This window comes from Naasia sp., from assembly GCF_025465545.1.
Classification (GTDB): Bacteria; Actinomycetota; Actinomycetes; order Actinomycetales; family Microbacteriaceae; genus Naasia.
On record NZ_JAODMK010000015.1, the window covers coordinates 1 to 56,257 of the forward strand.

Here is a 56,257-nt window from a genome sequence, read left to right on the forward strand (position 1 = left end):
CACGCTCGGCGGCAGCCTTGGCGTTTTCGTCGCCGAAGTCTTCCGGTGACGGCACCGAGGCAGAGAGCGAAACGCCCTGGCCGGGGTTGGTGCCCCAGGTGACGAACGGCTCCAGCGTGTCGGCATCGAGGTCCACTTCGACGTCGAAGGTGGCGTCGTCGTCGGTACGCAGCGTGTCCCAGTACTCGACGGCGGCATCCCAGTCCGCTCCCTGGGGAGCGTGCGGGCGGCCGAACATGTAGTCGTACGTGGTCTGGTCGGGGGCCACCAGGCCGGCACGGGCGCCGGCCTCGATGGACATGTTGCAGATGGTCATCCGCGCTTCCATGGACAGCGCGCGGATAGCGGAACCGCGGTATTCCAGGACGTAGCCCTGGCCCCCGCCAGTGCCGATCTTGGCAATGACGGCGAGGATGATGTCCTTCGCCGTGACACCCGGGCGCAGCGCGCCCTCGACGGTGATCGCCATCGTCTTGAACGGCTTGAGCGGCAGGGTCTGGGTGGCGAGCACGTGCTCGACCTCACTCGTGCCGATGCCGAAGGCCATGGCGCCGAACGCGCCGTGGGTGGAGGTGTGCGAGTCGCCGCAGACCACGGTGATGCCCGGCATGGTCAGGCCCAGCTGAGGCCCCACGACATGCACGATGCCCTGCTCGATGTCGCCGAGCGAGTGCAGACGCACGCCGAACTCCTGGGCGTTGCGGCGGAGCGTCTCGATCTGGGTGCGGCTCGTCAGGTCGGCGATGGGCCGGTCGATGGCGAGCGTCGGCGTGTTGTGATCCTCCGTCGCGATCGTCAGATCGGGGCGGCGCACCGGGCGTCCCGCCAGCCGGAGGCCGTCGAAGGCCTGGGGGCTCGTCACCTCATGCACGAGGTGCAGGTCGATGTAGAGCAGGTCGGGAGCGCCGTCCTCGCCCTTGCTCACCAGGTGGTCGTCCCAGACCTTCTCGGCCAGGGTCCGTCCGTGCGTCGTGCTCGTCGTCATGTTGTCGTCGCTTCCGGTCGTCTCGAATCAGCCCAGAACGGACTCCGCGACGAGGGGAGGCTGGAAGTCAGGCCCCGTCGCGGCGGCTAAGGAGAAGCCGGGAGATGCGCACCCGGACACGATATCACCGGTTCCGGGATCGGGGTCAGGCGCAGCGGGGCTGCTCGGCGGCGTCCCGTCCGGCTGCGCGATCACCGACACCACGGTAGACCGGTCCTCGGCGGCCCCGCCGATCGGTAGGGTGCTCCGGTGACCGACGCCGCTGCCCCCGCCGAACGCCGAGGGGCCCGCCAGTGGCTGGTCCTGGCCCTCATCGGCGCGATCGGCGGCACCCTGTCCGGCGCATTCGGCGTGGGCGGCGGGATCGTCATGGTGCCGCTGCTCGTCTCCCTCGCCGGCATGGATCAGCGCCGGGCGGCGGCCACCTCGCTGGTCGCGATCGTGCCGACCTCGATCACCGCGTCCCTCACCTACCTGGCGTCGGGCCACATGGACGTGGTCGTCGGCCTGCTGGTCGCCGTCGGCGGTGTCGCCGGCTCCTACCTCGGGGCCCGGCTGCTGCGCCGCATCCCGCTCGGGGCGCTGCGCTGGATGTTCATCGCCCTGCTCGTGCTGATCGCCCTGCGCATGGCGCTGGTGGCGCCGGAGCGGGGCACCGGCGGTGTGGAGCTGAACGGCTGGGTGGCCCTCGGCCTGGTCGCGCTCGGCCTGTTCATGGGCGTGGCGTCGGGCCTCTTCGGCATCGGCGGCGGCGTCATCGCTGTGCCCTTCCTCATCGCGGCGTTCGGGCTCGGCGAGCTCGTGGCCAAAGGCACGTCGCTGCTCGTGATGATCCCGACCGCGCTGATGGGCACCGCGACGAACCTGCGAGGCGGCCTCGTCAGCGTGCGCGCGGGACTCGTCGTGGGCCTGGCTGCGACAGTCTTCTCGTTCCCCGGGGTCGCGCTGGCGTTCCTGCTGCCGCCGCAGGTGTCGGGTCTGCTGTTCGCGGCGCTTCTCCTGGCGGCCGCGATCCAGCTGACCGTCCGCACCCTGCGTGCACGCCGCGGGTGACTGGGCTTTCGCAGGGATCCGCCTCGGGCACCAGGATCAGGGCCTGGTCGACGGACACCTGCTGTCGAGGGCCCCGAGGGTCTCCCCGCGCCCGACCTACGAGCCGGAGCGGGAGTCGTCCGTTGGCTGGTCTCCGGCAGCGACCACGGCCGGGTCCGGGAGGTTCGGATCCCGTCTGATCTTGATGACGCTCGCAAGAGTCGCGACCGACATGGACCCGATGATGACGAGGAGTGAGGCGAGGGTGCCGATCTCCGGCGCCCAGTCCACGTGCTCCCCGCCGTTGATGAAGGGCAGCTCGTTCTCGTGCAGGGCATGCAGGAACAGCTTCACGCCGATGAAGCCGAGGATGAACGCGATCCCGTACTTGAGGTAGACCAGCCGGTCGATGAGGTCGCCGAGCAGGAAGTAGAGCTGGCGGAGACCCATCAGAGCGAAGATGTTGGCGGTGAACACGATGAACGGGCTCGTCGTGATCCCGAAGATCGCCGGGATCGAGTCGAGCGCGAACAGGATGTCGGTCGTTCCGATCGCGATGAACACGAGCAGGAGCGGCGTGAACGTGCGGTGTCCGTCGACGACGGTCCGCATCTTGTTGCCGTCGAACTCGTTCGTGATCTTCACGTGCCGGCGCAGGAATGTGATGAGCCGGCTCTCCTGCTCATCGGAGTGGTCCTTGCCGAACGCCTGCGTATAGGCGGTGTAGACGAGGAACAGGCCGAACAGGTAGAAGATCGCGCTGAAGTTCTCGATGATCGCGGCGCCGAGCACGATGAAGACGCCGCGGAAGATCAGCGCGAGGATGATGCCGACCATCAGGATCTCCTGCTGGTACTTCTTGGGCACCTTGAAGCTGGCCATGATGATGACGAAGACGAACAGGTTGTCGATCGACAGGCTGTACTCGGTGAGCCACCCGGCGATGAACTGTCCGGCGTGCTCCGCGTCGCCGAGCAGGAGCATCAGCGCGGCGAACACCAGCGCGAGGACCACGTAGAACGCGACCCAGAGGCTCGACTCCCGCGTGCTCGGCAGGTGCGGCCGCTTATAGGCCAGCACCAGATCGGCGAGGAGGATGATGCCGAGGACGGCGTAGGAGCCGATCTCGAACCAGACCGGCAGATTCAGAGAGGACACAGGCTTCCTTCGGTTGTTCGTTGCACGACGAATGACCGAAAGTCTCTCCCTGCGTCTGACGACGCCACCGCGCCCGGGGCTGCACCATCGGAGCCCGTCCTGACGGACGCGGCGAATCGGGATACTCCCCTTCGCCCCACAGAGTCTATCCGACGCCGGATCACCGAGGTCCCGGTCCGCCGTGCCGAGACGGAAGCGAGACAGTCACCGTGAGGCCGGTTCCCGGCGCGTTGTCGAGGCGCACCCGACCCCCTGCCCGGGCGGCGATCGCGGCGACGATCGCCAGCCCGAGGCCGGCTCCCGCGCGGTGCACGCGGGCGCTGTCCGCTCGACTGAACCGATCGAAGGCCAGGGGCTCGAAGGCCGGATCGAGTCCGCCTCCGGTGTCCCGGACGGTCAGCGTCAGCTCGCCCGGGCCATCGGCGAGAACGATCTCGAGCCGCCCCTCCTGACCGAGAGCCGCGAGTGAATTGCTCACCAGGTTGTCGATCAGCCGCCCGAAGTCCGCGCCGCCGATGGCCACCGAAGCGGCCGGCCGGATGAGCTGCGCCCGGTAGTCCACCTCCACGGCGGTCCCGGACGCGCGGAAGCGCGCCCGTTCCGCGGCCTCCTCGGCCTCGCGCTCCAGTTCTTCGAGAGAGGCAGCGCCCCTGGCCGTGTCCGCCGATTCGAGTGTCGACAGCTCGAGCAGGGAATCCACCAGAAGGGCGAGCCGGGTGGCGCTGCGCTCCGCGCCCCGGATGTCGCGCAGCAGCTCCTCAGCCGAGGTCGACTGGGTCCGCGCGAGTTCGAGCTGAGTCCGCAGGATGGCGAGCGGGGTCCTCAGCTCATGACTGGCGTCGGCCACCAGGGAACGCTCGCGGTCCGCCGATGAGCGGAGCCGCTCGATCAGGTCGTTCAGGGTGCGAGCCAGATGGGCGATCTCATCGTTCGCCGCTCCGACGGGAAGCAGCTCCGAGCCCGAGGCGGTGCTGAGCGTCTGTGCGCTCGCCCGCAGCCGCGCGACGGGGGCCAGCGAGGCGGAGGCGAGGAGCCAGGCGGTGAGTCCCACGGCCAGGTCGATCACTCCGAGCAGCCCGAAGAGCAGGTTGCGCAGCTGATCGGCGACGGGGTCCTCAGCTGCAGCGGCCCGCGCCGCGATGACGGTCCAGGTGCCATGGAGTCCTTCGACCGGCGTCACGCGCACCACGTGCTCGACGCCGGCTGCGCTCAGCACGCTCGTTCCGCTCCGGACGTCGCCCCGGGCGACGGCGACGGCCAGCCCGGCGGGCAGGGTGTCCAGCCGGACCACCCGGGACGGGTCGAGCACCGCGACCAGCTGTGCCGGCCCGGGAGCATCGAAGCTCTCGGCCGGCTCGTTCCGCACGGCGACCACATACGGCTCGCTGTCGCTCGCCAGAACAGCGACGGTGCCGTCGCGCACGATCCGCTTGATCTGGCCGTTGATCACGATCCCCGCCACGACCGACAGCATGATCGCGATGATCAGGCTGCCGCCCGCGATCCGCGTGCGGATGCCGGCGCGGCCGAGCAGACCGCGTGCTCGCGGCGGAGCACCGGGGCTCATCGGGGATCGAGGAGGGTCAGACTGAAGCCGACTCCTCGCGCGGTGACGATCCTCGCACCCGCTCCGGCCAGGTCGAGCTTGCGGCGCAGATAGCTCACGTACTGGTCCACGATGTTGGAATCGATGTTCTCGCTCGTCTCCCACACCTCGGTGAGCAGCTCGGCTCGGCTGACCGTGTCGCCGGCGTGCTCGGCGAGAACCCGCAGCACGTCGAACTCGGTGCGACTGAGCGACAGGTCCTTCGCTCCGGCGCGCGCCCGGTGCCGGCGCAGATCGATCGTGAGCGTGCCCACCTCGATCCGGGCCGGCACCGTCAGCGCGTCCCGTCGCCGGACGGCCCGAATGCGGGCGGCCAGTTCGGCGAACGCGAACGGCTTGATCATGTAGTCGTCCGCGCCCGCATCCAGGCCCCGCACACGGTCGTCGACCGCATCCCGCGCGGTCAGGAGGATCACCGCGGTCGTCTCGTCGCGCTCCTTGATGCGCCGGCACAGCTCGAAGCCCGACATCCCCGGCAGCATCACGTCGAGCACGGCGAGGTCGATCGGCTCGGTGCCGGCTTCGCCGAGCGCCGCGACCCCGTCGTGAGCCGCGATGACCTCGTGGCCCTCTCCCCGAAGGCCCCGGACGAGCAGAGCCGCCATCTCGGGCTCGTCGTCCACGACAAGGATGCGCATGCGGGTCCTTCCCGCCTCGAATCCTAGACGGCGCCCTCGATCTCGAACGCCGACGGAAGCCGCGACCCCTCCAGCTCGCGGCGCTGCGCGGCGAGCCGGACCGACAGGTAGATCACGACGGCAACGATCACGAGCCCGTACACGAGGCTCGTCCCGGTGGTTCCCCACCCGAGTCCGCCGGCGGCCACCGGCTGCGAGGTCAGGTCGCCGAGAGAGGCGCCGAGCGGGCGGGTCATCACGTAGGCGGCCCAGAAGCAGACCACCGCGTTCGCCTTGAACACGAAGTAGGCGATCGCGATCACCGCGATGACGGCGGAGAAGAGGATCGCGGCGACGACGTAGCCGAAGCCGAGCGCCTCGGAGAGGAAGTCGCCTGACGCGGTCCCGAGCGCGAAGGTGAACAGGATCGCCAGCCAGTAGTAGCCCTCGCGCGGCCGGCTGACGATCGAATGGATGGAGAGCGTGCCCTCCCGGACGAACCAGAGAACGAAGGTCGCGGCGAGCAGCAGGCTGAAGACGAGCGTCGATGCCCAGAGCGGCACTCCCAGGACATCCGTGAGATTGTCGGTGATGAGGGTGCCGACCACGCTGATCAGGACAACCGTCAGCCAGTACACGACAGGCGTGTACCGCTTCGTCGCGAACTGGATGCCCAGCGCGACGAGGAAGATCGCGCCGACCACGATGCTGGTGAGGGTGAGCCCGAAGCCGAGGTCGCTGTTGAGGTAGTCGGCCGCGGTCTCCCCGACGGTGGTCGAGAAGACCTTGATGATCCAGAAGGCCACGGTGACCTGAGGGACCTTGCTTCGGAGCAGATCGCTCAGGCGGGTGGAGGCAGGAAGAGAGGTTGAGGTCATGTCCTCAGGCTGTCGGCGGGGCCTGCCCCGGCGCTGAGCTTGAGGGGTGTGGCGGGTGAAGGAGCGCTCAGGATCGGGCGCCGGAGGCGCGATCTGAACCGACTCTCAGAGAGCTCAGCCCTCGCCCTGCGATCGGTCTACCTCCTTCTGCGCGCGGCGCTGCGCTCGATGATGCTCCGCGGGTCGAAGAAGCCCCGGATCACTCGGCTGCTCGTGCCGGGGCCACGATCGGCCGTCTCGGCGCGGCCGGCCCCCGGCTCGCGAGGACGACGAGCGCCAGGGTGATGCCGGCCGCGACGAGAGCAACGGCCCCCGTGCCGAGGGCGAGGCCGCCGCGGGTCGCGTCGACGCCGAGCCAGTCGGCGAGAGACGCGCCGAGAGGGCGGGTGACGATGTAGGACGCCCAGAACGCGGCGACCGCCCCGAGCAGCCGGGCGCGGAAGGCGAGAGCGGGCAGCGCGATCACGATCCCGAAGAGCACCGCGGACCCGAGATAGCCGAGGGAGAGCGTCTGGGCGGTCAGGTCGCCGACCGCGGTGCCGAGAGCGAAGGTGGCGACGACCGTCGCCCAGTAGAACAGCTCCGGGCGCGGGCTCGTGATCGAGTGGATCGAGATGGTGCCCTCGACCCGGCGCCAGGAGAGGAGGAGGGCGGCGAGCGCGGCGGCGAAGGCGACACTCGACAGCAGATAGGGCACGCCCGCGACAACGTGCGCGACGTCCGCCACCATCGTTCCGAAGATGCCGACCATGGCCACCACGAGCCAGTACTTCCACGGCACGTACCGCGGAGCCCGAAGCTGCACGAGAAGTGCCGCCCCGAAGAGGACGGCGGTGACGAGCACGACCAGCACCGGCTCGAAGGTTCCGACCAGGTGGTCGGAGGCGGCCTCGCCCATCCCGGTCGTCAGCACCTTGATGGTCCAGAACAGGACGGTGATCTGGGGCACCTTCGTCCCGAGGGCGTCGCGCGCGAGCGGCGTGGCGGGGGATCCGAGGGCAGGCATCCCGTCCACTCTCCCGGAGATCCGCTGGAAGGTCGTCGAATCGCGGCCGTCGGGCGTGAACAACCGCTCAGACTCGACTCCGCCCGGAGACGAGGACAGCGGATCGCCCGGAGACGAGGACAGCGGATCGCCCAGAGGCGATCCGCTGTGTTCGTGTGTGACCCCAGCGGGATTCGAACCCGCGTTACCGCCGTGAGAGGGCGACGTCCTAGGCCGCTAAACGATGGGGCCGGCCGGCGCTGGACTCGCCGAGCGCCTGGTCGAGTATAGGCGACGCCGGGGCCGGACACCAATCGGAGCAGAGCCTGCCCGCAGCTGCGGCGCGAGCACCCCGAGGGCGGCCGGAACCACCTCCAGGGTGAGCGGCAGCGGCCCGAGTCGCTCCCCGTCGCCGTAGGCGATCAGCGGCCGATCCGCGGCGAGGGCGAGCGTCCTGATGGGCTCCAGCCGCACCGGCCGGAGCCCCACATGCCGCCCGCGGAACACGCGCGGGAAGAGCGTGACGAAGCGCAGCCGCCCCAGCGGGGCGACCGTGAGCAGGTCGAGCGAGCCGTCCGCTAGGTCGGCCGCCGGCGCGATCCGCATGCCGCCACCGATCGAGGCGTTGTTCGCGGCGGCGAGGAGCACCGCATCCACCTGGCGGGGCTTCCCGTCGACGACGAGCCGGTACGAGATCGGTCGCAGCGAGGCCAGCTCACGCAGCATCGCGAGGGTGTACCTGCTCGCCCCGCGCGGAAACCGCATCGCGTTCGCCCGCTCGTTGACGAGGGCATCGAAGCCTGCCGACACCGCACCGACCACCCAGGTCGTCTCCTCCGGATCCGAATGACGGACGCGGATCGCGTCGATCCTCTGGACGGGGGCGGCGAGCGCCGCGAGCAGCACCCGCACTGCGGCGGCCGGATCGCCGAGCGGCAGCCTGAGGCCGCGCGCCACATCGTTTCCCGTACCGGTGGGGATGACGCCGAGAGGCAGTGACGTCCCGGCGACCAGCGAGGCGCCGAGCGACACCATGCCGTCGCCGCCCACGACGACGAGCGCGTCCGGCCCGTCTCGGTCGAGTGCCGCGGCGAGCTCGAGCCGAAGAGCCGGGAGGGACTCCGCCGCACAGGGCGTGACCAGGTGCCCGGCCGCCCGAATCCGCTCGATCGCTCTCTCCCCCGCGCCCGCCGACCGACCGAATGAGGCGGCCGGATTGACGGCGACGAGGAGGCGGCGACTCTGCACCGTGCCATCCTGGCCGCGCGCAAGACCCGGCGCCCGATTTGGTGCGGTTCGGCGGCGGGTGTTGGCTTCTGCCATGAAGGTCACCAAGCTCGAACACGCGGCTCTCCTCATCGAAGCCTCCGGCAAGACGCTTCTCATCGATCCGGGCTCCCTCACCACCCCGGTCACCGAGCCGGGCCAGGCGGTGGCCATCGTGATCACCCACGAGCACGCCGATCACTGGAGCCCCGACCAGCTCAACCGGATCCTCTCGAAGGTGCCGCGCGTGCCGATCTACGGTCCAGCTGGGGTGGCCGCCGCAGCGGAGGGCTTCGACGTCATCGTCGTCGCCGAGGGCGACACGATCGAGGCCGACCCATTCACCCTGCAGTTCTTCGGCAGCGCCCACGCCGAGATCCATCACACCGTCCCGGTGCCGGGCAACGTGGGCGTGCTCGTCAACGACCGCCTCTTCTACCCGGGCGATGCGTTCACCGTCCCCGGGGTTCCGGTCGACACCCTCGCGGTGCCGGCGTCGGCGCCCTGGATGAAGCTCGGCGAGGCGATGGACTACCTCGCCGAGGTGGCGCCGAAGCGGGCCTTCCCCACCCACGACATGCTGCTCTCGGCCGCCGGACGTGGCCTGCACAACGCGCGCCTCGCCGAGGCGATGGCCGCAGCCGGCGGCGAGTACCTGCCTCTCGAGCCCGGTCAATCGATCGACATCTAGGCCGGGGCGCCGCTCAGCCGGGGAACATGGCCGCCACGTAGGAGCTCGCGGGCGATGCGCGCAGGGCTTCCGGCGTGCCCCGCTGGACGACCCGGCCCCGCTCCAGGATCACGATGTCGTCGGCCAGCGCCACCGCGTCCGCCGGATCGTGGGTGACCAGCACGGTGCAGCCGCGGTGAGCCGACAGCCGCACGGCGAGGTCGGCCCGCACCTCGTCGCGCACCTCCGCGTCCAGCGCCGCGAGCGGCTCGTCGAGGAGCAGCAGCTGCGGCGAGGGGGCCAGGGCGCGCGCGAGCGCCGCCCGCTGCGCCTCGCCGCCCGAGATCTCGCGCGGTCTCGAGCCGCCGATCCGCTCGATCCGCAGCAGCCGCAGCCACTCCTCTGCCGCGGCGAGCGCGGCGCGGCGCGGCATCCCCCGGGCGCGCAGCCCGAACGCCACGTTCTCGAGCACGGTCAGGTGCGGGAACAGCAGGGAGTCCTGGAAGACCCAGCCGATCGATCGCCGGCTGATGTCGACGTCGATGCGCCGCTGCACGTCGGAGAGCGTGGCGCTTCCGAGCCGCACGAAGCCCTGCTCGAGAGGCTCTCCTCCGGCGAGCGCGGCGAGGGCCGTGCTCTTGCCCGCTCCATTGGGGCCGAGCACGGCGAGGACCTGTCCTTCGGCCACGTCGAGCTCCAGATCCACCCGGAAGCTCGGCCGGGCGACCACGACGTGCGCCTGCAGCCGGGTCACGCGCTCCCCCGCAGCCAGCGATCCCGAAGGCTCACGATCACGATCAGCGACACGGCGAGCAGCAGGAGCGCGAGGACGATCGCCGAGTCCGGATCGGACTGCAGGCCGAGATAGGCGGCGATCGGCAGGGTCCGCGTCACACCGGGGAGGCTGCCCGCGAAGGTGATCGTCGCACCGAACTCGCCGAGGGCCCGGGTGAAGCAGAGCACGGCGCCGGAGGCGATCCCGGGAGCGACGAGCGGCAGCGTCACTCGCCGGAACGCGTACCAGCGGGAGGCGCCGAGGGCGGCCGCCACCACGTCGAATCGCCGTCCGGTCGCCCGCACCGCCCCCTCCACCGCGAGCACGAGGAACGGCATCGACACGAAGGTCTGCGCCAGCACCACGGCCGGGGTGCTGAACGGCACGGTCACACCGAACAGCTGCTCCAGCGGCCGGCCGAGCAGGCCCTGCCTGCCGAGGAGCAGCAGCAGGGCGATGCCGCCGACCACCGGCGGCAGGACGAGCGGCACGGTAACGACGGCGCGGACGACTCGACGCAGGGGTGCGGGCCAGCCGTCGGAGCCGGCCAGCACGACCGCGAGCGGGATGCCGAACAGCAGGCAGAGCGCCGTGGTGGTGAGCCCCGTCGTCACCGACAGGCCGAGCGCCGGCAGGGAGCCCGCGACGAGTTCGGGCACGGAGGGCCACGGTGCGCGGGCGATCAGCGCGACGAGGGGGAGCACCAGGAAGGCGAGCGCGAGCGCGGCCGGAATCCACAGCCCCCGCGGCATCCGCCCCGCGAACGCGGCACTACGGCGCGGCAAAGCCCGCCTCCCGCAGGGCGTCCTGGCCGGATCCTCGTACGAGGGCGACGAACTGCTCGGCGAGCGCCGGGTGCTGGGCGCCCGCGAGGACCGCGATCGGATAGTCGGTCGTCGCGTTCTGAGCGTCGGGGATCGGGACGCCGACGACGGCGCCTCCCGCGGCGAGCACATCGGTGCGATAGACGATGCCCGCGTCCACCTCCCCGAGCCGCACCTTGGTGAGCACCGATGTGACACCCTGCTCCAGCGTGTCCGGATCGGGGCTCACCCCCGCCCTGGTGAGGGCAGCGGCCGCGCTCGCTCCGCAGGGCACCTCGGGCGCGCAGAGGGCGAGGAGCAGGCCGGCCTTCGAGAAGTCGGCCAGGCCTGCCACCTGTCCCGGGTTGCCGGGAGGAACGGCGATCTCGAGGCTGTTGCGGGCGAACACCTGCGCGGGAGCGGCGAGCAGCCCGGCATCGGCGACCGTCGCCATGGTGGCGTCGCTGGCCGTGGCGAGGATGTCCGCGGGAGCGCCGGACAGGATCTGCTGGGCGAGCTCCGCGCTCCCGGCCGCGTTCAGCACGACGGTCACGCCGGGGTGCGCCTCCTCGAACTGCCGGCCGAGGGCGTCGAACGAGTCGGTGAGCGACGCGGCGGCGAAGACGCTGAGCGTTGCGGTCGACGCGCTGGCGGGTGCCGATCCGGCCGGCGCCGATCCTGCCGGCGGGGAGCAGCCGCACAGCAGGACGAGGAGCACCGACGCGGCGGATGCGGGTGCCGCCGCGCGCCGCCGGGCGGCCCGAGTCACCGAGTCCCGCGGGGCGGTTCGGTCTCGATCACGACGGTGGTCGCCTTGACGCTCGCCGCCGCGATCCGGCCAGGCTCCAGCTCGAGCTCGTCGGCGGCCTCGCGGCTCATCAGGGAGACGATGCGGAAGGGGCCCGCCTGCAGCTCCACCTGGGCCATCACCCCGTCCCGCTCCACGCGGGTGACGATGCCGGGGATGCGGTTGCGCGCGGAGCTGCCCGCCTTGGGCCGGGCGGCGGCCAGTGGGGACTCCTCCGCGATCTCACGGGCGAGCGTCGCCAGCTCGGCGCCGTCGACCGTGAGGCGCCGCCCCTCGGCATGCAGTTCGATGCGGCCGCTCTCACCCCAGCGCCGCAGGGTGTCGTCGCTCACGCCGAGCAGGGCGGCGGCCTCGCTCACCCGGATCCTCGGTACCATCACAGCCCCTCCTTGCGCCGCTTGTGCGTCGATTCCGCAACTTTATCGCCGCAGGTGCGGTTGATGCAGGAGTGGCAGAATTCGGGGATGGCTTCCCTCCCCGGCCCCGTGCCGCTGCGCTTCCTGCGGCAGGCGACCCTTCCGGGGTTCGGAGCGCCCGCGCAGCAGCGCCTCGAGCAGGCCCGGGTGCTCGTGATCGGTGCGGGCGGGCTGGGCAGCGCCGTGCTGCCGATGCTCGCCGCGGCCGGCATCGGCACGCTCGGCATCGTCGACGACGACCTGGTCGAGACGACGAATCTGCACCGTCAGACGCTGCACTCCCCCGCCGACGTCGGGCGACTCAAGGTGGACTCGGCCGCCGACCGGCTGCTGCCGATCGCGGCGGGCGCCGTCACGCTGCACCCCGTGCGCTTCGAGCCGCACAACGCGGCGGACCTCGCGCGCGCCTACGACCTGATCGTGGACGGCAGCGACAACTTCGAGACGCGCTATCTCGCCAACGATGTGGCCCGGGCGCTGGGCCTGCCGCTCGTCTGGGGTGCGGTGTCCCAGTTCGGCGGACACGTGGGCGCCGTGCTCGGCGACGGCGGCCCCGACTACCGTGACCTCTTCCCCGTGCCGCCGGACCCGTCGAGCGTGCTGACCTGCGCCGACGGCGGCGTGCTGCCCTCGGTCTGCGGCGTCATCGGCTCGCTGATGGCCACCGAGGTGCTGAAGCTGCTCACCGGCATCGGCGAGCCGCTCGTCGGCCGCATCACCAGCTACGACGCACTCACCGGCCGCATGCGGGAGGTCGCCTTCCAGGCCGATCCCGAGCGCGCCATGCGTGCTTCCACCACCGAGCCATCCCAGGAGGAGCCCATGCAGAACCCCACCGACGGCGCAGCCCAGCAGGACGAGCTGGACGCGCAGGAGCTCGCAGACCTGCTCGCCTCAGGGCGCCCGCTGCAGCTCGTCGACGTGCGGGAGCCGTGGGAGGCCGAGATCGTCTCGCTGCCCGGCTCGGTGCTGCTGCCCCTCGGCGGCCTCGGCGGCCGCCTGGACGAGCTCGACCCGGAGGTGCCGATCGTCGCCTACTGCCACCACGGCGCGCGCTCGGAGCGCGCACTGCAGATGCTGCGCGGCGCGGGACTGCCGGCGCGTCACCTCGCCGGCGGCATCGATGCATACAGCCGCACGGTCGATCCCTCCCTCGCCCGGTACTGAGATGGCTCGGCGCAGCGTCGAGGAGCACGCGGCGGCCGTCCGTGCGCTGCTCGAGCCCCTGCTGTCCCGGCCTGCCGAGGCAGTCCCGCTCGCCGAGGCGCTCGGGCGGTGCACCGCGGAGGAGGTCCTCTCACCGGTCGACCTGCCCCTGTTCCGCAACTCGCAGATGGACGGCTTCGCCGTGCGCGCATCGGACGCGCGCTCGGCCGGCGCGCAGAGCCCGGTCACGCTCCCGCTCGGCGAGGTGATCCCGGCCGGCCCCGGCGTGCCCGCCCCGCTGCAGCCCGGCACCGCGGTGCGCATCATGACGGGGGCGCTAGTCCCCCACGGCGCGGATGCCATCGTGCGGGTCGAGGACACCACCTCCTCCGGCGGCCGGGTCACCCTGCTGCATTCGCCGGCCCCCGGCGAGCACGTGCGCGAAGCCGGCAGCGACGTGCCGGCGGGCGGACGCCTGCTCGCCGCCGGAACGCTGCTCGCCCCGCGGCACTTGGCCGCCCTCGCCGCAGCCGGGCTCGGCGCCGTGACCGTCCGCTCCCGCGTGCGCGTCGCGGTGCTGACGACCGGATCGGAGCTGATCGACGCGGGAGCGCGCCCGGAACCCGGCCAGATCTTCGACGCGAACTCGATCGCCCTGCGCGCCGCCTGCGAGGAGGCCGGCGCCGAGGTCGTCCTCACCGGCAGGACCGCCGACGACCCGGAGGAGTTCCGCTCCCTCCTCGGCCGGGCCTGCCGGTCGGCGGAGCTGGTGCTCACCTCGGGCGGCATCTCCCAGGGCGACTACGAGGTGGTGCGGCAGGTGCTGGAGCCGGCCGGCGCCTGGGTGGGCGAGGTCGCGATGCAGCCCGGCGGACCGCAGGCCACGGCGCAGCTCGACGGCGTCCCGGTGCTCTGCTTCCCGGGCAATCCGGTGAGCACCCAGGTGTCCTTCGCGGTGTTCCTGCGCCCCCTGCTGCGCGGGGCGGCAGGGCTTCCCGATGCCGGCCCCGGCTCCGCGGTGCTCGCTGACGGATTCTGCTCGCCTGCCGGCAAGCGGCAGTACCGCCGGGGGCGCATGGACGAGAATGGCGCCGTGCACCTCATCGCCGGTCCCGGCTCCCATCTGGTCGCCGCCCTGGCCTCGTCCGACGTCCTCGTCGTGGCCGAACGGGACCGCACCGAGTTCGCCGCGGGCGAGACCGTGCCGGTGATCGCGCTGTGAGCGAGCTCAGCCACCTCGACTCGGACGGCCGCGCGCGCATGGTGGATGTCGGCGGGAAGCCCGAGACGCGGCGGACCGCCACGGCGGAGGGGCGCCTCGAGACGACCGCGGCCGTGCTGCAGCTGGTCCGTGCGGATGGACTGCCGAAGGCCGACGTGCTGCCGACCGCGAGGATCGCTGCGATCGCGGGCGCCAAGCGGACCGCCGACCTCATCCCCCTCTGCCACCCCCTGCCGCTCGACTCGGTCAGCGTCGACTTCGACCTCGGCGAGCGATCGATCGGCGTGCGGGCGACCGCGTCCACGACCGGGCGCACCGGCGTGGAGATGGAGGCGCTCACCGCGGTCGCGGTGGCGGGCCTGACGCTGCACGACATGGTGAAGGCCGTCGACCCGGAGGCCACCATGACGGGAATCCGCCTGGTGGCGAAGTCGGGCGGCAAGCGGGGCGACTGGCGCCGATCGGACGCGGACGCGGTACAGGCATCGGCACCGAGCGAGCCGGCCGCCGTCCGTCCGGGAACCGCCGCCGTGCTGGTGTTCTCCACCCGCGGGGCCGCCGGAACCCGGGTGGACTCGACCGGTCCGCTGCTCGAGTCGGGTCTCACCGAGCTCGGGCTCGCGGTCGACCCGGTCGTGCTCGTGGCGGACGCCGACGCGGGCGCCGCGCTGAGCGCCGCCCTGGCCAGCCGTCCGGCAGTCGTGATCACGACCGGCGGGACGGGCACGTCGCCGACCGACCGCGCGCCGGAGGCCACCCGACCGCTGCTCGACCGGGAACTGCCGGGGGTGGCCGAGGCGATCCGGGCCCGCGGGCTGCGCAGCACCCCCACGGCCGCCCTCAGCCGGGCGGTCGCGGGCATCGCGAACGGCACCGTGGTCGTGAACCTCGCCGGCTCCCCGGACGCGGTTCGGGACGGTCTCGCCGTCCTCGCCGAGCTGCTGCCGCACCTGCTCGACCAGCTCGCCGGCAAGGACCACCGCGGATGAGCGTCGCCCTGGCCGCCGTGACCGAGCAGCCCATCGCGACCGCGGAGGTCGAACGGGCGGTGCTCACCGTCGCCGACGGCGCCCTGGTGACCTTCCGCGGCGTCGTCCGCGATGGCGACGACGGCCGGGCCGTCACCGCGCTCGACTACTCCGCCCATCCCGAGGCCGAGCGCTTCCTCCAGGAGAGCTGCTCGCGGATCGCCTCGGCGACCGGGCTGACGGTGGCCGCCGTGCACCGGGTCGGTCCGCTCGCGATCGGCGACGTCGCCCTCGTCGCCGTCGTCGCCTCCCCGCACCGGGCGGAGGCGTTCGAGGCGTGCGCACGCCTCGTCGACGACATCAAGACGAGTGTGCCGATCTGGAAGCGGCAGCACTACGCGGACGGCGTCTCCGACTGGGTCGGCCTCTGACCCGGGTCGGATGCCGGGCGCTGCGCACTCCGGAGCGCTCGGAGCCTCGGCCTCAGCCGCCGGCGAAGGGCGGCAGCACGTCGACCTGAACGCCGAGGGCCTGCTCCGGGCGGCGGCTGACCACGCCGTCGACGAGGAAGGACCCGTTCCGGAGCACCCGCGCCATGCCGGGTCCGTGCCGGGCGATGAGGTCCTCCTGCAGCCGACCGACCGTGGCCGGCTCGACGAGCACGCGCTCCTCCTCGACCCCTGCGCTCTCCGCGGCGGCCGCGAAGTAGCGCACCAGCACCTCAGCCACCGATCGCCCCCATGCTGCGCACGGGCCGGGCGAACGAGTCGCCGTCGATGCCGTGGCCCGCCTTCTTGCCCCACATCGCGCCGCGCCACCAGTCGGCGATGGTGTCGTCGTCCGCGCCGCCGCGCAGCAGCGCGCGCAGGTCGGTCTCGTCGTCGCCGAACAGGCAGGACCGAACCGTGCCCTCCGCGGTGATCCGGGTGCGATCGCAGTCGCCGCAGAAGGAGCGGGACACGGACGCGATGATCCCGACCGTCGCCGGCCCCTCGCCGACGAGCCACTCCTCGGCGGGTGCGGAGGGGTCCTCTCGGCCGATCGGGCTGAGCGGGAAGGATGCGCCGAGGACCGCGAGCAGCTCGGCGGCGTCCACCATCTGCTCTCGGCGCCAGAGCTGGTCGGCGTCGAGCGGCATCTCCTCGATGAAGCGCAGGCGGAAGCCCTCCCGCACCGCCCAGCCGAGCAGGGCGGGAGCGTCCTCGAGCGTCTCGCGCATGAGGACCGCGTTCACCTTCACGGGCGTGAGCCCGGCATCCCGGGCGCCCCGGACGCCGGCCAGCACCGCGGGAAGCCGGTCGCGGCGGGTGAGGGTGGCGAAGTGCTCCCGGTCGATCGTGTCGAGCGAGACGTTGACGCGGCTGAGCCCGGCGGCCTTCAACGCGGCGGCCTTCTTGTCGAGGCCGATGCCGTTGGTGGTCATCGAGAGCTGCACGCCCGGCGCGGCCTCGGCGGAGAGGCGGACGATGTCGACGAGGTCCGCCCGGGTCAGCGGCTCGCCGCCGGTGAACCGCACCTCCCGGATGCCGAGGTCTCGCGCGCCGATGCCGACCAGCCGGCCGATCTCGGCCGCGGTCAGCAGATCCGACCGGGCGATGGAGGGCAGCCCCTCGGCCGGCATGCAGTAGGTGCAGCGCAGGGAGCACTTCTCGGTGATCGAGATGCGCACGTCGCGGGCGATTCGGCCGAACCGGTCGACGAGCTCGGGGACGTCGGGTCTGCCCGCGGTCGTCGGGCGCACGCGGGACGCCCGCAGGAGCGGGGTTCCGAGCGAGACCGCAGGCATGCGTCCAGACTACGCATCCGCGCCTGGGCCGCAGCCCCGGCGGGTGCTCCCCCGCCGGGCAACCGCGATAGCGTGGAGCCGAAAGCGGACGAGAGGCGGTTGCGGTGGGCATTTTCTCCCCCGGATTCTCCGGCCGGAGCCGGGAGCGCAATCCCGAGCTCCCGCCCGGACAGTACCTCGAGACGGGCTTCCCCGTGCTGACGGCCGGGCCGACGCCGCGGATCGACAAGCGCGACTGGGAGTTCAGCGTGGTCAGCGAGACGGGCGAGCGGCGCTCCTGGGACTGGCAGGCGATGCTCGACCTCGGGGCGGAGGACGTCGCGACCGACATCCACTGCGTGACCGCGTGGTCGAAGCTCGGCACCCACTGGCGCGGTGTCCCCATCGACCGCTTCCTCGACGCCGTCGACACGAACGCGGAGTACCTGATGGCGCACAGCTACGGCGGGTACACCACCAACATGCCGCTCGAGGAGATCAAGGGGCGCGCCTGGCTCGCCTACGAGTTCGAGGGCGAGGACCTCGACCCCGAGCACGGCGGACCGGCTCGGCTGCTCGTCCCGCACCTCTACCTCTGGAAGAGCGCCAAATGGGTCAACAGCCTCCAGCTGATGGCCGCCGATGCGCCCGGGTTCTGGGAGCAGAACGGCTACAGCATGCACGGCGACCCCTGGCTCGAGGAGCGGTACTGGGGCTCGTGAGCGGCGCGCTCGGCGGGCCTCCTGCGGGCCCCGTCCGCTGGGTGCCGGCGACGGTCACGGCCGCCTGGATGGAGACTCCCGGCTCGCGCTCGCTGCTTCTGGACGCCCCGGAACTGGCCCCGGCGCTCGCGGGGCAGCATGTGGACATCCGGCTGACCGCGCCCGACGGCTACACCGCCCAGCGCTCCTACTCGCTCGCCTCCCCCGCGGGCGCCGAGCAGCTGCAGGTCACGGTGGACAGGATGCCCGACGGCGAGGTCTCGCCCTACCTCGTGGACGGCCTCGAGGTGGGCGACTCGATCGAGGTGCGCGGTCCCATCGGCGGGTGGTTCGTCTGGCGCCCGGAGCAGACTGAGCCGGTCCAGCTGCTCGCCGGCGGCTCCGGTGTCGTGCCGATGATGTCGATGATCCGCACCCACGCGGCGTCGGGCAGCACCGCGCCCCTCCGGCTGCTCTACTCGGTGCGGACTCCGGCCGGCCGCTTCTACACCGAGGAGCTCGACCGGCTCGCGGCGGACGGCGTCGTCGACCTGCAGTACGTGTTCACCCGGGAGACGCCGCCCGAGTGGCCGCGGCAGGCCGGCCGGCTGACGCCCGCGCTCGTGATGGAATTCGGCATCGTGGCCGCCGATGCCCCGTCGGTGTACGTCTGCGGGCCGACGCCGTTCGTGGAGTCGGTGGCCGACGCGCTGGTGCGGCTGGGGCACGACCCGTCGCGGGTGCGGACCGAGCGGTTCGGCGCCTCCGGCTGACCGGCGTGCCACGTTCGGCGCTTCGGCCCGCCGCGAAGGGCTAGGCCTTCATCTCCTCTTTCACCTTGGAGAGCGGGTCCGCGAGATCCTCGAGCGACTTCCGTTCCGCCGCGACGCCGAGGAACGCCGCGACCACGCCCCCGAGAATCATGATCGCCGCTCCGACCAGATAGCCGATGGTGAGTGGGCCGCGGTCGTTGCCCTCGCCGATCAGGATGCCGTAGAGCAGCGGGGCCACCGCGCCGAAGATCTGGCCCACCGCGAACACGTAGGAGATCACCTGGCTGCGCAGCTCCAGGGGGAAGATCTCGCTCACCGTGAGGTACGCGGCGGACGCTCCGGCCGAGGCGAAGAAGAACGCCACGCACCAGAACACCGTCTGCCAGATCGCGTCGATCGCTCCGATGTTGAACAGGATGGCCGAGATCGCGAGTACCACGCCCGAGGTCACGTAGGTGAGGCAGATCATCTGCCGGCGACCCCAGGTGTCGAACAGGTGGCCGAGGAGGAGCGGCCCGAGCAGGTTGCCGATCGCGAAGGGGAAGAAGTAGGCGGCCGTCTGCTCGACGCCGTAGAAGTTCGTGAGCACGAGCGCGTAGGTGAAGAAGATCGCGTTGTAGAGGAAGGACTGCGTGATCATCATGGTCAGCCCCAGGATGATGCGCTTGGGGTAGTCCTTGAACAGCACCCGCGCGATCACGAGGAACGGGATGCTGTCCATCGCCTGCACCGTGATCGACTTGTCCGCCGGGACGTCCTCCAGCGTCACGCCTTCCGCCCTCACCCGCCGCTCGATCTCGTCGACGGTGCGCTCCGCCTCCTCCTCGCGGCCGTGCGTCATCAGCCAGCGCGGGCTCTCGGGGATGTGCCGGCGAAGGAAGATGATCGCGATGCCCAGCACCGGGCCGATGAAGAACGCGAGGCGCCAGCCCCAGGCCTGGTCGATGAAGTCCGGGTTGAGGAAGAACAGGTTGGCGAAGGCGCCGAGGGCGGCGCCGCCCCAGTAGGTGCCGTTGATCATGATGTCGATCCGGCCCCGGAAGCGGGCCGGGATGAGCTCATCGATCGCGGAGTTGATGGCCGCGTATTCGCCGCCGATGCCGAGTCCGGCGACGAACCGGAAGATGTAGAGGAACCACGGCGCGAAGGCGAGGCCCGCGATGCCGCTGCCGACGAGGTAGATCGCGAGCGTCAGGATGAACAGCTTCTTGCGGCCGAGCTTGTCGGCCAGCCGACCGAAGAACAGGGCACCGACCACCTGGCCGATCAGGTACACGGTTCCCGCGAGGCCGACCTCCGCCGAGGTCATGTCGAGGGCCTTCTGATACCCCGCGGCCGCCACGATCTGGATCTCGAGCCCGTCGAGGATCCAGGACACCCCGAGACCCACGATCACCGACCAGTGGAATCGGGTCCACGGCAGGCGGTCCATCCTGGCCGGAACGAGGCTGGCGTGCGGGCCGCGGTTCAGGGCGGTGGCCAGGCGAGATGCCATTTCAGACTCCCTCGTTGGGCGGCGACGGAGCCGCTCCGAGGCGGCACGTTACTCCTTCGAGGCCGCGCCCCATATCCCCTTCCGCGGGGTTGCTCCCGAGGCGCAGAACCGGTATTCGCGCCTGTCCTGAGCTTCGCTGCCGGGCCTCCCGCCCGCCGCTGAGGAGGTCAGTGCCTGCTGAAGAAGGTCGGCCGCACCACGATGATCACCCGGTCCGCGGAGTCGGGCGGCGGAGTCTGCTCGGGGTTGCCGTAGCGCTTGCCGAGGACCACATAGAACGCGCCCGTCGGGTCCTCCTCCACCCGGTCGACCTCGCCGCGGACCTCGAGGTACCGGAGGGTGTCGTCGGGGTCGACGATCGTGAAGGCGAGCCGGGGCTCGTCCTCCAGATCCCTCAGCTTCCGGCGGTAGGTCGTATGGGTGAAGCGCAGGAACTCTCCGTCCCACTGGAACCACATGGGCGTGGCGCTCGGTCCGCCCTCCCGGCGGACGGTGGCGAGGACGCCGACGATCGGGCGGTCGAGGAGGTCTTCGAATCCTTCAGGGGTGCTGGCCATGACCCGAGCCTAGGAGAGGCGCGCGGAGTCACCGTCGCTCCTGAACTAGCGAGTGCGCCCCCAGACGCCGAGCGCGCCGTGGGCACGGGGCGCGCTCGGTGTCTCGGGGCGCAGTCGGTGTCGGGCCGGTGCTCACTGACCCGAATGCGCCTCGAGGAACTCGTAGACCTCCAGGTCGTCGACGCCCGGGAAGGTCCCCGCGGGCAGTGGCGACAGGATGTGGGCGTGCACCTTGGCGCTCGGCCAGGCGCGTCCCGCCCACCGGTCCGCCAGCTCGGCGCTGTGCTCGTCGCGCAGCGCCGCAGGGCGGGTGGCGTCGGCCCGGACCTTCGTGTCGCGCCCGCGGAACCACTTCGAGTCGGCGAAGCGGACCCCGACGCTGATCGAGAACTGCTCGGCCGAGGTGGTCCCCGTCTGGGTGGAGCACCAGAAGGTGCCGGCGGGAGTGTCGGTGATCTGATGGAACTCGGTGGTCCGGTTGGTGCGCTCGAATGAGGCCCGGGCGGCCCAGGCGCGCGGCACCAGCTGCCCCTCGACGGAGCCGCTCACGTCCGTCGGCATGGGCAGCCCATCGTTCTCGTATGCCTTGTAGATGGCGCCGTCATCGCCGACCCGCAGGAAGTGCACGTGCAGGCCGAGGTGCACGGTCGCGAGGTTGAGGAAGCGCATCGCCGCCGCCTCGTGGGTCACGCCGAACGCGTCACGGAAGTCCTCGATGGCGAGGTCGCGGCCCTTCTTCCGGTCCGTGAGGAACGCAGCGCTGGCGGGCTCCGGCATCAGGCAGGCCCCCGCGAAGTAGTTGATCTGCAGGCGCTGGAACAGGAACTCGGCATAGCTCGACGGCTCGCGGTGGCCGAGGACCCGGTGCGCCATCGCCTGCAGGGCCAGGCCGCGCAGGCCGTGCCCGCCGGGGATGGAGGCCGGCGGGAGGTAGATCCGCCCGTTCTCGAGGTCGGTCACCGACCGGGTGGAGTGCGGCAGGTCGTTGACGTGGATGATCTCGAGGCCGAGGTGGCGCGCCATCCTCGCCACGTCGTGATGGGTCAGCGCCCCACGCTCGTGCCCCACGACAGCGAGCAGCTTCAGCGCCTCCTCCTCGAGGTCCGGCCAGTGGTGGTCGAGCAGGCGCTGGCGGAGCCGCAGCTCGGTGTTCGCGCGGCGCGCCTCCTCAGGGGTCGCTATGGCCTCCGTCGCGCGCCGCACCAGCTCCCGATGCAGGCCCACGAGGGACTCGAGGACCGCCTGCGTCATCGCCTTGCCCACCGGCACGCGGGGCAGGCCGAGGCCCGCATAGAGCGCGCCCTGCTGCGCCCGCTCCAATTCGATCTCCAGCGCGGTCCGCTGATCCGGCGGCTCCGCCTCGAGCAGCTCCGCGATTCCCACCCCGAGCTCGGTCGCGAGGGACTGCAGCTGCGACAGCCGCGGCTCGCGCTTGCCGTTCTCGAGGAGGGAGAGCTGACTGACGGCCAGCCCCACCCGGCCGCCGAGCTCCTCGAGGGTGAGCCCGCGCTGCCGGCGGAAGTGGCGCAGGCGACGCCCGACGACCAGAAGGTCCACGATCTTCTCCCTCTGAGAAATATGCGGCAATTTTCATGAGGCTAGGGGAGAAACAATCGCGTCGGCAACCGCAGGATCTAATCAGCCGCCCGGAAGGACTTCCATGACCATGACGCTTCCCTTCTCCCCCACCCGTCCCGTTGCCCCCCTCGCGGGTCCCACCCTCAGCCCCAGCGTGAACGCCTGGGTCGCCGAGATGCGGGATCTGCTCCAGCCTGACGAGGTGCACTGGTGCTCCGGGACCGCCGCCGAGTTCGACCAGCTGACGAAGCAGATGGTGCGGGAGGGCTCCCTGATCCGCCTCAACCCGGAGTGGCGGCCCAATTCGTTCCTCGCCCGCAGCGATCCCCGGGACGTGGCGCGCAGCGAGGAGAGCACGTTCATCTGCTCCCGCCGCCCTGAGGACGCCGGCGTCACCAACAATTGGCGCGCCCCGGCGACGATGAAGGCGAAGCTCACCGAGCTCTTCCGAGGGTCCATGCGCGGCCGGACCATGTACGTCGTCCCGTTCTCGATGGGTCCGCTCGGCAGCTCGCTGTCGAAGCTCGGCGTCCAGATAACCGACTCCCCCTACGCCGTCATCTCGATGCAGATCATGACGCGGATGGGCGCAGAGGCCGTCCGCCAGCTCGGACCCGACACGGAGTGGGTGGCGGCGCTGCACTCCGTCGGCAGCCCCCTGGTGGACGACGCGGGCGTCCGCCGGGAGGACGTGGCGTGGCCCTGCAGCGACACCAAGTACATCGCCCACTTCCCGGAGACGCGCGAGATCTGGTCGTACGGCTCCGGCTACGGCGGCAACTCCCTGCTCGGCAAGAAGTGCTTCGCCCTGCGCATCGCCTCGGTCATCGCCCGCGACGAGGGCTGGCTCGCCGAGCACATGCTGATCATCAAGGCGACCTCGCCCGAGGGAGTCACCCGTCACCTCGCGGCCGCATTCCCGTCGGCCTGCGGCAAGACGAACTTCGCGATGCTCCAGCCGACCCTGCCCGGCTGGAAGGTCGAGACCATCGGCGACGACATCGCCTGGCTCCGCCCCGACGACGACGGCCGGCTCCGCGCCATCAACCCCGAGCGCGGCTTCTTCGGTGTCGCGCCCGGCACCGGCGAGGCCACCAACCCGACCGCGGTCGCCACCATCTGGGGCAACACCATCTTCACCAACGTGGCTCTCGCCGAAGACGGCGACGTGTGGTGGGAGGGGCTCACGGACCGTGCGCCGAAGGGCCTCGTGGACTGGGAGGGCAACCCTTGGACGGCGGGAGAGCCGGCGACCGCGGCGCACCCGAACGGCCGCTTCACCGTCCCCGCCGAGCAGTGCCCCAGCATCGCGGACGAGTGGAACGACCCGAAGGGCGTCGTCATCGACGCCATCCTCTTCGGCGGCCGCCGCGCGACGAACATCCCGCTCGTCTGCGAGGCCACCGACTGGGAGCACGGCGTGTTCCTCGGCGCCACGCTCGCGAGCGAGCAGACGGCCGCCGCCGAAGGGCACGTCGGAACGCTGCGCTACGACCCGTTCGCGATGCTGCCCTTCTGCGGGTACGACATGGGCGACTACTGGCAGCACTGGCTGCAGATGGGCGAGCGGCTCGGCGAGCACGCCCCGCGCATCTTCCAGGTGAACTGGTTCCGCAAGGGCGCCGACGGCTCGTTCCTGTGGCCGGGCTACGGCGAGAACAGCCGGGTCCTGGACTGGATCATGCGGCGCTTGAACGGCGAGGTCGGCACCGTCGCGAGCCCGGCCGGCGGGCTGCCCAAACGCGCCGAGTTCGCGCTCGCGGGCCTCGACCTGCCGACCGCCGCCTGGGACGAGCTGTTCCGGATCGATCCGGCGGCCTGGCTGCGCGAGTCGGAGCAGACCGCCGAGTTCTTCGATCGGGTCGGGGCCACCGTGCCGAAGGCCCTCCGGCTTCGGCTCACCCTGCTCCGCTGGGATCTCGTCTCCCGCCTCTGATCCGAGCGGGCCGCGGTACGGCCGGGCGCCGCCGCGCCGGGCGACCCCTGCGGCGGCGCCCGGCGAGTCAGGCGCCGCTGCGGTCCTCGCTGAGCTTGGAGAGCGCGCCGGCTGCGTCGGTGCTGCCCGCCGCCGACAAGAGCCTCAGCTCGCCGGCGTCCTGTCCTTCCCCCGCCAGCTCGACGAGCCGCCCTCCCTCAGTGGCCGGCCGCGAGGCGCTTCCGGTAGTCGCGGACCCAGATCGCGGTCGCCGGAACGCCGCCGAACGTGTAGAAGTGCAGCCTCACCACACCGTGCTGCTCCGGCGTCAGGCGAGCGGCCAGATCGCTGATGAACCTGTCCGGTCCGGCCGTGCCGAGCAGGTTCGTCAGCGAGAACCCGTACTTCTTGGCGATCCCCGCGCTCGAGGCGACACCGAAGCGGGACGCGAAGGTGATCAGACGCTTGATCCCGGCCGGTCCGGGCACGCCGATGCGGATCGGCAGGTCGACACCCCTCGAGCGCACGCCCTCGATCCAGTCGACCACCGGGTCCACGTCGAAGCTGAACTGGGTGAGGATGGTGCCGGGCAGGCCCTGCTCGGAGAGCACCGCGAACTTGCCTTCGAGGGCCGCCCACAGCGCGTCCTCCTTGATGTCGGGGTGCCCCTCCGGGTATCCCGCGATCGAGACGTGCTTCACCCCGTACTGCTGGAGCAGCCCGGTCTTGATGACGTCCAGCGCGCCGTCATACGGGCCCTCGGGGGTGTGCGGATCTCCGCCCACACTGAAGACGTTCTCGCTGGCGCCCTCGGCCTGCAGGGCGGAGAGGAACTCCTCGAGCATCGCCTGACTCGCGATGCGGCGGGCAGAGATGTGCGGGACGGGAACCAGACCGGAGTCGAGCACCGCCCTCGCGGCGGTGACCCGCATGGCGAGGTCCTCGTTGCCGAGGAAGGTCACGTTCATCCTGGTGCCCGGCGGCAGATCGGCTGCCGCTTCCCGAAGGCCGGCGACATCCTTGCCGGTCATCTCCAGTGAGAAGTCCTCGAGCAGTTCGGCGGCGGTGATCGCCATCGATTCCCCTTCCTTCTGGCGCCACGGGAGCGCCGGTGGTTCCGATCGTGGTCGAGCGGACGTCCCGCCCGGGTCTTCTCAGCCCTGTGCTGCCCCGTCGTTGGCCCGATACACCGTGCGGGCGAAGTCGTGGAATGGAGCGGGCGCGACCGTCGCGCGGATCCGCACCTGGCGGTGACGCTGGTCGACCTGGGGCTTCTTCGAGATCGGCTCCTCACCCCAGACCACCTCGACCTCCGCGCCGTCCTCCAGCTCGATGTCGAGCGTCGCCAGCGACATGTAGAGCTGATCGAACGAGACGTAGCCGGCATCGGTGGAGATCCCCACGAGCCTGTCCCCGGAGCGCACCTCGTCCATCTGGTACAGCCCGTACCTGGCCTTGGGCAGGTCGAGGAACTTCGCCGGGACTCCGGGCTCCAGCTGCGACTTGACGACGCTCGCGACATCGTCGGCGTTCCAGATCAGCGTGACCTTGCGGCGCTGGGGCGACTCGGCCAGCTTCTCCAGCGCGGCGCGGCCGTGGAAGTCGTGGTCGAACTTCACCGAGCGGCCGAGCCCGATGTCGAACGGCGTGAGGTAGAAGTCGTGCACGTCCTGCGAGTACAGCGACCCGGCCACGGAGCCGGCACGCGCCGCCGGCAGCCACTCGCGATACTCGGCGAAGTCCTCGTCGAAGATGGCGGGGAAGGGCGTCGGAACCCAGCCGGACTCCAGCGGCGAGCTCGAGTAGGCCTTGGCGCCCACCCGCCGGATGTCGTACTCGGCGCCGGCCTCCAGCAGGGCATCGCGGACGAGGTCCGAGTCCTCCCACGGGCCGAAGAACTCGAAGCCCGGCTGACCGGCCATGCCGTGGCGAAGGCCGTAGACGTGCCTGCCGGCGATCTCGAAGTCGCCGATGTGGAAGAACTTCACCGCGGGCGGGGGCCCGCCGAGGAGCTTCGCCATGACCTCGTTCGCCACCGGGCCCTGCAGCTCGTAGCGGTAGAACGTCGGGGGGCCCTGACGCATGTTCGAGTTCGCCTCGAGCCGGTGGTGCACGTCCTTCCCCGCCGCCTCCGCCTTCTCGAGGTTGTAGCGCACCCAGTCGATGAGCATGTGGTGGCCGATCAGGACGAGCCCCTCCGGCCCCTCCCAGTTGTAGAAGAGGATGCCGTCGCCGATCAGATAGCCGTCCTGGTTCACGGAGATGAGCTGCTTCGCGACGCCCTTCCGGAAGGTCGCGAACGTGTTCGGCGAGATCGACTGCAGCAGGGGGATGACCTCCTCCCCGTGCATGAACAGCTGCGTCATGTGGTGCGACTGGTCCATCAGAGCGACCGTGGAGTTCCAGGCGCGCTGCTCGTCACGCCAGTTCGTGAACTCCGGTGCCACCGGGAAGGTGAACGCCGGCCAGTCCTGGTTCCGAAGCAGTTCGATGGGGTTCCCGACGCGCGAGAGGGCCTGGGCGAGCGTTTCAGACATCTTCGTCCTCACTGTGAGATCCGGCGACACGGACGTCGCTCGGCAAGGGATGGGTTCGGTCGAGGAGCGGCTGCTGAGCGCCCGACAGCGGCTCGGATCGGCGCCTTCTGCAGCACGCCATGGTCAGCGGAAGACGATGGTGGAGTTGCCGTCCCGAAGGACCCGGTCCTCGCAGTGCCACTCCACCGCCCGGGCGAGCACCGCGCGCTCGACATCGGCGCCCCTGCGCTGCAGGTCGCCCGCCGAGTCCGAGTGCCGGACCCGCACCACGTCCTGCTCGATGATGGGCCCCTCGTCCAGGTCCTCGGTCACGTAGTGCGCCGTGGCGCCGATCAGCTTGACGCCGCGCTCCTTGGCGCGCGCGTACGGTCCCGCCCCGAGGAAGGCCGGCAGGAAGGAGTGGTGGATGTTGATCACCGGTACCCCGACCTCCTCGAGGAAGCCGCCCGTGATGATCTGCATGTAGCGGGCCAGGACGACGAGGTCGACGTTGCCCTTGAGCAGGTCGAGGTGACGGCGCTCCGCGGCCGACCGATCGTTCGGGTCAACCGGGACGTAGAAGTACGGGATGTTGAACGGCCGGACCTCCTCGGCGAGGTCCGGGTGGTTCGAGACCACCATCGCCACCGTCATCGGGAGCTCCCCACGCCGATGCCGCCAGAGCAGGTCGAGCAGGCAGTGATCGGTCTTCGACGCGAAGATGGCCACCCGCTTCAGCTGCCCGGCGGGCCTGAGGCTCCATTCGAGCCCCAGGCCCTTCGTCAGCCTCTCCTCGAGCACCCGCTCCAGCTCGGGGCGCGACGCGGCGAACCCGTCGAGTTGGAACACCGTCCGCTGGTAGAACCGGCCGCCCTCCGGGTCGGTCGAATACTGGTCGAGGGTGATGATGTTCGCGCCCGCCTCATTGAGCAGGGTCGAGACGGCCGCCACGATGCCCGGCCGGTCCTCCCCCGACACGATGAGACGGACGCTCGACTGGGGGTCCCCTGTGGCCTCGACGCGGCGACGCTCCGCGCTGGTCTCGGTGGTTGATGCCACGCTTCCTCCTCGAAGGTCCTCGACGTCCGGTTCCTCAGGCGCTGGCGCTGCGCCAGCCGCCGTGGTACTCGGACCGGGCGGTCACCGAGTAGGGCACCGGGCTGACGACGACGCGGACCTCGGCCTGCGTGTGCGGGTTCGCCGACGTCTTCTCGGTGTTCGGGTCCTCGCCCCACAGCACGCGCAGCTCGGTGCCGATCTCGACGTCGGGATCCACAGTGGCCAGCGACAGCCCGCGTCGCTCGTTGGCGCTGTAGCCGGTGAAGAGGGAGGCGCCCACGATCTTGCCGCTCGCGTCGAGAACCGAGTCGAAGTTCGACGATCCGTAGTTCGCGTTCGGCAGGTTGAAGAACTGGTTGCCCGGGCCCTCGACATCGAGGAGGGAGGTCATGACCTTCCCGAGGTCCTCCGCGTTCCAGGCCAGCGTCACCTTGCGGCGCTGGGTGGACGGGTCGATCTTCTCGAGGGCGTCGCGGCCGATGAAGTCGTGGTCGAACTTCACGAAGCTGCCATAGCCGAGCTCCCACGGGTTCAGGTAGTAGTCCTCGATGTCGTCCGAGACGAAGCTGCCGGCGAGGGCGTTCGTCGCCTCGTAGCTGTTGAGCGGCAGCCACTCGCGGTAGGCGCGCTCGGCCTCGCTCGAGTAGATGGCGGGCAGCGGCGAGGGGATCCAGCCCGACTCCAGGGTGTTCGACGAGTAGGCGCGGGATCCGACCGGCTCGAGCCCGAACTCGGCCCCTGCCTCCAGGATCGCGTTGCGGATGCGCTCGGCGTCCTCGTACGGTCCCCACAGCTCGAGGCCGGGCGCTCCCGCCATGCCGTGGCGCAGCGTGCGGACCTCTGTCCCGTCGATCGTCAGCGTGCCCATCCGGAAGAACTTGACCTGCTCGACGGGGCCGCCCTGCAGCTTCTCGATGATCGGCCAGGCGCTGGGGCCCTGGATCTGGAGCCGCCAGTACTTGCGGCTGACCGCCTTGCCGTAGGGCCGACCCGGCGAACGGCGGTCCACCTCGATGTCGACGTCGTAGCCACCGGTCTCGCCGTGGAACAGCAGCCAGTTGGAGACCGGTGCGCGACCGACGTAGACGTACTCGTCCTGCTCCTGGTGGAACAGGATGCCGTCCCCGATCACGCCGCCGTTCGACGCGGTCGGCACGAGCTGCTTGGCCATGTTGACGGGGAAGTTCGCCACCGAGTTGATGGCTGTGTCCTGCAGGAGCTTGAGGGCGTCCTTGCCCCGGATGATCAGGTTGTCCATGTGGTGCGACTGGTCGAACAGCACGGCGGTCTCGCGCCAGGCGCGCTGCTCCCGCTGCCAATTCGTGAACTCCGCCGGCACGACGGGGTAGATGTACGCGCCGATCTTCGAGTTGCGGAGGAGGTCGACGGGGTTCCCCGCCTGGTCGAGGAGTTCCTGGAGGTTGCTGGGGCTGCTCATCGTTCTCTTTCTTTCGGGGGTGAGGGTTCCAGAGCGCGCCGGGGCGGCACGTGAGGAGGACGGCGGAGGGCGGCGGCGGGCACCGCGGCGGGGCCGCGAGGGAGGACGCCCAGGGGAACCGGACGGCGGGCGGCGAGCTGGGGGGCGAGGCGGGATGCGGTCGGCAAGGCTCCGGCCGCGGGAATGCCGCCGCCGGCCCGAGGATCGCGTGCACCCAACCGGAACTCCTTCGTCCAGCGACCGGTCCAGACGGGCCCGCCTCCTGCAAGGTATGCCGTGCGATCCGCAGGGTCAACAGGTTGCGCTCCAATCGCAGACAGAATTGTTGACAGTGGGTGGGCGGCATGGTCGACTTGCCGCCATGACCGCAGGTGGACGCACCCTTCTCGTCGTGAGCGCGCACGCGGGAGACTTCGTGTGGCGCGCGTCCGGGGCCATCGCGTCAGCGACCGCCCGGGGGGAACGAGCCGTCATCGTCTGCCTCTCCTTCGGCGAGCGCGGCGAGTCGGCGAGCCAGTGGCTGGCGGGAAAGTCCCTCGACGAGATCAAGGCCATGCGGCGAGCCGAAGCCGAGGCCGCGGCGGCGGCGCTGGGCGCCGAGATCGAGTTCCTCGACGCGGGCGACTACCCGCTGCTCGAGTCGCAGGAACTCGTCGACACCCTCGTGGGGGTCTTCCGGCGGGTCGTGCCGACGGTGGTCCTCACCCACCCGCTCACCGATCCCTACAACGGCGATCACCCCGCGGCCGCCCGCATGACGCTGCAGGCGAGGATCCTGGCGCAGGCGATCGGGTATCCCGCGGAAGGCGAGCCGCTCGGCGCTCCCCCGGTGTTCTTCTTCGAGCCGCACCAGCCGGAGCAGTCCGACTTCAAGCCGAACGTCCTCCTCGACATCACCGCCGCCTACCCGGCGAAGGAGGCGGCCATGCAGTGCCTCCCTGCTCAGAAGCACATGTGGAGCTACTACACCGACCTCGCCGTCCGGCGCGGGGTGCAGGTCCGCCGGAACGCAGGCCCCAACCTCGGCCTGCCGAGCGACACGCGTGGTGAGGCCTACATGCGCTACTACCCGCAGGTCACGGACGTGCTCGAATGAGGCACGTCGTCGTCACGGACGTCCCGCGCCCGCCGCTCGAGCAGCTCGACGAGCTGGCGGCGTTCGGCGTCGCCACCGTGCACGAGGCGATGGGCCGCAGCGGCATGCTCGGCCCGGTCGTGCACCCGCTTCAGCAGGGGGCCCGCATCGCGGGCGCCGCGGTGACCGCGCTGTGCTGGCCCGGCGACAACCTCATGATCCACGCGGCGGTCGAGCAGTGCCGCCCCGGCGACATCCTCGTCGTCACGACGGTGTCCCCCTCCCTCGATGGCTCCTTCGGCGAGCTCCTGGCCACCGCCCTCGTGCATCGAGGGGTACGGGGACTGGTCACCACCGGCGGCGTCCGCGACGTCGCCGACCTGCGGGCCATGGGCTTCCCGGTCTGGGCGGGCGCCCAGAACGCGCAGGGGACCGTGAAGGCGACCGCAGGCTCGGTCAACGTGCCCGTCAGCGTCGGCGGCGCGGTCGTGCGGGCGGGTGACGCCATCGTCGCGGACGACGACGGCGTGCTCTGCGTTCCGCGCGCCACCATCGCCGACGCTCTCAGCGCCTCCCGCTCCCGCGTCGAGAAGGAGGCCGCTGCCCGCGAGGCCTACCAGCGGGGCGAGCTCAGCCTCGACCGCAACGAGCTCCGCGGGCTGCTGCAGCGCCTCGGAGTGGAGCGCGTCTCCGCGGCGGATCGTGACCGCTGAAGAGGACGGCATCCGCTGCATGCTCATGCGCGGCGGCACCTCCAAGGGCGCCTACTTCCTCGCGGAGGATCTGCCCGAGGACGGCGCGGACCGCGATCGGCTGCTCCTGCGGATCCTGGGCAGCCCCGACCCGCGTCAGATCGACGGCATCGGCGGCGCGCACCCGCTCACCAGCAAGGTCGCCGTGGTGAGCGCGTCGACGGGCGGCGGGACCGACGTGGACTACCTCTTCCTCCAGGTGATGGTGGACGAGCCGGTGGTCACCGATCAGCAGAACTGCGGAAACATCCTCGCCGGGATCGGCCCGTTCGCGCTCGAGCGCGGCCTGGTCACGGCGCAGGGCGACACGACGACGGTGCGCATCCGGATGGTCAACACCGACAGCACCGTCGTCGCGTCCTTTCCGACCCCCGGCGGGGTGCCCAGGTACTCGGGCGCCCTCGCGATCGACGGCGTCCCGGGCACCGGGGCGCCGATCGAGCTGGCGTTCTCGGACACGGCAGGCGGCACCACCGGGGCGCTCCTGCCCACGGGCAGTCCCCTCGACCTCGTGGCGGGCGTGCGCGTCACCTGCGTCGACAACGGGATGCCCTCTGTGCTGATCGCGGCGGCGGATCTCGGCGTGACCGGAACGGAGGAACCGGCCGACCTCGAGTCCGATGAGGTCCTCCAGGCCCGCCTCCGTGCCATCCGGGCGGCGGCAGCCGAGCTCATGGGCATGGGTGACGTGGCCGAGACGACGGTGCCGAAGATGGTCCTGCTGTCCGCTCCGCTCGCCGGCGGCACCATCTGCACCCGCAGCTTCCTGCCGGTGCGCGTGCACACCTCCATCGGCGTGCTCGGCGCCCAGACGGTGGCGGCCGGCATCGCGATCGACGGTGCGGTCGGGCACGACCTCGCCGCCCTGCCCGCCGACGGGCAGCCCTTCCGCATCGAGCACCCCACCGGGCACATGGACATCCGCATCGACTTCGTCCCGGGCAGCACGGACATCGCGTCGTCGGTCGTGTTCCGCACGGCCCGGAAGCTGTTCGACGGCGTGGTGTTCCCCCGCTCCGCCTGAGTTCCCCTCCCCACCAACTCTCCCCCAACGCGAAGGAGCGCCATGAGAGGCCCCGGATTCCTCGACATCGCCCACCTCGGGCACGTCGAGCTGCTCACCTCCGACCTCGAGCGGAGCCGCTGGTTCTTCACCGAGCTGCTCGCCTTCCGCGAGGTCGCGGCCGAGGGCGACTCGGTCTTCCTGCACGCGTGGGACGACTATGAGCGGTACACGATCAAGCTCAGCGCAGCCCCCAAGTCGGGCGTCGGGCGGCTCGCGCTGCGTGCCGCGAGCCCCGAGGCGCTCGAGCGCCGGGTCGCCGCGATCGAGGCGGCGGGGCGGGGCATCGGCTGGAAGGACGGCGAGCAGGGCGTGGGGCGCAGCTTCGCGTTCACGGACCCGGACGGCCACCCGATGGAGATCTACTACGAGACCGAATGGTTCCAGGCGCCCGCCGGCGAGGAGCCCGCGCTGAAGAACCAGGCGGACCGCTTCCCGGGGCGGGGGGTGAACGCCCGTCGGCTCGACCACGTCAACTACCTGGGCAAGGACGTCGAGGAGAACGGCCGGTTCGTCAACGAGGTGCTCGGCGGTGAGGCGACCGAGCAGATCCAGCTGGACACCGGCGTCATCTCGGCCCAGTGGTTCCACTTCACGAACAAGTCGTACGACCTCGTGTACTCGGGCGACTGGACGGGCAGCAGCGGGCGTCTGCACCACATCGCGTTCGCCACGGACACCCGCGAGGACATCCTCAAGGCGGCCGACATCTTCCTGGAGAACGGCATCCACATCGAGTCGGGGCCGCACAAGCACGCGATCCAGCAGACGTTCTTCCTCTACGTCTACGAGCCGGGCGGGAACCGCATCGAGTTCGCCAACGCGGGGGCCCGCGTGCTGCTCGCGCCGGACTGGAAGACGATCACCTGGACGGAAGCCGATCGCGCCAAGGGCCAGGCCTGGGGCATGAAGACGATCTCCACCTTCCACACCCACGGGACACCGCCCGTCGACGAGTGAGGTCGCGGGTCAGCCGAGCAGGCGCAGCGCCTCGATCACGCTGAGCAGGTGGGTCCTGGTCGCCGCTTCGGCGGCGGCCGGGTCCCGGTCGATCACCGCGTCGAGGATGGCCGCGTGCTCGCCGGCCGAGACGGCCGCGCGTCCGGGCTGGAATGCCAGCCGGAACTGGTGACGCACGCTCTGCGCGTGCAGGCGCTCGAGGATGCCGACGGCGGTCGCGTGCCGGCTGAGGTCGCGGATCCGCTCGTCGAGCAGCTGGTTCAGGCGGGAGTAGCCGAGCAGGTCGCCCGAGGCGACGGCCTCGAGGAGGTCGTGCCGGAGCCGCCGGAACTCGGCGACCTCGGCGTCGGTCACATGCTCAGCGGCCTTCGCCGCGCAGAGGCACTCGAGACCGATGCGCACCTCCAGGATCTCGATCGCCTCGTCGAGCGAGATCGCCCGTACGCGGGACCCCCGGTTGGGCAGCCGGTCGATCAGGCCGTCATTCGCCAGCTCGAACAGGGCTGTGCGAACGGCGGCGCGGCTGGCACCGAATCCCGCGCTGAGGTCGGCCTCGATGAGTCGCTGGTTGGGGGCGAAGTCGCCGTCCACGATCGCCTGGCGGATCGCCGCGGTCAGATCGGCGACGGTCGGCCCCTTGAGCGCCTGCCCGTCCAGCACATCGGTCATGAGTCCTCCTGATCCGTACAGTATCGGCCCTCCAACGACGGGAGTCACCCAGGGGTTCGCCGATTCTGTCTACAATCGGCCCGGAACAGAGGAGCACAGGTGCACGTCGCGGTGCTGGGGCTGGGCGAAGCCGGCTCCGTCTATGCCCGGGGCCTGGCTGCGCGCGGCGTCACGGTGCGGGCATTCGACCCGGCTGTCGCCGTCGCGCCGGCGGGAGTCGCGCTCGCCGACGACGCGGCGAGCGCGGTCCGGGACTCGGACGTCGTCGCGAGCCTGGTCGGCGCATCGGCGGCGCAGGAGGTCGCCCGGTCCGTCTTCGGAAGCATGCCCACGACCGCCGTCTTCGCCGACATGAACACCGGCGCCCCCGCCGAGAAGCAGCGGATGGCCGCGGGCGCGGCGACCGCAGGGATCCTGTTCGCGGACGTCGCGATCATGGCGCCGGTCCCCCGGTCGGCCGAGCTCACGCCGCTGCTCGCCAGCGGGCCGGGAGCCGCCCGGCTCACCGCACTCTGGGGCGGCCTGGGCATTCCGATCACCGACGCCGGTCCCGATGCGGGCGATGCCGCCGGCCTCAAGCTGCTGCGCAGCGTGTTCATGAAGGGCCTCGCGGCACTGCTCTTCGAGAGCGTGACCGCGGCGGAGCAGCTGCGAGCGGGCGGGTGGATCCGCCAGGAGCTCGCCGGCGAGCTGGGGCCGCACGGCGCGGAGCTGATCGATCGGCTGATCTCCGGGACGCGTCAGCACGCGCAGCGCCGCGAGCACGAGATGCGGGATGTTCAGGCGTTCCTCGCGTCGCTCGACTCCCCTGCCTGGATGACCGCCTCCACGGTGCGCTGGCTGCAGGCCATCGCCGCGGGCGAGGTCTGACGGCCCGTCGTCGAATCGCTACCGGATTGTCAACAGAATGTGTTGCGATCCGGCGTCGCGCGCACGTACTCTGGCGACCACAGAGCGAGGTGGCGCACCGTGTGCACCCGAGGCCGACCAGCGACGAGGCGGGTATGGACGTAGACGTCAGCGAGTCCTCGGCGATCCGGTTCTCCGGGTCCCCTCGCCCGTGCGACGCCGCCGGCGAAGGGGCCGGCAGTGGCGGCTGAGCTCACGCTTCGGGACGTCACCCTCCGATTCGGCGGGATCTCGGTCCTCGACCGGGTCAGCTTCTCGGTGGCGGCCGGCCACATCTTCGGGCTCGTCGGACCGAACGGTGCGGGCAAGACCTCGCTCTTCAACTGCATCAGCGGTCACTACCGCCCCAGCGCGGGCTCCATCCTCGTGGACGAGGTCGAGACCGTGAACGCCCCGGCCTGGCGGATGGCGAAGCTCGGACTAGCCAGGACCTTCCAGCACCCCGCCCTCCGGCTGGATGCGACCGTGCTCGAGAACGTCCTGCTCGGCGCGCACTCCTGGCTGCCCGGCGGACCGCTGTCCTGGTCGCTCCGGCTCCCCCCGACCGGAAAGGTCGAGCGGAGCGCCCGCGCGGAAGCCGTCGGCCTGCTCGAGCGGACGGGCCTCGCGTGGGCTGCGGATGTCCCCGCGGACGAGCTGTCGCACGGCCTGCACAAGGGCATCGAGCTCTGCCGGGCGCTCCTCTCCCACCCGCGCCTCCTGCTCCTCGACGAGCCGGCCGCCGGCCTCTCGCACGGCGAGGTCGAGCGCTTCATCGAGACGATCCGCGGGGTGCGCGAGGACTTCGACCTCACGGTCGTGATCGTGGAGCACCACATGGGGCTCATCTCGGCCCTGACCGATCGGGTCGTCGTGCTCGACCACGGGGCGAAGCTGATGGAGGGCACGGCGGCCGAGGCCCAGGCCGACCCGCGCGTCATCGAGGCCTACCTCGGCAAGGAGGTGACGGACGATGAGCCTGCTTGAGCTCGAGAACGTCACCGCCTCCTACGGGCACGCCCAGGCGCTGCACGGCGTCTCGCTGTCGCTGCCCGAGAACGGCGCCATCGGCATCCTCGGCGCGAACGGCGCAGGCAAGACCACCACTCTTCGCGCGATCAGCGGGATGTTGAAGACCACCGGGCGCATCCTCTTCGAGGGCAAGGACATCGCGGGGCTGGGACCCGACCGCGTCGCCCGGCTCGGCATCGCCCACGTGCCGGAGGGCCGCGGGACGCTCCCGCAGCTGAGCGTCCGCGACAACCTGCTGGTCGGCGCCTACCAGCGCAAGGACCGCAAGCAGATCGCCGCCGACATCGACTACTGCCTCGACCTGTTCCCCAACCTCCGCGAGCGCATCAAGTCGAACGCCGCGGCCCTCTCGGGCGGCGAGCAGCAGATGCTGGCGGTCGCCCGCGCCGTCATGGCCAGGCCCCGCGTGATGCTCCTGGACGAGGCCTCCCTCGGCCTGGCCCCGAGCACCGCACGCCGGGTCTACGAGGCCGTCGTCCGGCTCCGCCGCGAGGCGCAGCTGTCGATGGTCGTCGTCGAGCAGAACGCCGTCCTCGCCTTCTCCGTGGTCGACCACGCGACCGTGCTGGAGACCGGGAAGGTCGCCCTCGCGGGCGACAAGGCCGAACTGATGGGCATGGACGCAGTGCGACGCGCGTACCTGGGGGGCTAGATGCAGTACTTCATCCAGGTCGTCGTCGACGGTGTCGCCACCGGCGCCATCTACGGCGCACTGGCACTCGCGATCGTCCTGGTCAACCGGGCGACGGGCCTCATCAACTTCGCTCAGGGGGCGATGGCCGTGATGGCGACGTTCGTCGCCTTCGCGCTCACCCGGGCCGGGGTGCCCCTGATCGCGGCCGCCCTTGCGGCGTTCGCGTTCGCGTTCGTCCTCGGGGCCCTCCTCGAGCGGGTCGTGGTCCGGCGCTTCGAGGGCGGCGACCCCGACATCGCGGTCGTCGCGACCATCGGACTGCTCGTCCTCCTGACCGGCATCTCCGCCGCGTTCTTCGGCTACGAGCCGCACCCGTTCCCCTCGTTCTTCCCGCTCGGGACCGTCAATCTCTTCGGCGTCTTCCTCAGCTTCCGCTCGCTGGGCACCATCGTGATCCTGGTGGTGGCGATGGTGGCGCTGCAGGTGCTGTTCCGCTCGACCAAGCTGGGGCTGGCCATGCGCGCAGTGGCGGACAACCCGCGCTCTTCCGCCCTGTCCGGCCTGCCGGTGAGCCGGCTGCTGATGATCGGCTGGGGCCTCGCCGCCGGACTCGGAGCGCTCGCGGGCATCCTCGTCGCTCCGCAGCTCTTCATCAGCCCGGGGATGCTCGACTTCGCCCTCGTCTACGCGCTCGCGGCGGCCATCCTCGGCGGGCTGGACTCCCCCGTCGGCGCCGTGGTGGCTGCGGCGTTCATCGGGGTCGTCGAGAACCTCGCCGGGGCCTACATCGACGTCATCGGTGACGACCTCAAGATCGCGGTGCCCTTCGCGGTGATGATCGTGATCCTCATCGTCCGGCCGCAGGGGCTCTTCGGACGAAAGGTCGTGGTGCGCGTCTGATGGAGAAGCTCCTCGCCCGCCGCTCGGTACGCCTGGTCGCACTCGCCGTCTTCGCGGTGGTGCTGGTGGTGGCGCCCCTCGTGTCCAGTCCGTTCATCAACTACCAGCTCGCGCTGATCGCGGTGTTCGCCGTCGCGCTGCTCGGCGTCAACATCGTGATGGGCTACACCGGCCAGGTCTCGCTCGGACAGAGCGCATTCCTGGGACTCGGCGCGTACATCGCCGCGTACGGCGTGAAGAACGGCTGGCCGCTGCTGCTGGTGCTGGTGCTCTGCGCCGTTCTGCCCGCAGCGGTGGGGATGCTGGTGGCCCTCGCGGCCGCCCGGCTCCGCGGTCTCGCGCTCGCGATGATCACGATCGCCCTGCCCATCATCGGCATCCCCCTGGCAAGGCGGTTCTCGGACTTCACCGGCGGCTCGGGAGGCGCGACGGTGAGCTTCATGAAGGCGCCGGACTGGAGCGGCCTCGCCAACGACCAGTGGCGCTACTACGTGGTCCTCGTGATCGCGGTGGTCGCGTTCCTGCTCGCCCGCAACCTGGTCCGCGGACGAGTGGGTCGTGCCTTCGCGATCGTGAAGGAGAACGAGGCGGTGGCCCTCGCGATGGGCGTCTCGCCGTACCGCTACAAGGTGCTCGCCTTCACGATCGCCTCGCTCCTCGGCGGCGTCGCCGGATTCTCCTACCTCGTGGTGGTGCAGTTCACCTCGCCGGAGACCCTGAGCTTCTTCACCTCCATCAACCTGGTGGCCGCCATGGTGATCGGAGGATCGGCCAGCATCGCCGGCACGATCCTCGGCGCCATCTACTTCGTCGTGGTCCCGGTGCTCGCCGGCGCGGTCAACTCGGCCCGCACCGCGCTCATCTCCGGCGCGATCCTGCTCGCGGTGCTGTTCCTGCTGCCCCGCGGCCTCGCCTCCCTCCCGCGCCGCGTCCGTCAGCTCAGCGCAAGGAAGAGCCACGGGCGCACGGGGGCGACGGCCCCCCACAACTCCCCGGACGGCGCCAGCAGCGCTGCGCCTCCGGAGATCCCGGAAATCCCCGCAGCAAACGAAGAGAGGCAAGCTCGATGAGAAACTTCCACAAGACGACCCGGGTCACCGGCGCCGTCGCCGTCCTGGGCATCTCCGCCCTGCTCGTCACGGGGTGCACCCGTGCAGACACCAGCGGCACAGGCACCGGCGCGAGCGCAGGCGCAGCAGAGGCGAGCCCCGGCATCACGGACGACTCGCTCAGCCTCGGCATCAGCAGCCCGCTGAGCGGACCGACTGCCGGCCCCGGGTCCTGCTCGGTCGCGGGCCTGTACACCTATCTCGAGGCGAAGAACGCCGCAGGCGGCTTCGAGTTCGGCGACGGCAAGACCCGCACCGTCAAGCTCACCTACCTCGACGACGTCTACGACCCCGCGAAGGCCGTCTCCAACTTCCGCCAGCTCGAGGGTGACGGAATCTTCGCCTACGTGGGAGCCCTCGGCACGCCGACCAACGCCGCCGTGATGCCGGTGGCGAACGAGGAGAAGGTGCCGCAGGTGCTGCTCGTCACGGGCGCCACCACCTTCTCGAAGGATCAGAAGACCAACCCCTGGACCTTCGGCCTGCTGCCGACCTACTTCGACGAGGGCGCCGCGTTCGGCAAGCTCCTCGCCGATGCCGGCAAGGCGGTCACGGTCGCGACGCTCGCCCAGAACGACGACTACGGCAAGGACTACCTCGCCGGCTTCCAGTCCGCGATCGAGGGCAGCGATGTCAAGGTCGTCGGCTCGGCCACCTACGAGCCGTCCGACACCACGCTCGACAGCCAGGTGACCGAACTCGCTGCGACGAAGGCCGACACGCTCCTCAGCGCCGTCTCGGTGACCCCGCTGCAGGTGGGTGTGCTCACCCGCGCCCAGGACATCGGCTGGCTGCCGCGCATCTTCCTGCCGTCGAACACGTCGACACCCGCCACCGTCATCGAGCCCGGACAGGGCACGGCCTACCCGGCCCTGTACTCGACCTCGCTGACCAAGGTCCCGGTGTCCCCCGCGTTCGCCGACGACGAGGAGGTGAAGGCCTACAACGCGGCCTTCGAGAAGTACGGCTCGAAGATCACCACCACGTACACCCCGCACTGCGCGTGGAGCTACGCGGAGGGCGCCATCCTCGAGCAGGCCTTCAAGGGCATGACCGACCCCACCCGGGACAGCTTCATGACGGCGCTGCACTCGATCACCGGGTTCCACGCCCCGCTGCTCCTCGACGGCATCACCGTCGACACGACGGCGACGGACAAGCCGGCCATCCAGGGCATCCAGCTCGTTCAGTACAACGGCAAGGGCTACGCTCCGGCCTCGAAGTACTGATCGCGGAACGAGAGGGACGCCCCGGAGCCTTCGGACTCCGGGGCGTTCTGCGGCCGCACCTGCCCTCCCACGTCGAGGTGGCACTGGTTGCTGCCACTTCGCCGAGGTGACAGCACCAGGTGCCACCTCGCGGGAGGCTGTGGAGGCGGTCGGTGCAGGTTGCACAGGATGAGGGATCCTTCCCGGCATGCCGAGACCCACCACCCCCCTTCCCCACTGGGCAGACGAGCCGTTCCGGGTTCGAGACGCCTCCGCACGAGGCGTCGGGACCGGGCGTCTCCGAGGCCGCGACCTCGCGGCTCCCTACCGTGGCGTTCGCTCCCCCGGCACCGCTCGGCACTCGGTGCTCGAGCGCTGCGCGGCCTACAGCGCTGTGATGGCGCCCTGGGCCTTCTTCAGCCACCGCACGGCGGGACGGATCCACGGTCTGCCGCTCCCGGGCCGCGAGGAGGACGAGCTCCTGCACGTCTGCGTCTACAAGCCCGAGCGCGCGCCGCGGGCGGAGGGAATCGTCGGGCACCACGCCACCCTCGGCACGACCGACACCGTGATGAGCTTCGGCTGGTCCGTCACCTCGCCCGCACACACGCTGCGCCAACTCGCATCGGAGCTCTCGGTGGACGACCTGGTGGTGGTGGGAGACGCGCTGGTGGCTCGGGCCAAGCCTCTCTGCACGCCGGAGGAACTGGCCAACCTCCTGCCGGGCGCAGGCGGGATGCGCGGCGCCGTGAAGCTGCGTGACGCGGTGCGGCTGATCCGTGCGGGGTCGGAATCTCCGATGGAGACCCGGCTGCGGCTCCTCCTCGTCCGTGCCGGCCTTCCGGAACCGGCCCTCAACGTGGACATCCGGAACCGGCACGGCCGCTTCGTCGCCCGCGGCGATCTCGTCTACGAGAAGGAGCGGGTGGTCGTCGAATACGACGGCGACCAGCACCGCAGCGACCGAGGGCAGTACGAGCGGGACGTGGACCGGCTGGAGCAGCTCGGGGACGAGGGCTGGCGGGTGCTCCGAATCCTGCGACACCACATGGCGGCCCCGCAGACCGTCGCCGCTCGTGTCCGTGACGCCTGCGCCGGCCCTCGCGAGGTGACACATGGTGCTGCCACTTCGCCGAGGTGACAGCACCACGCGCCACCTCGGCAGGCGGCCGGGACGTCAGCGGCGGCGTACCGGGAGGATCAGGCGCGAGTCGTGCCGACCACCGGTGTGCAGCACCTGCGGCCCGGTGTTGATGTCCGACTCGTGCCGCGCGTAGACGAGCGGCTTGCGGTAGTGCTTGATGTCGTAGCCCTGCACGACGAGGACCAGGCTGTCCCCGGCGGCGAAGCGCGTGCCCGACGGGAGGATCTCGATGTCGAGCCGGCTGGGACCGTCGTCCTCGAGCGGGAGCGCGCGGCGATGCGCCAGGACCGGCAGGAACGACGTCGACCGCTCCTCATCGAGCTCCCGGTGGGACGCGCGGAGCCAGCCGAGCGCGACCGGGCCATCCTCGAACTGCGCGTAGTACGGGAACGGCACGATGCGGCCCTCCCCGTCGCGCTTGAACAGGCCGACGAACACGTCCATGTCTGCCGCCTTCGGGGCGGACATGTGCAGCACGGCCCGGCTGTGCCCGACGATGTCGGTGGGCTCCGCGAACCGGTGCTCGAAGACGAGCCGCTCGGCCGCGAACGGGTCGCCGAGCCCGTGGTACTCGGCCGTCGCCTCCTGCGGAGGTGCGTCTGCGGTGAGGAGGCCGGTCGAGGCGTCGAGGTGCAGCTCCCGGTAGTCGATGTCCGGCAGCGGCCACCCCGTCGACTCGATGAACTCCCCCTCGTAGTAGCCGGTGCGGAGCTCGGCACGCACGCGCGGCCACGCCTCCACGTCGTTGGCGGCATCCTTCAGGAAGCGGTCGAAGAAGTCGCGCTGCAGCTCCACGTTCTCAGGAAGGTAGTACTCGGCCCACTTCTTGCGTCCGTGCACGTAGAGCCACTTCTGCGGCGACGAGATCCGGCGGAAGCCCTCGAGGGTCCCCCGGGTGTGCAGCCCCTGATCCGACCAGCTGCCGACCACGAAGGCGGGCACCGTGATCGCCTCGAGGTCGGCGGCCTTGGACGCCCAGAACTCGTCGAAGAAGGGATGCTCGCGGGTCTCCAGCTCGAGATCCTCGATGGGCCCCGTCGACGCGCCCCAGCGCTCCCAGATGTACGGCCAGAACGACGTCTCCGGGATGCCGCCGTGGCGGGCGACCTCGCGGTAGGTGTCCGACCAGCCCTCCCACGGGTTGATCGCGGCGAGGTGCGGCGGGTGCAGCGCGGCGACCCGCCACTGTGCGACGGTCAGGTAGGAGACGCCGGACAGGCCGACCTTTCCGTTGCTCCAGTCCTGCACCCCGGCCCACTCGATCAAGTCGTAGAAGTCCTCCGCCTCCTCTGGCGACAGGTAGCTCGCGGGGCCCTTCGCGTACCACGTGCCCGGGATGTCGGCGATCACGATGGCATAGCCGCGCGGCACCCAGTAGACCGGGTCAGGGCCCTCGAAGGTGGTCAGGTCGCTCATGTGCTCGGGCTTCACGCCGCTGGCCGGATAGATCTGGCCGATGGGGGCCGGGTCGTGCTTGCCGTAGGGCGACCAGGCGATCAGGGGCGGCACCGGATCCCCGTCCCGGGGGCGGTAGACGTCCGCCTGCACGGTGCGCCCCGAGCGGGTGCGAACCTCCACGTCCCGCTCGATGATCATGTCGTCCCGCGTCTCGGTCCGCGGCTGCGGCGGGACACCCCGCCGGGACTCCGGGGTGCTGCGGGGTGGGCGGAGCGGATACGGGGACTCGGGCATCGGCGGCGTCGTCTCTCTTCTCGATGGGGTTGCAGGTCAGGTGGGAGGAGCGGGGGTCGAAGCTGCCGGAGCCCGCTGCGAACGGGCGACGGTCCAGACGATGAGGATGCCGAAGGCGACGAGTGCCACCGCCACCAGGATCAGCGGAGCCGCCCAGCCGCCGGTGGCGTCGTGGACCGCGCCGAGCACGGTGGGCGCCGTGGCGCCGCCGAATCCGTAGCCGACGCCCTGCGTCACCGCGGAGAGGCGACGGGCATGCATGCCGTTGCGCGCGATCTCGACGATGATCACGAAGACGAGGGTGATGCCCGCGCCCTGGGCGGCTCCCGCGAAGATCGACCAGGCGAGCCACGCCTGGGGGGCGAGGAGCAGGCCGAGAGGAACCGCGAGCCAGCCGACCGCCATCGCGACCGTGACGGGGAGCAGGCCGACCCGCCGCGCGGCCAGCGGGACGCCGAGGGAACCCGCGAGGCCGAACAGCTGGAACACGGTGGCGGCAGATCCCGCCTGGGTGGCATCGAAGCCGAGATCGTCCCGGAGGAGGGTCGGGAGCCAGGCCGAGATGCCGTAGTAGGCGAAGCCCTGACCGATGAAGGCCACCGCGAGCAGAGTGCCGGTCAGCGCGTCGCTGCGGCGCCCCGAGCGCCCCTCGGCGGACTCCTCATCGGCGCGCTCGGCCGCCGTCAGGGGCTCCGCGCGCTCGACGAGAAGGGCCCTCCTGCGCTCCGCGAACAGCCAGAGACCGAGGACCACCGCGGTGAAGACCGCCCACCACACGAGCGCCACCCGCCAGCCGGCGAGCTCGGCGAGCGGAGCCGTCGCGAACGTGCCGATGACCGAACCCAGGTTGAGCGCGCCCGTGTAGAGGGCGGTGGCGACGCGTGCCCGATCGGCCGAGACCTCGCGGCGGATCAGGACGGGAACGACGACGTTCCCCACCGTGATGAACGCGCCCATCAGGATGGTGCCCGCGACGACGGCCTCCGCTCCCCCGGCGGATCGGACTATGGTGCCGAGGATCACACCCAGGATCGCCAGCGTCGTTGCGAGGTCCGGGCCCAGGCGCGCGATGAGGAAGGACGCCACCGGGGTCACCAGTGCGAAGCACAGCACCGGCACACTGGTCAGCAGGCCCGCCTGCGCCGAGCTCAAGGAGAGGTCGACCTTGATGTCGGCGAGGACCGGCGCCACGGCGATGATCGGTCCCCGCAGGATGAGGCCGAGCGCGATGATGGCTGCGGCGACCAGCCACGGCGCCCGGAAAGGTGCTGCGCGCATGCCGTCCGTTCTGCGCTGTTGGCGTGCTGAGGGCCGGGACGGCTCGGTGCCGTCCCGGCCAGGTTGACGGGACGGGTCAGGCCGGCAGTGCGACGCTGTGGGTGTCCATGAACTCCCGCAGCCCCTCGATGCCCATCTCCCGGCCCAGGCCGGACCCCTTCACTCCCCCGAACGGCGCGCGCTGGTCGAGCACGGCGGCGCTGTGCGCGTTCACGAAGACGTAGCCGGCCTGCAGACGGCCGCCGATCTCTGCCGCCTTGGCCCGATCGGTCGTCCACACGGATGCGCAGAGGCCCGCCCACGTGTCGTTGGCTGCGGCGACTCCCTGGTCCTCGTCGTCGAACGGGAGAATCGGGATGGTGGGGCCGAACTGCTCCTCGGTCACCACGCGCAGCGTCGGGTCGGGATCCAGCACGAGCGAGGGCCGAAGGAAGTTGCCGGCGGCGAACTCGCCTCGCGGAAGCTCGCCGAACTCCCGGATCTCCGCGCCGGCTGCCCGTGCCTCGCCGAGCAGCTCCTCGACGAACGCCTTCTGGGACGGCGCATGCAGCGGGCCCATGGTCGTGCTGGGGTCGCGCCCGTCGCCGAGCACCACCTTCTCCAGCCGGGCGCCCAGCCCGTCGACGACCTCCTGGTAGCGGGAGCGGTCGACATAGACGCGCTTGGCGGCCATGCAGATCTGCCCGGTCGTGTCGAAGATGCCGTGGTAGAGCGCATCCAGGCCCTCGTCGCCGAGGTCCGCGTCCTTGAGGATGACGGCCGCGTCGTTGCCGCCCAGCTCGAGCGCCACCTTGGTCAGCGACTTGGACGCCATCTCCATGATCCTGTTGCCGCCGCGGACGGAGCCGGTGAAGTGCACCATCGACACGTCCCGGTTGGACACGAGCGGCTCGCCGATCACGGCATCCTGGCCCGTGACGACGTTGAGCACGCCCGGCGGCAGGTGCTCCGCCATCCGGCGAACCAGCAGCGAGGTGGCGAGGGGGGCCGAGGGCGGCGGCTTGAGGATGACGGTGTTGCCGGCGACGAGCGCGTACGGCAGGGAGGCGCCGAGGATCGCGAGCGGCCAGTTGAAGGGGACGATGATGGTGACGACCCCGCGCGGGACGTAGCTGATGATCGTCTCGTTGGGCGGGCCGGGCAGCGTCGTGGTCTCGTCCACCTGGTCCGCCAGCCCGGTCGCGAGGCCGCATCGGAAGCCGAACACGAAGACGTCGCCGCGCGCCTCGTCGAGGACCTTGCCGTTCTCGCGGGACAGGATGTCCGCGTGCTCCTCGAAGTGCTCGCCGATCGCCGCGACCGCGGCATCGATCTGCGCGGCACGCTCCTTCGGGGAGAGCGCCGCCCAACCGGGGAAGGCGGACTTCGCGGCCTGCACGGCCTGGAGAGCCTGGTCGCGGGACGCGCCTGCGGCCGTTCCGATGGTTCCGCCGCGAGCCGGGTCGACGACGGTGAGAACGCCCTCGTCCCCGTCTGCCTCCTTGCCGTCGATGAACAGGCGGGTCGTGACCGCGACCGGCGACTCAGCAATCGTCATTGAATCCTCCATGGGTTCCCAGGGGTCGGGGCTCGAGCCCGGTGACCAGCCCGGTGTCAGTGACGCTACCCGCGGCCGCAGAACCGGTCAACGAGATTGTCGTCACTCCCAGCGACATTCTGCGGCGACGGCGGGCGCCGCATTCGGTGCGGCGGCGACTCTGCATCCGGTCCCGCGGGGCCCGTGCCGCCCGGCGCCTCAGTCGTCGGGCTCACCCGCACCATCGGTGCAGGGATTGCCGGGTTCCGGCGCCTGTGGACCACCGGCGAACAGAGCCAGGAACTGGGGAATGCGGGGATCGCTCGCCGATGCCACCCTCAGCTGCCGTCCCCACGCGGTGAGGATCACCTGATCGTCGGGATCGTCGTAGGGGCTCAGGATGATGTAACGCTCCCGGCCGATGTACGCCGCCTGGACGGTGTGTTCGAGCTCGTGCACGTCGGCGACGGGGAGGCTCGGCGGATACGTGACCCAGGCGGCTCCGTGCTCCATGGAATGCACCGCCAGCTCCGGGGGGACCGGGATCGAGTACACGCCGCAGTTGGCCCACACCGGGGCGTGATCGCCGCCTGCCGGCGGCCGCAGCGGGTAGTCCACAGGAGTGGTCACGTGGTTGCGGGAGGCGATGGCGTACTCCTGGGTGCCCTCGGGACCCTTCGGGACCTCGACGTGGTGCTCGCCCCAGCCGTTCAGGACCCCCAGGACGGCGGTCAGGATGCAGGCGGCCCCGAGCAGGGAGACGAACCAGAGCACGCCCGGACGGCTGTCCCGAGGGCGCACCGGAGCGCTAGGACTGAGGGACTTGCTCATAGACCGCTCTTCGCTCGCTCACCGCTCGTTCGACGGCCGCGGCCAGGGCCGGGTACCGAGCCGCGACGTCCTGGTAGTCCGACAGGTGCAGGACGGTGACCCGGAGAGCCTGCTCCGCCGTCACCGTGGCCGTCCTCTGCGTCACTCCGGCCAGCACCAGCTCGCCGAACACGTCGCCCGGGCCGAGGGACCGAATCCTTCTCGCGAACGGGGCCGCCCCGATCGTGACCTTCGCCACGCCCTCCTCCACGATGTAGACGGCGTCCGCGCGTTCGCCCTCGCGCACGACGACCTCACCGGCCGGGCGGGTCTCCCGGTGCGTGCGGCTCGCCAGCGCGTCGAGCGCCTCGGCGGGCGCGTTCTCGAACAGTGCGATCTGAGCGACCGGTCTTCCCTCGCGCCTCGCTCCGTCGCGGCCGGCAGCCATCCGGGCATACCATCCGCCGGCCGCGAGGAGATCCTGGGGCCGCCCCTGCTCCGTGATGCGGCCGTCGCGCAGGACGACGATGTGATCCGCTCGCGCGACCGTGTGGAGCTGGTGGGTGACCGTCACGGTGGTCCGCCCGGCTCGGGCGGCGGCGAGCGTCTCGAGCACCTCGTCGGCGACATCGCGGTCGAGGGCGCTCGTCGGCTCGTCGAGGAGCAGCAGTGCAGGGTCGCCGAGCAGCGCCCTGGCGATGCCGACGCGCTGCCGCTGGCCGCCGGAGATCCGCGCCGCGCGCTCGCCCATGAGGGTGTCCAGGCCTTCGGGGAGCGACGCGACGAATTCGGAGAGCTTGGCCGCTTCCACCGCGGAGGAGATCTGGGCGTCCGTCACCCCCGTGCGCCCGAGCACGATGTTCTCTCGCAGGGTGGCGTCGAACAGGAACGTGTCCTGCGAGACCAGGCCCACCCGCTCCCGCAGCTGGTTCACGGCGACGTCGCGCAGATCGACCCCGTCCATCGTGATCGTGCCGGCGGTGGGGTCGTAGAAGCGCATGAGGAGCGCCAGCAGGGTGCTCTTGCCCGATCCGGAGGGTCCGAGGATGGCGGTGTGGCTGCCCGCGGGGATGGACAGCGTGAGGGAGTCGAGCACCTCGCCGCCCGGCGCGTACCCGAACGAGACGTCCTGGAACTCGAGAGAGGCGTTCAGCGGGGGAACCGGCACCGGGTTCTCCGGGTCGCTGACCGAGACCGGCTCATCGAGGAGCTCCGAGATGCGCTGGAGCGCGCCCGACGACGTCTGCATCGTCTCAACCAGATTGGCGAGGTCGGTCACGGGTGAGATCACGGTCGGCAGCAGACCCAGGATGGCGACGAGGGTGCCCAGGGTCATCGACCCGGTGATGACCAGATATCCGCCGTAGCCCAGCACGACCAGCAGCGGCAGGCTCGTCACGAGCATGACGGCGGAGTCGAGAACGCCGCTGTAGATCGACATCCGCATGCTCGTCTTGAACATGGCGTCGACCCGGGAGGCGTAGCCCCGCAGGGCGTACGCGCCGGCTCCGTAGGCCTTGAGCACCGATTGACCGGCGACCGACTCCTGGAGGGTTCCCATCGCCGTGCCCATGGCGGTCTGCTGCCGCAGGCTGGCGTCCCTCAGCCGAGCGCTCATGGCACGGTATGCCGCCGCGAGGAGCGGCACCGTCACCAGGACGACGAGACCGAACTGACTGTTCAGAACGAGTATCGCGACCGTGGCGGCGACGAAATTGAGGATTGCGGGGACCGGGACCACCGCGAGCTGGCCGATTGCCTGCTGGCCGGTTCGCAGATCGTTGGACATTCGGGAGAGGAGGTCGCCGACCGAGGTGCGGGAGTGGAACTCGTGGGAAAGGCGCTGGATGTGGGAGAACATCCGGGTCTGCAATCCGAAGAATATGCGGAGGTCCAGCAGAGATGTGACATATGCCGTGCGCAGTGCGAGCAGCGACCGATAGACGAAGAGCGCAGCGAGCACGGTGACGAACAGCAGAAGCAGATTGATATCGCGCTGCGGAAGAATGGTGTCGATCAGATACTTGGTGGTCAGTGGCATGACGACGGTCAATGCCACGCCGATGAGGACATAGGTGAGAAGTTCCGCCACCCGCCAGCGGTAATCGCTCACCGAAGGCTTCATGTGCGGCCAGAGCCGCTGCAGCGGCCGGCGCAGGTCCGTGCGACCGCCCGGGTCGTTGGACCACTCCTTGACGAGCTGCGCCAGCGGCCGCCCGAAGACGGCGATCGCCGCCTCATCCCGCCGATCGTTCGCCGCAAGCCGCAGGTAGCGGCCCAGGCTCGGGCGGCCATGCTCCTTCATCAGTGAGTCGACGAAGCAGGTGGCAGCCGCATACGCCTCGAGGGTCAGCTCGTGCTGTTCGCTGCCGAACGCCTGGCCGAGGTTCGCCGACAGCGGCCGACCTGACTCCTCCGCCGCCTGCCGGAGGCCGGTCATCAGATCCTCGACCGAGGGTCCCGTGCCCGTCATCGCGGCGACGACGCCGCTCAGGCCGACGGAGACGATCGGCTCCGCATCGCCGAACATCCGCGTGATGAGCTCGACGGTCAGGGTGAGCGGAAGCGGCGGCGCATCCCCCTCCGGCCCGACCATCCGGACGACGGCCGCGTCCGCGGCCTGCGTGCCGACGTTGAGGTCGATGGACATGAAGGGCACCAGCAGGATCGAGACCTTCTCCCCCCGCAGATCCGCGTCAAGGAGCGTGCAGCACGCCGTCGCTATCGCCTGCGCGGACCGGCGTTCGGCTTCGATCCGTTCGCGCAGGCGAGGATCCCCCGCGGAACGCACCTCGATGACCGGGGCCTGGGCCGCCATGTCACTTCCCCCCTGAACGCAAGGAGGGCGGCCCGGAAGCCGCCCTCCTCGACTGCATGATCAGTACCAGACCCAGCAGCGGTAGTGCGTCCAGAAGGTGCCGAAGTTGGCGGCCAAGTAGCCGCCGCCCGGCTTGCCCGCGTTGCTGGCGGTGTTGTTGCACATGTTCCGGTAGAAGGTGTAGACCGAGCCGTTCGTCGGGGCTCCGATGTCCCATTTGAAGACCCAGACGTGGCCCTGCACGTCGTCGTCGTCCTCCGGGGCCGCGGCGGCCGTCATCAGCGAGTCGACCAGCTTCCTGTCCTCGTCGTCCTGCAGTCCGTCGCGCAGCTCCATGATCGAGTCGGCCACGCGCTTGGCGGCCTCGTCGTCAGGCGCAGCGGCGCCGGCGTCGTCAGTGAGGGCTGCCGGCGCGTCGCCGGCCGCCTCCGCTTCCGCCCGCTGCACCATGTCCTGGGGCAGGGTCTCCCGGAGACCCTGACGCAGCAGCCCAGCGAAGAGGTCCTGCTCCTCCTCGGTGAAATCCTTCTGGATCCCATCGAGCTGGTTCAGCACCCGCTCCAATCTGTCTGTGTCGAGTTGTGTAGACATGACTTCTCCTATCTGACCGTCATTGGACGACCGTTATGTGGGCCTCGGCCCGGGTTTCGCATTCTCAGATGCGCGATCGCTCGTGCGACCGTATGCAGATTCAGATGTACGCCGATGCGGTACATGCCTGTGTTCGGACCCCGACACTCGGTCCGTTCGCTTGCCGACAATCTCCTTTGACAGTCGTGCGCTACCATCCTTCGGGCGGAATTCGGAGTCGAAACGTGGGGACAGTCAAGTCCTCTGCGCTTCACGCCGCAATAGGCTCTTTTTCCGCTCTCATCTGGGGGTATTTCCGAGCGCGACTGCCAGTGCCATCCACGCGTCGGCTCAGGCGAGCTCCTCGATAAGGGCCAGCAGTGCAGGGATCGGGGAGGCCGCTGCGGGAAGCACCTGCACGCAGACGTGGTCGGCGCCGGCATCGAGGTGGGCCCGGACCGCCGCGGCCACGGCGTGCGCGTCGCCGTGGGCGACGATCGCGTCGACGAGTCGGTCGCTCCCGCCCTCGGCGATGTCCTCCTCGGTGAAGCCGGCGCGCCTCATGTTGCCGGTGTAGTTGCTCATCGCCAGGTAGCTCGCGAGGAAGGCCCGGGCCGTGTCCCGCGCCGAGTCGGCATCGGGATCCAGCACCACGGTCAGCTCGGGCGCGACCAGGGAGTCGACGCCCAGCGCGGAGCGCGCGTCGCGCGTCTGCTCCGGAATGGTCAGGTAGGGGTGGGTTCCCGCGCTGCGCTCGGCCGCCATCGCGAGCATGCGAGGGCCGAGGGCGGACAGCACGCGCTTCTCGACCGGCACCCCGCACTCGTCGAGGATGTCCAGATACCCGGCCATGGCGTCGAGCGGCCGGACCCGTTCCGGTGTCGCTTCTCGATGGCCGGAGCCGATGCCGAGCAGGATGCGGCCGGGATGGCGGCCGGAGATCCGGTGATAGGAGGCCGCCAGCTCGCGCGGGTCCGACTTCCAGATGTTCACGATCCCCGTTGCGACCACGATGGACCGAGTGGAATCGAGCAGCACCTCCGCCGGCCGGAGGTCCGAGCCGGGAGAGCCGCCCTGCCAGATGGCGCCGTAGCCGAGCTGTTCGACGGCGCGTGCCAGGTCGGCGTCGACGTGGCCGACCCCCCGCCACACACCGACTGCACCCAATCGCTCCCGCCAGCCCATGGCCGACCTCCCGTTCTCCGTCTGCCGACGCCGACGCCCGGTCCGCACGAGCAGACCGGGCGTCGGGTCATGCGCCTACTTGGTGAAGCCGACCTTCGTCCAGTCAGCCGAGAGGAACGTGGCCGTGCCGAAGTTCGCCAGGTCGCCGTCCGTCGCATACTTCTCGACGTAGGGCGCGATCGGAACCATCGGCACGAAGCCGGCGATCACGTGGTTGATCTTCTTCGCGATCTCCAGGCGCTTCGCGGGATCGAGCTCCGAGTTGGCCTGGGTCCAGAGGTCACCGAGCGACTCGTCCGTGGTGAACGAGTAGTTCTGGCCCTCGTCCGGCTTCGCCGGGTCGCCCGCCGGGTAGAAGAGCGACTCGGAGGACGAGATCGGGAAGAGGGTGCCAGACCAGCCGAACGTCACCATCTGGAACTTGCCGGAGGAGATGTCGGTGAAGTAGTCGCCCGCCGGGACGGTGTCGATCGTCACGGCGATGTCGATCGCGGCCAGGGAGGCCTGAACCTGCTCGGCGCGCGCCTCGTTGGACGCGGTGCCGTCCGGAACGACGACCGACAGGCTCAGGTCCTTGCCGTCCTTCGTCCACTTCTTCGCCGACGTGTCGTGGCTCCAGCCCGACTTCTCCAGGAGCTTCGCGGCGCCCTTCAGGTCGAAGCCGAGGTCCTCCGCGACGACATCCTCGTAGCCGGTCTGGCCGGGCATGAAGATGTAGTTCCCGTCGGTCGTGGGCTCCGCGTCCATTCCCGCGTACATGACCGCCGCGATCGCCTCGCGGTCGATCGACTTCGCGATCGCCTTGCGGACGTTGAGGTCATCGAGCGGCGCCGCCGTCGCGTTCAGGGTGACGTGCGCATAGGTGAGTCCGCCGGAGGTCTGGATCACCGCACCCTTCTTCGCCTGGGCGATCGACAGCTGATCGGGCGTGACGATCTCGACGGCGTCGAGCGTGTCGTCTGCGAAGGCGTTCGCCTGAGCCGTCTGGTCGTCGATCAGGGTGATCGTGATCTTGTCGAGCTTGGGGGCGTCGCCCCACCAGTCCGGGTTGGGAACGAGGGTGTAGACGCCGGACTCCGCGTCCATCGTGTCGAACTTGTAGGGTCCGACCGAGGGCACGGGCTTGTCCACGTAACCCTTGTTGAACGTCTCGGGGTCGCTCGAGATCGACGCCGGGATCGGCGGCTGGAGGAACATGGCCGGCCAGTCGGCATAGGCCTTGCCGAACGTGACGGTGAACTCGGTGTCCGACACGACGTCGAACGCCGAGACCTCCTCGTAGCCGGCCGACGAGGCCAGCTCGAAGGCGGGGTCCTTGCCCGAGAGCGCCGCGAAGAGCGACTTGTAGTCTGCGGCGGTGATCGGGGCGCCGCCCTCGAACTTCGCGTCCGGGTTGAGCTTGACGGTGACGACCTGGGGGTCCTGGCTCGTGAGCTCGATGGACTCGGCGAAGTTCGGGTCGGGCTTCCAGTTGCCTTCGGCGTCGGAGATCGCGGGCTGGCCGAGCGTCGGCGCGAGGAAGTTGAGCACCTCGACGTCCGCCGTGTTCGCCTGCGCGGTGTTCCAGTTGCCGACATCGTTCGGGCCGTAGCCCGCCGAGATGTTCAGCGTGCCGCCCTGAGCGACGTCGGCGTAGGCGACATCCGTGTAGCCGACGAGCGGAAGGCTCGCGGCCGGGGCGGAGCTCGATGCTGCGGGCGTCGGCGTCGAGCACCCGGCGAGGAGGACTGCACCCACGCCGAACATCGCGATACCGGCGAGCGCTGTGCTCTTGCGGATCATGTGATCTTCTTTCTCTTGGGTTCTCCGTCCGGCTGGACGGAAGTCTTGGAATCAGGCGACGACGAGCGGATTCCGATCGACATGGTGACAGGCGACCCGTGCATCGCCGTGGGGCTCGAGTTCGGGGTCGACCCCATCGCACAGTGCGCGGGCATCGGCGTCGAGAATCCGGTAGAGCGGGCATCGGGTCCTGAAGCGGCACCCGTCGATCCGCTGCGCCGGGCTCGGCAGGTCGCCCTCCAGGACGATCCGCTCGCGGGTGCGCTCGATGGCCGGGTCCGGAATCGGGGCGGCGGACATCAGAGCCTGCGTGTACGGATGGCGGGGCGTGCCGAACACCTCGGCGATCGGACCCTGCTCGATGATCCGCCCCAGGTACATCACGCCCACCTCGTCGGCGATCTGCCGCACGATCGCGAGGTCGTGCGCCACGAACACCATCGCGAGGCCGAGTTCGACCTTGAGGTCCTCGAGCAGGTTGATGATGCCCGCCTGCACCGAGACGTCGAGAGCGGACACCGGCTCGTCGAGGACGAGGATCTTCGGCCGGGTCGCGAGACCGCGCGCGATGCCGATGCGCTGACGCTGGCCGCCCGAGAACTCGTGCGGATAGCGCTCGGCCATCCCGCGGTCGAGGCCGACCAGCTCCAAGAGCTCGGCGACGCGCGCGTCGCGGTCCGCCCTCGGCATCCGCTGCGCGAGGAGCGGCTCGGCGATGACGTCGCCGACCGGCAGACGCGGATCCACCGCCGCGGCCGCATCCTGGAAGACCATCTGGATGTCGGCGCGAAGCGTCCGGCGCTCGACCCGACCGAGGGTGGCGACATCGGTCCCTTCGACTCGGATCTCGCCCTCCTGCGGCTTGGCGAGCTCCATGACCTCGAGGACCGTCGTCGTCTTGCCGCAGCCGGACTCGCCCACGAGCGCGAAGGTGCGCCCCGGCGCGACCTCGAACGAGACACCGTCCACGGCACGAACGGTGCCGACCGGACGCCGGAGCAATCCGCCCCCGAGGAGCGGGAAGTGCCGCTTGAGCCCCCGAACGCTGAGGACCGGCTCCGCACCGCGCGGCACGCGCGCGGAGGCGGGGATCGCGTCCGCGACGGGGAACACCTCGGCCCGCCCGATCTTGCCGGAGGCGATCTCGTCGGCACGATGACACGCGGCGGGGTGCGCCGCCGCCCCTGCCGCGGTCGGCGGAACGAGCGGCGGCTCGACCTGCCTGCACACCTCGATGGCCAGCGGGCAGCGATCGGCGAACGGACAGCCTCTCGGAAGCGCGCCGAGCGACGGCGGGCGGCCGGCGAGCGAGACGAGCCGCTCCGAGCCTGCTGTACGGATGTTCGGCACGGAACGGAGGAGGCCGATCGTGTACGGCATGGTCGGCGCGTGGAACACCTCGGTCGCGGTGCCGAGCTCGACGAGCCTGCCCGCATACATGACGCCGACCCGGTCCGCGTGCCCCGCGATGACACCGAGGTCGTGCGTGATGAGGGAGACGGCGGCGCCGGTGATCGCCCGTGCCTTCTCGAGCACCTCGAGGATCTGAGCCTGGATGGTGACGTCGAGGGCCGTGGTGGGCTCGTCCGCGATGATGAGGCGCGGGTTGTTGGCGATCGCCATGGCGATCATCACCCGCTGGCGCATGCCGCCCGAGAATTCGTGCGGGAACGAGGACGCGCGCCGCACCGGATCCGGGATGCCGACGATGCGGAGCAGATCGACCGCCCGAGCCGTTGCCGCCTGTCTGCTCACGGCGCGGTCGTGGATCCGCACCGCCTCGGCGATCTGGTCGCCGACCGTGTAGACGGGCGTGAGCGCGGAGAGCGGGTCCTGGAAGACGATCGCGATGTCGTGGCCGCGGATCCCGGACAGCTGCCGGTCGTCGAGCTCGAGGAGGTCGCGTCCGCCGAAGCGGATCTCGCCGGAGAGCCTCGCGTTGTCCGGCAGCAGGCCCATGATCGCGAGCGAGGACACCGATTTCCCGGACCCCGATTCCCCGACGATGCCGAAGAACTCGCCCTCGGCGATGTCGTAGCTCACCCCGCGGACGGCGTGAACGTCCCCGGAGCGGTTGGGAAACGTCACGCTGAGGTTGCGGACCGACAGGAGCGGCTCAGCCACGGTTGGCTCCTGACGTGGGGTCGATCGCGTCGCGCAGCGCATCTCCGAGGAGATTGAGGGAGAAGAGGATCGCGACGAGGGTGAATCCGGGGAACATGAACAGCCAGGGCCGAGTGGTGGCCGACGAGCTGCCGTCGAAGATGAGCCCACCCAGCGAGACGGCGGGCGGCTGGATGCCGAAGCCGAAGATCGACAGCGTCGTCTCGGCGAGGATCACCCCGCCGATGCCGAGGGCCGCATCGACGATGAGCAGGGAGGCCACGTTCGGGATGATGTGGCGGCGCACGACCGTGAACGGCGGGAATCCCATGAAGCGCGCGGCGCGCACGTAGTCCCGCTCCCGGAGCGCGCGGGTCTGCGCGCGGATGACCTGTGAGGTGATCATCCAGCCGGTCAGACCGAAGAACAGCGCGATGATCCAGTACGACGAGCCCCGGAAGAAGGGGTAGCAGATGATGAGGATGAAGAACGTCGGGATGACGAGCAGAAGGTTGACCATCCAGGTGATGATCGCGTCGCCCGCCCCGCCGATGTAGCCGGCGAAGGCACCGATGACGGCGGCGAGTGCCGTCGCGAGCAGCCCACCGATGAAGCCCACGGTGAGTGAGATGCCGAGGCCGCTCATGACCTGGGCATACACGTCGTGTCCGAGCTCGTCCGTGCCGAACCAGTGCCCGGCCATCGGAGGCGCCAGCAGCCAGTCGGTGTCCTGGTCCACCGAGCGCCACGGCCAGAGGAAGGGTCCGGCGATCGCCCACACGATGAGCACGGCGAGGAGCGACGCTCCGACCCAGAATCGGGCGTTGGTCCGCAGGGTGCGCCAGATGATCGCGGCGCGCGATCCGTGACGTCCGGGAGGGGTCTGGGGCGTCGGGCCCTCCACCGGCTCGCCCTGGGCGAGCACCAGTTCTGACATCATCGGCGGACCCTCGGATCGAGTGCGGCGTTCAGGATCTCGGAGAGAGTCGACGAGCAGAGGATCAGCACCGCGACGAAGAACGTCGACCCGGCGATCGAGTTGACGTCTTCCTTCTGGATGGAGATGACCGACAGCTCCCCCATGCCGTGCCAGCTGAAGACGATCTCGAGGATCGTCGCGCCGGTGACGAGCAGACCGAAGCTGTAGGCGAAGTAGGTCGACATGGGGATGAGCGCGACCCGCACCCCGTGGCGGACCAGGGCGCGACCTCGCTTGAGACCCTTCGCGCGCGCAGTGCGGATGTAGTCCGACCCGAGCACATCGAGCATCGCGCTGCGCTGGTACCGGCTGTAGCTCGCCGCCGCGCCGAGCGTGAGGACCAGCGTCGGGAGGATGATGTGCGTCAGCCGGTCCCACAGCTGGGGGAAGAACCCGGCCGGCTGGTCGGCGCTGTACGGTCCGACGAACGCGAGCAGGTGGAACCCGAGCACGTTGTTCACGAAGATCGCGATGAGCATCAGGACGTAGGCGAGAACGTACGTCGGCATCGCGATGAGGAAGTACGACCCGTAGGTGACGAACTGGTCGCTCGCCCGATACTGCCGCACGGCCCCCCACACGCCGAGGATCACACCGAGGACGGCGCCGAGGATCGAGCCGACGATCAGGAGCTGGAGGCTCACTCCAGCTCGAGAGAACAGTGCATCAGCGACAGGATGATTGTTGACGCCGATGCCGAAGTCGCCGTGCAGGGTGCCCAGGAACCAGGTGGCGGTGCGCTCGATCAGCGGCACTTGAGGGTTCACGCCCCAGGAGTCGAGGAGCGAGTCGATCGTCGATTGCGGCGGCCTCGGGTGACGCTGCTCGAGCGGGAATGCCGGATTCATGGTCGCGCTCGCGAGCATGTAGGCACCGCAGGAGGCGATGACGGTCAGGATCACGTAGTTGATGACCCGACGAACGATGTAGAGAATCACGGGCCCGTTCGGAGGCGACT

52 protein-coding genes and 1 tRNA gene are annotated in these 56,257 nt (G+C 70.6%); 20 read left to right on the forward strand and 33 right to left on the reverse strand.

The window, feature by feature from the left end; all coding sequences use genetic code 11:
* On the reverse strand, positions 1-985 hold a 985-nt coding region (locus JWR33_RS04215; protein WP_297409733.1), incomplete at its 3' end, for a 3-isopropylmalate dehydratase large subunit.
* Positions 986-1,234: 249 nt separating this feature from the next.
* Here JWR33_RS04215 and JWR33_RS04220 point away from each other — a divergent pair.
* Complete coding sequence (locus tag JWR33_RS04220) at positions 1,235-2,038, forward strand: sulfite exporter TauE/SafE family protein (RefSeq protein ID WP_297409735.1); 804 nt, start codon at positions 1,235-1,237, stop codon at positions 2,036-2,038.
* A 96-nt stretch (positions 2,039-2,134) separates the two neighbouring features.
* Here the strand turns inward: JWR33_RS04220 and JWR33_RS04225 are convergent, their stop codons facing one another.
* The 7 genes from JWR33_RS04225 to JWR33_RS04255 form a co-directional block, all read right to left on the reverse strand.
* Positions 2,135-3,166, reverse strand: a complete 1,032-nt coding sequence (locus JWR33_RS04225; protein WP_297409853.1) for a TerC family protein — start codon at positions 3,164-3,166, stop codon at positions 2,135-2,137.
* 169 nt (positions 3,167-3,335) lie between these two features.
* Positions 3,336-4,742 carry a HAMP domain-containing sensor histidine kinase gene (locus JWR33_RS04230; RefSeq protein ID WP_297409737.1) on the reverse strand — a complete coding sequence of 469 codons (1,407 nt, stop codon included), beginning with the start codon at positions 4,740-4,742 and terminating at the stop codon, positions 3,336-3,338.
* Positions 4,739-5,419: a response regulator transcription factor gene (locus JWR33_RS04235; protein ID WP_297409739.1), complete on the reverse strand. Its 681-nt coding sequence runs from the start codon at positions 5,417-5,419 to the stop codon at positions 4,739-4,741. Before JWR33_RS04235 ends, JWR33_RS04230 begins: the two co-directional genes overlap by 4 nt.
* Positions 5,420-5,442: 23 nt before the next feature.
* Positions 5,443-6,276, reverse strand: a complete 834-nt coding sequence (locus tag JWR33_RS04240) for a hypothetical protein (protein ID WP_297409741.1) — start codon at positions 6,274-6,276, stop codon at positions 5,443-5,445.
* Between the two features lie 199 nt (positions 6,277-6,475).
* Positions 6,476-7,282 (reverse strand): hypothetical protein, encoded by an 807-nt coding sequence (locus JWR33_RS04245; RefSeq protein ID WP_297409742.1) that lies wholly within the window; start codon positions 7,280-7,282, stop codon positions 6,476-6,478.
* Between the two features lie 158 nt (positions 7,283-7,440).
* Positions 7,441-7,513 (reverse strand) — tRNA-Glu (locus JWR33_RS04250).
* Positions 7,499-8,509, reverse strand: a complete 1,011-nt coding sequence (locus JWR33_RS04255; protein WP_297409744.1) for a diacylglycerol kinase family protein — start codon at positions 8,507-8,509, stop codon at positions 7,499-7,501. The genes JWR33_RS04250 and JWR33_RS04255 overlap by 15 nt, the downstream gene beginning before the upstream one ends.
* A gap of 73 nt (positions 8,510-8,582) precedes the next feature.
* Here JWR33_RS04255 and JWR33_RS04260 point away from each other — a divergent pair, with 73 nt between their 5' ends.
* Positions 8,583-9,218, forward strand: a complete 636-nt coding sequence (locus JWR33_RS04260) for an MBL fold metallo-hydrolase (RefSeq protein WP_297409745.1) — start codon at positions 8,583-8,585, stop codon at positions 9,216-9,218.
* A gap of 13 nt (positions 9,219-9,231) precedes the next feature.
* Here JWR33_RS04260 and JWR33_RS04265 read toward each other — a convergent pair whose 3' ends face one another.
* Genes JWR33_RS04265 through JWR33_RS04280 form a run of 4 tightly spaced genes read right to left on the reverse strand, consistent with a single transcriptional unit; the run spans position 9,232 to position 11,960 of the window.
* On the reverse strand, positions 9,232-9,951 hold the full coding sequence (locus JWR33_RS04265) for an ATP-binding cassette domain-containing protein (protein WP_297409746.1): 720 nt from the start codon (positions 9,949-9,951) through the stop codon (positions 9,232-9,234).
* The gene (gene modB / locus JWR33_RS04270; RefSeq protein WP_297409747.1) at positions 9,948-10,724 is read right to left on the reverse strand and encodes a molybdate ABC transporter permease subunit; all 777 of its coding nucleotides are present in this window, start codon (positions 10,722-10,724) and stop codon (positions 9,948-9,950) included. The genes JWR33_RS04265 and modB overlap by 4 nt, the downstream gene beginning before the upstream one ends.
* A 19-nt stretch (positions 10,725-10,743) precedes the next feature.
* A complete protein-coding gene (modA, locus tag JWR33_RS04275; RefSeq protein ID WP_297409748.1) occupies positions 10,744-11,544 on the reverse strand; it encodes a molybdate ABC transporter substrate-binding protein in 801 nt (266 codons plus the stop codon).
* Positions 11,541-11,960 carry a TOBE domain-containing protein gene (locus JWR33_RS04280; RefSeq protein WP_297409855.1) on the reverse strand — a complete coding sequence of 140 codons (420 nt, stop codon included), beginning with the start codon at positions 11,958-11,960 and terminating at the stop codon, positions 11,541-11,543. Before JWR33_RS04280 ends, modA begins: the two co-directional genes overlap by 4 nt.
* 87 nt (positions 11,961-12,047) lie before the next feature.
* Here JWR33_RS04280 and JWR33_RS04285 point away from each other — a divergent pair, with 87 nt between their 5' ends.
* From JWR33_RS04285 to JWR33_RS04300, 4 genes are read left to right on the forward strand one after another with little or no spacing between them, the layout of a single operon-like run.
* Positions 12,048-13,166 (forward strand): ThiF family adenylyltransferase, encoded by a 1,119-nt coding sequence (locus JWR33_RS04285; RefSeq protein ID WP_297409749.1) that lies wholly within the window; start codon positions 12,048-12,050, stop codon positions 13,164-13,166.
* A 1-nt stretch (position 13,167) separates the two neighbouring features.
* Complete coding sequence (glp, locus tag JWR33_RS04290) at positions 13,168-14,367, forward strand: gephyrin-like molybdotransferase Glp (protein WP_297409750.1); 1,200 nt, start codon at positions 13,168-13,170, stop codon at positions 14,365-14,367.
* Positions 14,364-15,356 (forward strand): bifunctional molybdenum cofactor biosynthesis protein MoaC/MoaB, encoded by a 993-nt coding sequence (gene moaCB / locus JWR33_RS04295; protein ID WP_297409751.1) that lies wholly within the window; start codon positions 14,364-14,366, stop codon positions 15,354-15,356. The genes glp and moaCB overlap by 4 nt, the downstream gene beginning before the upstream one ends.
* Positions 15,353-15,766 (forward strand): molybdenum cofactor biosynthesis protein MoaE, encoded by a 414-nt coding sequence (locus JWR33_RS04300; protein ID WP_297409752.1) that lies wholly within the window; start codon positions 15,353-15,355, stop codon positions 15,764-15,766. The genes moaCB and JWR33_RS04300 overlap by 4 nt, the downstream gene beginning before the upstream one ends.
* Before the next feature lie 52 nt (positions 15,767-15,818).
* Here the strand turns inward: JWR33_RS04300 and JWR33_RS04305 are convergent, their stop codons facing one another.
* A complete protein-coding gene (locus JWR33_RS04305) occupies positions 15,819-16,064 on the reverse strand; it encodes a MoaD/ThiS family protein (RefSeq protein WP_297409753.1) in 246 nt (81 codons plus the stop codon).
* Positions 16,057-17,121 carry a GTP 3',8-cyclase MoaA gene (gene moaA / locus JWR33_RS04310; protein ID WP_297409754.1) on the reverse strand — a complete coding sequence of 355 codons (1,065 nt, stop codon included), beginning with the start codon at positions 17,119-17,121 and terminating at the stop codon, positions 16,057-16,059. The genes JWR33_RS04305 and moaA overlap by 8 nt, the downstream gene beginning before the upstream one ends.
* A 104-nt stretch (positions 17,122-17,225) precedes the next feature.
* On the opposite strand from moaA, the gene JWR33_RS04315 reads away from it, so the two are divergent.
* Entirely contained in the window at positions 17,226-17,822 is a 597-nt protein-coding gene (locus JWR33_RS04315; RefSeq protein WP_297409756.1) for a molybdopterin-dependent oxidoreductase, read from the forward strand.
* Positions 17,819-18,574: a ferredoxin reductase gene (locus JWR33_RS04320; RefSeq protein ID WP_297409758.1), complete on the forward strand. Its 756-nt coding sequence runs from the start codon at positions 17,819-17,821 to the stop codon at positions 18,572-18,574. The genes JWR33_RS04315 and JWR33_RS04320 overlap by 4 nt, the downstream gene beginning before the upstream one ends.
* A gap of 40 nt (positions 18,575-18,614) precedes the next feature.
* Here the strand turns inward: JWR33_RS04320 and JWR33_RS04325 are convergent, their stop codons facing one another.
* The 3 genes from JWR33_RS04325 to JWR33_RS04335 form a co-directional block, all read right to left on the reverse strand.
* Positions 18,615-20,069, reverse strand: a complete 1,455-nt coding sequence (locus tag JWR33_RS04325) for an MFS transporter (RefSeq protein ID WP_366073691.1) — start codon at positions 20,067-20,069, stop codon at positions 18,615-18,617.
* 167 nt (positions 20,070-20,236) lie between these two features.
* Positions 20,237-20,626 carry a TIGR03618 family F420-dependent PPOX class oxidoreductase gene (locus tag JWR33_RS04330; protein WP_297409760.1) on the reverse strand — a complete coding sequence of 130 codons (390 nt, stop codon included), beginning with the start codon at positions 20,624-20,626 and terminating at the stop codon, positions 20,237-20,239.
* A gap of 132 nt (positions 20,627-20,758) precedes the next feature.
* Entirely contained in the window at positions 20,759-22,183 is a 1,425-nt protein-coding gene (locus tag JWR33_RS04335; RefSeq protein WP_297409762.1) for a helix-turn-helix domain-containing protein, read from the reverse strand.
* Between the two features lie 103 nt (positions 22,184-22,286).
* On the opposite strand from JWR33_RS04335, the gene JWR33_RS04340 reads away from it, so the two are divergent.
* A complete protein-coding gene (locus tag JWR33_RS04340; protein WP_297409763.1) occupies positions 22,287-24,140 on the forward strand; it encodes a phosphoenolpyruvate carboxykinase (GTP) in 1,854 nt (617 codons plus the stop codon).
* 197 nt (positions 24,141-24,337) lie between these two features.
* Here the strand turns inward: JWR33_RS04340 and JWR33_RS04345 are convergent, their stop codons facing one another.
* From JWR33_RS04345 to JWR33_RS04360, 4 genes are all read right to left on the reverse strand, one after another.
* Positions 24,338-25,195 (reverse strand): methylenetetrahydrofolate reductase, encoded by an 858-nt coding sequence (locus tag JWR33_RS04345; RefSeq protein WP_297409765.1) that lies wholly within the window; start codon positions 25,193-25,195, stop codon positions 24,338-24,340.
* 78 nt (positions 25,196-25,273) lie between these two features.
* The gene (locus JWR33_RS04350; protein WP_297409767.1) at positions 25,274-26,656 is read right to left on the reverse strand and encodes an aminomethyl transferase family protein; all 1,383 of its coding nucleotides are present in this window, start codon (positions 26,654-26,656) and stop codon (positions 25,274-25,276) included.
* A 123-nt stretch (positions 26,657-26,779) separates the two neighbouring features.
* The gene (purU, locus tag JWR33_RS04355) at positions 26,780-27,694 is read right to left on the reverse strand and encodes a formyltetrahydrofolate deformylase (protein WP_297409769.1); all 915 of its coding nucleotides are present in this window, start codon (positions 27,692-27,694) and stop codon (positions 26,780-26,782) included.
* Positions 27,695-27,728: 34 nt separating this feature from the next.
* Entirely contained in the window at positions 27,729-29,132 is a 1,404-nt protein-coding gene (locus JWR33_RS04360) for an aminomethyl transferase family protein (protein ID WP_297409771.1), read from the reverse strand.
* 361 nt (positions 29,133-29,493) lie between these two features.
* Between JWR33_RS04360 and JWR33_RS04365 the strand changes: the two genes are divergently transcribed.
* The 4 genes from JWR33_RS04365 to JWR33_RS04380 are packed head-to-tail and all read left to right on the forward strand — an operon-like array spanning position 29,494 to position 32,982.
* A complete protein-coding gene (locus JWR33_RS04365) occupies positions 29,494-30,228 on the forward strand; it encodes a PIG-L deacetylase family protein (RefSeq protein WP_297409772.1) in 735 nt (244 codons plus the stop codon).
* The gene (locus JWR33_RS04370) at positions 30,225-30,920 is read left to right on the forward strand and encodes a 4-carboxy-4-hydroxy-2-oxoadipate aldolase/oxaloacetate decarboxylase (protein ID WP_297409774.1); all 696 of its coding nucleotides are present in this window, start codon (positions 30,225-30,227) and stop codon (positions 30,918-30,920) included. Before JWR33_RS04365 ends, JWR33_RS04370 begins: the two co-directional genes overlap by 4 nt.
* On the forward strand, positions 30,910-31,983 hold the full coding sequence (locus tag JWR33_RS04375) for a 4-oxalomesaconate tautomerase (protein WP_297409775.1): 1,074 nt from the start codon (positions 30,910-30,912) through the stop codon (positions 31,981-31,983). Before JWR33_RS04370 ends, JWR33_RS04375 begins: the two co-directional genes overlap by 11 nt.
* A gap of 42 nt (positions 31,984-32,025) precedes the next feature.
* Positions 32,026-32,982 carry a VOC family protein gene (locus tag JWR33_RS04380; RefSeq protein WP_297409776.1) on the forward strand — a complete coding sequence of 319 codons (957 nt, stop codon included), beginning with the start codon at positions 32,026-32,028 and terminating at the stop codon, positions 32,980-32,982.
* Between the two features lie 9 nt (positions 32,983-32,991).
* Here the strand turns inward: JWR33_RS04380 and JWR33_RS04385 are convergent, their stop codons facing one another.
* The gene (locus tag JWR33_RS04385) at positions 32,992-33,651 is read right to left on the reverse strand and encodes a GntR family transcriptional regulator (protein WP_297409777.1); all 660 of its coding nucleotides are present in this window, start codon (positions 33,649-33,651) and stop codon (positions 32,992-32,994) included.
* 99 nt (positions 33,652-33,750) lie between these two features.
* Between JWR33_RS04385 and JWR33_RS04390 the strand changes: the two genes are divergently transcribed.
* The 7 genes from JWR33_RS04390 (at position 33,751) to JWR33_RS04420 (ending at position 40,563) form a co-directional block, all read left to right on the forward strand.
* Positions 33,751-34,521, forward strand: coding sequence for an NAD(P)-dependent oxidoreductase (locus JWR33_RS04390; RefSeq protein ID WP_297409778.1), 771 nt, complete (start codon positions 33,751-33,753; stop codon positions 34,519-34,521).
* Between the two features lie 219 nt (positions 34,522-34,740).
* Positions 34,741-35,526, forward strand: coding sequence for an ABC transporter ATP-binding protein (locus JWR33_RS04395; protein WP_297409779.1), 786 nt, complete (start codon positions 34,741-34,743; stop codon positions 35,524-35,526).
* Positions 35,513-36,223, forward strand: coding sequence for an ABC transporter ATP-binding protein (locus tag JWR33_RS04400; RefSeq protein WP_297409781.1), 711 nt, complete (start codon positions 35,513-35,515; stop codon positions 36,221-36,223). Before JWR33_RS04395 ends, JWR33_RS04400 begins: the two co-directional genes overlap by 14 nt.
* Positions 36,224-37,105, forward strand: a complete 882-nt coding sequence (locus JWR33_RS04405) for a branched-chain amino acid ABC transporter permease (protein WP_297409782.1) — start codon at positions 36,224-36,226, stop codon at positions 37,103-37,105.
* Complete coding sequence (locus tag JWR33_RS04410) at positions 37,105-38,175, forward strand: branched-chain amino acid ABC transporter permease (protein WP_297409783.1); 1,071 nt, start codon at positions 37,105-37,107, stop codon at positions 38,173-38,175. The genes JWR33_RS04405 and JWR33_RS04410 overlap by 1 nt, the downstream gene beginning before the upstream one ends.
* Complete coding sequence (locus JWR33_RS04415) at positions 38,172-39,443, forward strand: ABC transporter substrate-binding protein (protein ID WP_297409784.1); 1,272 nt, start codon at positions 38,172-38,174, stop codon at positions 39,441-39,443. Before JWR33_RS04410 ends, JWR33_RS04415 begins: the two co-directional genes overlap by 4 nt.
* Before the next feature lie 376 nt (positions 39,444-39,819).
* A complete protein-coding gene (locus tag JWR33_RS04420; RefSeq protein WP_297409785.1) occupies positions 39,820-40,563 on the forward strand; it encodes a DUF559 domain-containing protein in 744 nt (247 codons plus the stop codon).
* A 36-nt stretch (positions 40,564-40,599) separates the two neighbouring features.
* Here JWR33_RS04420 and JWR33_RS04425 read toward each other — a convergent pair whose 3' ends face one another.
* The 11 genes from JWR33_RS04425 to JWR33_RS04475 form a co-directional block, all read right to left on the reverse strand.
* Entirely contained in the window at positions 40,600-42,258 is a 1,659-nt protein-coding gene (locus tag JWR33_RS04425; RefSeq protein ID WP_297409787.1) for a CocE/NonD family hydrolase, read from the reverse strand.
* 36 nt (positions 42,259-42,294) lie between these two features.
* Positions 42,295-43,536: an MFS transporter gene (locus JWR33_RS04430; protein WP_297409788.1), complete on the reverse strand. Its 1,242-nt coding sequence runs from the start codon at positions 43,534-43,536 to the stop codon at positions 42,295-42,297.
* A 76-nt stretch (positions 43,537-43,612) separates the two neighbouring features.
* Entirely contained in the window at positions 43,613-45,073 is a 1,461-nt protein-coding gene (locus tag JWR33_RS04435) for an aldehyde dehydrogenase family protein (RefSeq protein ID WP_297409790.1), read from the reverse strand.
* A gap of 198 nt (positions 45,074-45,271) precedes the next feature.
* Positions 45,272-45,883 carry a DUF3105 domain-containing protein gene (locus JWR33_RS04440; protein ID WP_297409791.1) on the reverse strand — a complete coding sequence of 204 codons (612 nt, stop codon included), beginning with the start codon at positions 45,881-45,883 and terminating at the stop codon, positions 45,272-45,274.
* A complete protein-coding gene (locus JWR33_RS04445; protein ID WP_297409793.1) occupies positions 45,861-48,680 on the reverse strand; it encodes an ABC transporter transmembrane domain-containing protein in 2,820 nt (939 codons plus the stop codon). The genes JWR33_RS04440 and JWR33_RS04445 overlap by 23 nt, the downstream gene beginning before the upstream one ends.
* Positions 48,681-48,740: 60 nt before the next feature.
* Complete coding sequence (locus tag JWR33_RS04450; RefSeq protein WP_297409795.1) at positions 48,741-49,271, reverse strand: hypothetical protein; 531 nt, start codon at positions 49,269-49,271, stop codon at positions 48,741-48,743.
* Between the two features lie 330 nt (positions 49,272-49,601).
* Positions 49,602-50,435, reverse strand: coding sequence for a TIGR03620 family F420-dependent LLM class oxidoreductase (locus tag JWR33_RS04455; RefSeq protein ID WP_297409797.1), 834 nt, complete (start codon positions 50,433-50,435; stop codon positions 49,602-49,604).
* A 75-nt stretch (positions 50,436-50,510) separates the two neighbouring features.
* Positions 50,511-52,217, reverse strand: coding sequence for an ABC transporter family substrate-binding protein (locus JWR33_RS04460; protein ID WP_297409799.1), 1,707 nt, complete (start codon positions 52,215-52,217; stop codon positions 50,511-50,513).
* Between the two features lie 51 nt (positions 52,218-52,268).
* Positions 52,269-54,341, reverse strand: coding sequence for an ABC transporter ATP-binding protein (locus tag JWR33_RS04465; protein WP_297409800.1), 2,073 nt, complete (start codon positions 54,339-54,341; stop codon positions 52,269-52,271).
* A complete protein-coding gene (locus JWR33_RS04470; protein ID WP_297409802.1) occupies positions 54,334-55,260 on the reverse strand; it encodes an ABC transporter permease in 927 nt (308 codons plus the stop codon). Before JWR33_RS04470 ends, JWR33_RS04465 begins: the two co-directional genes overlap by 8 nt.
* A complete protein-coding gene (locus tag JWR33_RS04475; protein ID WP_297409804.1) occupies positions 55,257-56,237 on the reverse strand; it encodes an ABC transporter permease in 981 nt (326 codons plus the stop codon). The genes JWR33_RS04470 and JWR33_RS04475 overlap by 4 nt, the downstream gene beginning before the upstream one ends.
* Positions 56,238-56,257: the final 20 nt, after the last annotated feature.

Bases quoted from the DNA above. Each gene is read 5' to 3' on its own strand.
- JWR33_RS04230 (WP_297409737.1), bottom strand. From the start codon at position 4,742: ATGAGCCCCGGTGCTCCGCCGCGAGCACGCGGTCTGCTCGGCCGCGCC.
- JWR33_RS04235 (WP_297409739.1), bottom strand. From the start codon at position 5,419: ATGCGCATCCTTGTCGTGGACGACGAGCCCGAGATGGCGGCTCTGCTC.
- JWR33_RS04240 (WP_297409741.1), bottom strand. From the start codon at position 6,276: ATGACCTCAACCTCTCTTCCTGCCTCCACCCGCCTGAGCGATCTGCTC.
- JWR33_RS04245 (WP_297409742.1), bottom strand. From the start codon at position 7,282: ATGCCTGCCCTCGGATCCCCCGCCACGCCGCTCGCGCGCGACGCCCTC.
- JWR33_RS04260 (WP_297409745.1), top strand. From the start codon at position 8,583: ATGAAGGTCACCAAGCTCGAACACGCGGCTCTCCTCATCGAAGCCTCC.
- modB (WP_297409747.1), bottom strand. From the start codon at position 10,724: ATGCCGCGGGGGCTGTGGATTCCGGCCGCGCTCGCGCTCGCCTTCCTG.
- JWR33_RS04280 (WP_297409855.1), bottom strand. From the start codon at position 11,960: ATGGTACCGAGGATCCGGGTGAGCGAGGCCGCCGCCCTGCTCGGCGTG.
- JWR33_RS04285 (WP_297409749.1), top strand. From the start codon at position 12,048: ATGGCTTCCCTCCCCGGCCCCGTGCCGCTGCGCTTCCTGCGGCAGGCG.
- glp (WP_297409750.1), top strand. From the start codon at position 13,168: ATGGCTCGGCGCAGCGTCGAGGAGCACGCGGCGGCCGTCCGTGCGCTG.
- JWR33_RS04300 (WP_297409752.1), top strand. From the start codon at position 15,353: ATGAGCGTCGCCCTGGCCGCCGTGACCGAGCAGCCCATCGCGACCGCG.
- moaA (WP_297409754.1), bottom strand. From the start codon at position 17,121: ATGCCTGCGGTCTCGCTCGGAACCCCGCTCCTGCGGGCGTCCCGCGTG.
- JWR33_RS04325 (WP_366073691.1), bottom strand. From the start codon at position 20,069: ATGGCATCTCGCCTGGCCACCGCCCTGAACCGCGGCCCGCACGCCAGC.
- JWR33_RS04330 (WP_297409760.1), bottom strand. From the start codon at position 20,626: ATGGCCAGCACCCCTGAAGGATTCGAAGACCTCCTCGACCGCCCGATC.
- JWR33_RS04340 (WP_297409763.1), top strand. From the start codon at position 22,287: ATGACCATGACGCTTCCCTTCTCCCCCACCCGTCCCGTTGCCCCCCTC.
- JWR33_RS04345 (WP_297409765.1), bottom strand. From the start codon at position 25,195: ATGGCGATCACCGCCGCCGAACTGCTCGAGGACTTCTCACTGGAGATG.
- JWR33_RS04350 (WP_297409767.1), bottom strand. From the start codon at position 26,656: ATGTCTGAAACGCTCGCCCAGGCCCTCTCGCGCGTCGGGAACCCCATC.
- JWR33_RS04360 (WP_297409771.1), bottom strand. From the start codon at position 29,132: ATGAGCAGCCCCAGCAACCTCCAGGAACTCCTCGACCAGGCGGGGAAC.
- JWR33_RS04365 (WP_297409772.1), top strand. From the start codon at position 29,494: ATGACCGCAGGTGGACGCACCCTTCTCGTCGTGAGCGCGCACGCGGGA.
- JWR33_RS04370 (WP_297409774.1), top strand. From the start codon at position 30,225: ATGAGGCACGTCGTCGTCACGGACGTCCCGCGCCCGCCGCTCGAGCAG.
- JWR33_RS04380 (WP_297409776.1), top strand. From the start codon at position 32,026: ATGAGAGGCCCCGGATTCCTCGACATCGCCCACCTCGGGCACGTCGAG.
- JWR33_RS04385 (WP_297409777.1), bottom strand. From the start codon at position 33,651: ATGACCGATGTGCTGGACGGGCAGGCGCTCAAGGGGCCGACCGTCGCC.
- JWR33_RS04400 (WP_297409781.1), top strand. From the start codon at position 35,513: ATGAGCCTGCTTGAGCTCGAGAACGTCACCGCCTCCTACGGGCACGCC.
- JWR33_RS04405 (WP_297409782.1), top strand. From the start codon at position 36,224: ATGCAGTACTTCATCCAGGTCGTCGTCGACGGTGTCGCCACCGGCGCC.
- JWR33_RS04410 (WP_297409783.1), top strand. From the start codon at position 37,105: ATGGAGAAGCTCCTCGCCCGCCGCTCGGTACGCCTGGTCGCACTCGCC.
- JWR33_RS04415 (WP_297409784.1), top strand. From the start codon at position 38,172: ATGAGAAACTTCCACAAGACGACCCGGGTCACCGGCGCCGTCGCCGTC.
- JWR33_RS04420 (WP_297409785.1), top strand. From the start codon at position 39,820: ATGGCGCCCTGGGCCTTCTTCAGCCACCGCACGGCGGGACGGATCCAC.
- JWR33_RS04425 (WP_297409787.1), bottom strand. From the start codon at position 42,258: ATGCCCGAGTCCCCGTATCCGCTCCGCCCACCCCGCAGCACCCCGGAG.
- JWR33_RS04430 (WP_297409788.1), bottom strand. From the start codon at position 43,536: ATGCGCGCAGCACCTTTCCGGGCGCCGTGGCTGGTCGCCGCAGCCATC.
- JWR33_RS04435 (WP_297409790.1), bottom strand. From the start codon at position 45,073: ATGACGATTGCTGAGTCGCCGGTCGCGGTCACGACCCGCCTGTTCATC.
- JWR33_RS04440 (WP_297409791.1), bottom strand. From the start codon at position 45,883: ATGAGCAAGTCCCTCAGTCCTAGCGCTCCGGTGCGCCCTCGGGACAGC.
- JWR33_RS04445 (WP_297409793.1), bottom strand. From the start codon at position 48,680: ATGGCGGCCCAGGCCCCGGTCATCGAGGTGCGTTCCGCGGGGGATCCT.
- JWR33_RS04450 (WP_297409795.1), bottom strand. From the start codon at position 49,271: ATGTCTACACAACTCGACACAGACAGATTGGAGCGGGTGCTGAACCAG.
- JWR33_RS04455 (WP_297409797.1), bottom strand. From the start codon at position 50,435: ATGGGCTGGCGGGAGCGATTGGGTGCAGTCGGTGTGTGGCGGGGGGTC.
- JWR33_RS04460 (WP_297409799.1), bottom strand. From the start codon at position 52,217: ATGATCCGCAAGAGCACAGCGCTCGCCGGTATCGCGATGTTCGGCGTG.
- JWR33_RS04470 (WP_297409802.1), bottom strand. From the start codon at position 55,260: ATGATGTCAGAACTGGTGCTCGCCCAGGGCGAGCCGGTGGAGGGCCCG.